The organism is Nonomuraea sp. KM90, from assembly GCF_052246675.1.
GTDB lineage: Bacteria > Actinomycetota > Actinomycetes > Streptosporangiales > Streptosporangiaceae > Nonomuraea.
This window is the reverse complement of sequence record NZ_JBQQCB010000024.1, coordinates 55,797-112,551: the sequence shown is the minus strand read 5'-3', so window position 1 is coordinate 112,551 and position 56,755 is coordinate 55,797. Positions and strand designations below refer to the sequence as shown.

Genomic DNA, 56,755 nt, shown 5'->3' with positions numbered 1-56,755 from the left:
CCCCGGCCCGCCGACCGCCTCCATCGACTGCCAGAAGTCCGTCGTCGTGGCCTGGTAGGCGAAGTCCCTGACCTGCCCCGCCAGCTTCCCGTGCGAGATCCGGTACGCCCGCTGCCCGGTGAACTGGAAGTTGTAGCGCTGCATGTCGATCGACCAGCTCTTGTCGCCGACGATGTAGATGCCCCGCTCGACGCCCGCGATCAGCTCGTCCGTCGAGGGCCCGTCGGGCGCCGCCGCCAGCGACACGTTGGCCATGCGCTGGATCGGCATGTGGCCCGGCGAGTCGGCGAACGCGCACCCGTTGGACCGCCCGAACCCCTTCATCAGCGCCATCCGCCGGTCGAGCTGGTAGCCCACCAGGATGCCGTCCTTGACGATGTCGAAGCTCTGCCCCCGCACGCCCTCGTCGTCGTAGCCGATCGTGGCCAGGCCGTGGGTGACCGTCCTGTCGCCGGTCACGTTCATCAGGGGAGAGCCGTAGACGAGCTCGTTGAGCTGGTCGAACGTGGCGAAGCTGGTGCCGGCGTAGGCCGCCTCGTAGCCCAGCGCCCGGTCCAGCTCCGTGGCGTGGCCGATCGACTCGTGGATCGTCAGCCACAGGTTGGACGGATCGATCACCAGGTCGTAGTCGCCCGCCTCGACCGAGGGCGCCGCCAGCTTCTCCGCCAGCAGCTCGGGCAGCCTGGCCAGCTCGTCCGGCCAGTCCCAGCCGGTGCCGGTCAGGTATTCGTACCCGCGCCCGACCGGCGGCGCGATGGTCGACATGTCGTCGAAGCCGCTCTCGGCCGCCTTCATCGCGTTGAGCTTCGGATGCACCCGCACCCGCTGCTGCGTGGTCACGGTGCCGGCCGTGTCGGCGTAGAACTTCTGCTCCTTGACCTGCAGCAGCCGCGCGGAGACGTGGTCGGCGCCCTTCAGCAGCCCGGCCGACCACTCCGCCAGCAGGCCCACCTTGTCGGCCGCGGCCACGTCGAACGGGTCGACGTCGTAGGCCGACACCCACACGGCCTCCGCGTGCGCCGGCTCGGGCGCCAGCTCGATGGGCTCCCGGTTGATCGGGGCGCTCACCTCCGCCACCCGCACCGCCTGCTCGGCCACCACGGCGGCGGCCTGCGGCGTCAGGTGGATGCCGGCGGCGAACCCCCACGTGCCGCCCTTGACGACGCGCACGGCGTAGCCCAGGTCGTCGGCGTCCATGGCGCCCTCGAGCCGGGCGTCGTACAGGCTCAGGGTCTCCGCTCTGACGCGTTCGAGCCGGAAGTCGGCGTGCTCGGCGCCGAGGTCGCGGGCACGCTGCAGCGCGGCGTCCGCGAGCTGCCGCAGCGGCAGTTCCAGGAAGTCGGGATCGATCTGGCGCATGTCCACGATCCTAACCCTGTGATCTTGTCTCACCCGGACAAGCCGATACCGGCGGGTAGGAGATAGCGTCAGGTCTCATGGCACGCTCTGTACTCGTCACCGGGGGCAATCGCGGCATAGGCCTCGCGATCGCCCGTGAACTCGCCGCGGCAGGCGACGCCGTCGCGGTCACCTACCGATCCGGGGAGCCGCCCGAGGGCCTGTTCGGCGTGCGCTGCGACGTCACCAGCACGGCCGACGTCGAGGCCGCGTTCGAGAAGGTCGAGGCCGAGCACGGCCCGGTCGAGGTCCTGGTCTCCAACGCCGGCATCACCAAGGACACGTTGCTCGCGATGATGAAGGAGGAGACCTTCACCGACGTCATCGACGCCAACCTGACCGGCGCCTACCGCGTCGCCAAGCGGGCCATCAGGCCCATGATGAAGCTCAAGCGCGGCCGGATCGTCCTCATCTCCTCCGTCGTCGGCCTGAGCGGCCAGGCGGGCCAGGCCAACTACGCCGCCTCCAAGGCCGGCCTGGTCGGCTTCGCCCGCTCCCTGGCCCGCGAATACGGCTCCCGCAACATCACGGTCAACGTCGTCGCGCCGGGCTTCGTGGCCACCGACATGACCGCCGACCTCGACCAGGAGGCGATCGTGGCCAACATCCCGCTCGGGCGGCAGGCGGTCCCCGAGGAGGTGGCGCGCGTCGTGCGCTTCCTGGCGAGCGACGACGCCTCCTACATCACCGGGGCCGTGATCCCCGTCGACGGCGGACTCGGAATGGGGCACTGACGTGGGAATTCTCGAAGGCAAGCGGATCCTCGTCACGGGCGTCCTGACCGACGCCTCGATCGCCTTCTCGGTGGCCAAGCTGGCCCAGGAGGAGGGCGCCACGGTCGTCCTGACCGGTTTCGGGCGGCTGAGCCTGGTGGAGCGCATCGCCAAGCGCCTGCCGCAGCCGGCGCCGGTGCTGGAGCTCGACGTCCAGAACAACGAGCACCTCGACACGCTCGCGGCCCGGGTGGGGGAGCACGTCGACGGGCTCGACGGGGTCGTCCACTCGATCGGCTTCGCCCCGCAGACGGCGCTCGGCGGCAACTTCCTCAACACCTCGTGGGAAGACGTCGCCACGGCGCTGCAGGTGTCGACCTACTCGTTCAAGTCCCTGGCCGTGGCCTGCCTGCCGCTGATGAAGGAGGGCGGGGCGGTGGTCGGCCTCGACTTCGACGCCTCCAAGGCGTGGCCGGTCTACGACTGGATGGGCGTGGCCAAGGCCGGGCTCGAGTCCTGCAACCGCTACCTCGCCCGCGACCTGGGCAAGCAGAACATCCGGGTCAACCTGGTGGCGGCCGGGCCGCTGCGCACGATGGCGGCCAAGTCGATCCCGGGCTTCAAGGAGTTCGAGGACAGCTGGCCGGAGAAGGCCCCGCTGGGCTGGGACCTGTCCGACACGGTCCCGGCGGCCAAGGCCTGCGTGGCGCTGATGTCCGACTGGTTCCCGGCGACGACGGGTGAGATCGTCCACGTCGACGGCGGCGTCCACGCCATCGGCGGCTGACCCCCTGAGCCCCCGAGCCCGCGGGCTCGGGGGCTCAGGGGCTCGGGGGACGGTCAGGCCAGGCGGTGCCGCCCGCTGCCCGCGCGCGCCGGCTCGAACGGGATCGACTCCGTCGGTTCCGTACGGTGCCGGCGCTGCTGCACGATCCGCGTGGCCAGCACCGCCGACCCCAGCAGCGCGATGGTCAGCACCGTCCCGATCACGTCGGAGGCCGGCGGGCTCGGCCGCACCACGCGCTGATCCTGCATCGGCACCGCCAGCTCGTGCGCGAACGGGTTGGGCCACAGCAGGTCCACCCGGGGCTCCTCGGCGTGCGCGGTCTTCTTCTCGGCCACCGGCCGGCCCGTGTCCACGAGCTGCGGCCGGCTCTCCGGCCGGGAGGGCTGCGTGGTCGGCACCGCCGAGGCCCGCTCCTCGCCCTCCAGGCGCCCGCCCGTACGCCCGGGCGACGGCGTGGGCGTCGGCCGCGGCGTCGCCCTGCCGACGACCCCCTGGTCCTCGCAGGCCAGCACCGGCAGGCAGACGTCATCGAGCGTCTCGGGCACCAGCCCCGTCCTGGTCGGCGACGAGCTCGGCGTCGATGACGGCTTGGCCGGCCTGCCGGGTGTGGTCTTGGTGGTCGGCACCGCCTCGCCGACGCGGCCCAGCACCTCGTCGGTCGTCTTGTCCAGCCCGTCCGTGACCTTGTCGGTCGTGCCGCCGGTCAGGGTGTCGACCGTGCCCGTGACCGCCTCGACGACGTCGCACAGGGTGTTGGTCACCCCCGAGAGCAGACCCCCGTCGCGCGTGCAGTCCTGGGCCGCCGCCGAGGCGGCAGGCGCCGCCACCGGGACGGCCGCCAGCGCCACCGCGAGAACTCCAGCCGAGATCGCGGTCCTGCTCCCCATCCGTCCCCTCCTGCGTCGCTTCCGGGGGAAATCTTTATGGACATCGCGCGTCAGACGCAGGTGTTTACCGGGTAAAGTTGCGATTCGGTATCGACTAGTGATACGCGAGAGAGTCTCTCGTTCCCTGTCGGCCGGGGGCCGGCGGCTCCCGTCCATCGGGTCAGTCGAGGGACGACACGTCATCGAGGGCCTCTCGGATCTCAATCGGCAGCACCACGTCTTCCGCCGGAAGAACGCCTTTGAGCTGCGCATGCGTACGGGCGCCGACGATGGCCGAGGCGACGCCCGGCTGGTCGCGGACCCACGACAGGGCCACGGCCAGCGGGGACACGCCGAGCCCGTCGGCGGCGGTCATGACCGACTCCACGACCCGGCGGCTGCGCTCGTCCAGGTAGGGGCGGACGAAGTCGGCGAAGTGCGGGGTGGCCGCGCGGGAGTCGGCCGGGATGCCGGTGCGGTATTTGCCGGTCAGCACCCCGCGCCCCAGCGGCGACCAGGCCAGCACGCCCACGCCCAGATGGGCCGCGGCGGGCAGCAGCTCGCGCTCCGGCTCGCGGGCCAGCAGGGAGTATTCGGCCTGGGCCGCGGTGATCGGGATGCGGCCGGGGACCATCTTCTGGGTGACCGCGGCGGCGGCGAGCTGCCAGCCGGCGTAGTCGCAGACGCCCGCGTAGACGGCGCGGCCCGAGGAGACGATCGCGTCGAGCGCGGCCATCGTCTCCTCCAGCGGCACCTCGGCGTCGTACGTGTGGAGCTGCCACAGGTCGACGTAGTCGAGCCCGAGGCGGTTGAGCGAGTCGTCCACGGCGGCGATCAGGTGGCGCCTGGAGGCGTCGCGCGGGCGGCGACCCGTCGGCGTCACCACGGCCTTGGTGGAGATCACCAGCTCGGAGCGCGGAACGGAGTCGCGCAACATCCGGCCCAGCAGCCGCTCGGAGTCACCGCCGGTGTAGACGTCGGCCGTGTCGACGAGATTGCCGCCCGCGTCAAGGAACGTGCGGAGCTGGGCGGCGGCCTCGTCCGCGTCGGTGTCACGCCCCCAGGTCATCGTGCCGAGCCCCAGCCGGGACACCGACAGGCCACTGTGGCCGACATAGCGCTGCTCCATGATCCCGCCAGGTTACCGTTCAGGTCGATGAAACGTTGTGATCGACGCCTGCGACACTTGCTTGATGACCACGCTGCTTCTGGCCCGGCACGGGCTGACGGACCTCACCGGGCCGGTGCTGGCCGGCCGCACCCCGGGTGTGCATCTGAGCGAGGCGGGAAGGGCGCAGGCCGCCGCGCTCGCCGGGCGCGTCGCGGGCGTCAGGCTCGACGCCATTGTCTCCAGCCCGCTGGAGCGCTGCCGGGAAACGGCGCAAGCGGTCGCCGAGGAACGCGAACTCGATGTGGTGACCGACGACCGCTTCATCGAGTGCGGCTACGGCGAGTGGACCGGGCGCCCGCTGAAGGAGCTCGCCAAGGACCCGTTGTGGCAGGTCGTGCAGGCACACCCGAGCGCGGTGACATTTCCGGAAGGGGAATCGCTGGCCGGAATGCAACATCGCGCGGTCGCGGCGGTCCGCGAATGGAACCAGCGCCTCGGGGTGAAGGGTGTCTACCTGGTGTGCAGCCACGGCGACGTGATCAAGGCGATCGTCGCGGACGCCCTGGGCCTCCACCTCGATCAATTTCAACGGATAACGGCCGATCCGGCGGCCCTCACCGTCATTCGCTATGCCCCCTTGCGTCCCTTTGTTCTCAGGGTCAACGATATGGGGGAATTGAGGCTTCCCGAGGATTCGGAGGAGAAAGACGGGGGAGAAAACATCACCGGGAGCGATGCCGCCGTCGGCGGCGGACCCGGAACCACGTAAGGTCAGGCTATGCCGGTCTTCGACTACGACCCACCAGAGAGGTTCGTCGCCGGTGCCTTGGGGCAGCCGGGCGCACGGGTCTTTTTTCTGCAGGCCAGGGCCGAGGGCAGACTGACCACGGTGACGCTGGAGAAGCTGCAGGTCGCCGCACTCGCGGGCAGGCTCGACGAGCTGCTCGACGAGGTGCTGCGGCTCAGCGGGGGCACCGCGCAGGTGCCCGCGCTCGCCCCCGCCGACCTGGCCGACGACGCCCCTCTCGACGTGCCGGTCGCGGAGGACTTCCGCGTCGGCACCATGGCGCTGACATGGGACGCCGAGAAGTCCCAGGTGGTGATAGAGGCGCAGGAGGTCATCGACGAAGACGATCTGGAGACTCCCGACCCCGCTGTGCTGCGCGTGCGCATCAGCGCGGGAGCCGCTCGCGCCTTCACCCAGCGAGCCCTCCAGATCGTCGCGGCGGGCCGCCCGCCGTGTCCCCTGTGCGGGCAGCCGCTCGACGCCGCCGGACACGTCTGCGTACGTCTCAACGGCTACCGCGGGGGTGAGGCGGCTTCATGACCGCTCCCGAGAGCGAACCGGCCATCAAGCCCTCCCCACCGCCGTCCATGCATGACGAGGAGGCGCTCGCGCTGCTGCGCGACGGCAGCCTGGAGGTCGCCGGCCGCCTCGTCGAGGCGACCAACATGACGCTCTACTGCTCGGTCAAGCTGGGTGCGCGCTCGGCCGCCTGCGTCTACAAGCCCGTACGCGGCGAGCGCCCCCTGTGGGACTTCCCCGACGGCACCCTCGCCGCCCGCGAGGTGGCCGCCTTCGAGGTCTCCCAGGCGACCGGCTGGCGCATCGTGCCGCCCACGGTCTACCGCGACGGGCCCTTCGGGCCGGGCATGTGCCAGCTCTGGATCGACACCGAGCGCGAGATCGACCTCATGCGGCTGGTCAGGAGCCGCAACCCGGTCGTGCGCCGGATGGCGGTGTTCGACGCGGTGGTCAACAACGCCGACCGCAAGGGCGGTCACCTGCTGCCGCTGCCCACGGGCCACGTCTACGGCGTCGACCACGGGGTCTGCTTCTCCGTCGAGGACAAACTGCGCACCGTGCTGTGGCAGTGGCGCGGCAAGCCGCTGGCCCGCGAGGCGGTGGCGGTGCTGGCCAAGCTCGAGCGCGACATCGAGTCCGGCTCCCTGGGCCGCAGGCTGCGCGAGCTGCTGACGCTGGCCGAGGTGGAGGCCACCTGGCAGCGGGTCAGGCGGTTGCTGGACACCGGCGTGCATCCGTACCCGTCGGAGGGGTGGCCCGCCATACCCTGGCCCCCCATATGAAAGAGCCAAAGCCCGTTTAATACTCTTTGCCCATGTGCACGCTGATCGTGAGATCCGGGCAGCCGCTGACCCTCATGGGCGTGCGGGATGAGTTCGCCGACCGGCCCTGGGAAGGGCCGGGGGAGCACTGGCCGGAATACCCGGGGGTGATCGGCGGGCGCGACCTCAAGGCCGGCGGCACCTGGCTGGCCGTCAACCCGGCGGCCCGCCGCGCCGCGGCGCTGCTCAACGGGCACGGCCGGGCGGCCGAGGAGACCACGAAGGTCTCGCGGGGCGACCTGGCGCTGCGGGCGGCGTGCACCGGGGAGCTGCCGGGCCCCGACCTGAGCCGCTACGACCCCTTCCACCTGGTGCTGGCCGACCTGACGCGGGTGCGGATGTGCAGCTGGGACGGCGAGCGCGCGTCCGTCTCCGAGCTGCCCGCGGGCACCAGCATGGTCGTCAACTCGGGCCTCGACCCCGCGAGCGAGCGGGTCCTCGCGTACCTGCCCAGGTTCCGGGACACCGCCGAATGGCGGGAGCTGATCAGGGCGGAGCCGTCCTCCGACCGCGGCGCGCTCATCATCCGGCACGAGCTGCCGGACGGGCGGATCTTCGCCTCCCTGTCGGTGATGGAGGTCGCGATCGCGCCCGGCGGCGTGACGTACGAGTTCACCGACCTGACCGCCGATCGGGACGGATAGGCTCAAAGGCATGAGATCGTGGTCTGCCCCGAACGTCCCCAAGCTCCCAGGTGAGAGCATTCCGCTGCGTCTCTACGACACCTCGGCGAAGCAGGTCCGGCAGACCGATCCCGGGCCCACCGCCAGGATGTACGTCTGCGGCATCACCCCCTACGACGCCACCCACCTCGGCCACGCCAACACCTACCACGCCTTCGACCTCGTGGGCCGGATGTGGCGCGACGCGGGCCACGAGGTGCACTACACGCAGAACGCCACCGACGTGGACGACCCGCTGCTGGAGCGCGCCGCGCAGACCGGCGTCGACTGGCAGGAGCTGGCCGAGCGGGAGATCGAGCTGTTCCGCAGCGACATGGAGGCGCTGCGGATCGTGCCGCCCCGCGAATACGTCGGGGTCACCGAGGTCGTCGGCGGCGTGGCCGAGCTGATCGTCCAGCTGGCGGCCAAGGGCGTGACCTACGACCTCGACGGCGACGTCTACTTCAGCGTGGCCGACGCCCCCAAGTTCGGCCAGGTGTCCGGCTACGACGAGCAGGAGATGCTGGCCCTGTTCGCCGAGCGCGGCGGCGACCCCGACCGGCCGGGCAAGCGTGACCCCCTCGACTGGCTGCTGTGGCGGGCCGAGCGGCCGGGCGAGCCCGCGTGGGAGTCGCGGCTGGGCCGGGGCCGGCCCGGCTGGCACATCGAGTGCACCGCGATCGCCCTCGACAACCTGGGCCCCGGCTACGACGTGGCCGGCGGCGGCTCCGACCTGATCTTCCCCCACCACGAGTGCGGCGCCTCCGAGGGGCACGCCGCGACCGGCGAGTGGCCGTTCGCGAAGTTCTACACGCACGCCGGGATGGTGGCGCTCGACGGCGAGAAGATGTCGAAGTCCAAGGGCAACCTGGTCTTCGTCTCCAAGCTGCGCCTGGAGCACGACCCGATGGCGGTCAGGCTCGTGCTGCTGGCCCACCACTACCGGGCCGACTGGGAATACGTGCCCGAGCAGATGGCCGAGGCCGAGCGGCGGCTGGCGCTGTGGCGCTCGGCGACCGGGCTGTCCGCGGGTCCGAACGCCGACGACCTGCTGGCCACGGTGCGCGAGCGGCTGGCCGACGACCTCGACTCGCCGGGCGCGCTGGCCGCGATCGACGCCTGGGCCGACCAGGCCCTCACCGGCCCCGGCACCGATCCTGGCGCCCCCGGCCTGGTAAGAGACCTCGCCGACGCCCTGCTGGGCGTCAAGCTCTAACTTAACCGGCCCGCCCCGGCCCGCACTGGCTCAGGACGGTCGCGGGTCACACCGGCTGCACGGGCCTGCACCGGCTCAGGCCGGTCTCGGGCCACACCCTCAGCAGCCCGAGAGCGCACCCGGGGCGCACCTGAGCGTCCCGGCGTGAACCCAGGGTGCGTTGAGCGTCCCGGCGAGCGCACCCCTGGCGCCCTGAGCGGCTTCCGCCCGAACCGGGGCGGAACCTCAGCGGCTCCCGAGCGGGCCGCCCGAGCCCTGGGCGAACGACGTGTCGGCCAGGGCAGCCTCAAGCCTGCACGCCCCGACACGTCCGCGTGCCCCGCGCCGCGCCTCGCTGTGCGCCGCGCCTCGCTGTGCGCCGCGCCGCGCCGTGCCCCGCGCCGCGCGCACGGCGCGTGCGGCGGCGCCGACCGCCCACCGTGCCGCCCACCGCGTGCCGGGTGCCGCGTGCCGGTCTCCCTGGTCGGCCGTCTCATCGATCACCTCCCCGACCGCGAGATCGCCTTCAACGCTCATTGCACGCGGGAGCCGAAGGTCTCCCGCCGGTCCTGCGGCCCCGGACGCGCTCGTGCGCATCCAGCGCCGCCGTGGCTCCACTACCGCTGCGTAGCATGCTAGCCTGATTATCAGTAAAGCTGATGATATGAAAGGCTGACCATTGATCCTGATCACCGGCGGGCTGGGCTTCATCGGCACGCACACCACCCGCGCCCTCCTCGACCTCGGCGAGTCGTGCGTGCTCGTCCAGCGCCGCCCCGCAGAGATGCCGGCGGCCTTCGCGGCCGAGGCCGGTGAGCGGCTCTTCGTCGAGCGGGCCGACCTCACCGACGAGCGGTCACTGCTCGACATCGGCGACCGCCACAAGATCACCGGCATCGTGCACCTCGCCGGGTCCGTACCGTGGCCGCCCGGCGCGTACGAGCCGCTCGAAGGGGCGGAGAAGTCGGTCAGGAGTCTGCTCAACGTGTTCCGGGCGGCCCGCGACTGGCAGGTGCGCCGGCTCGGGCTGGCCAGCACCATCGGCGTGTACGGCGGCGTCACCGCGGAGGGCGCGCTCGGCGAGGACCTGCCGCTGCCGATGACCGCGTACCACCCGATCCCCGCGTTCAAGAAGATCGGCGAGCTGATGGCCGGCCACCTGGCCGGCGCAATGGGCGTCGAGGCGGTCACCTACCGCATCGCCGCCATCTGGGGGCCGCTCGGGCACACCCCGTCGCCGTTCTTCGCCGCGCCCCAGCTCGTCCACGCCGCCGCCCGCGGCGCCGAGCCCGACCTGTCCACCCTCCGCGCCGGCGGGCACACCGAGGACGGCATCGACCTGTGCTACGTCAAGGACTGCGGCCGGGCCATCGCGCTGCTGCAGGTGGCGGAGCGGCTGCGGCACCGCACGTACAACGTGGCGTCCGGGCGCCTGACCACCAACGGCGAGGTGGTCGCGGCGATCAGGGGGCTCGTCCCGGACGCCCGCGCCGGCCTGCCCGAGGGCCGCGACCCGGCCGGGCGCGACACCTGGCTCGACATCACCCGGCTGCGCGAGGACACCGGCTTCGAGCCCGCTTACGACACCGGGCGCGCGGTGGCCGACTACCTCGCCTGGCTCCGCGCGGGCAACCAGCGCTGACCCGGACAGCGCTCACCCGTCAGGGCCCCGGCGGCCGTCAGACCTCCAGCCGTTCGAGCTGCTTGATCGCGGCCAGTTCCATCGAGAACCAGTCGATCGTGCGCCGCAGCCCCTCGGTGGCCGGCACCTGGGCCCGCCAGCCGAGCCGCTCGGCCGCGAGTGACGTGTCCGGCCGCCTGACCTTGGGATCGTCGGCCGGGCGGTCGATGAACCTGATCTCCGACGACGACCCGGCCAGGTCCCGGATCAGGGTGGCCAGCTCCATCATGGTCAGCTCGTCGGGGTTGCCGATGTTGACCGGCCCGGCGAAGTCGCTGCGGGCCATGGCCAGGATGCCCGACACGGTGTCCTCGACGTAGCAGATGGAGCGCGTCTGGGAGCCGTCGCCGGTGATGGTGATCGGCTCGCCGGTCAGCGCCTGCCGGATGAACGTCGGGATCGCCCGGCCGTCGAACGGGCGCATGCGCGGGCCGTAGGTGTTGAAGATGCGTACGATCCCCGTGTCGGTCCCGCGCGACTGGCGGTAGGCGGTGGTCAGGGACTCGGCGAAGCGCTTGGCCTCGTCGTACACGCTGCGCGGGCCGACGGGGTTGACGTTGCCCCAGTACGTCTCGCGCTGCGGGTGCTCCAGCGGGTCGCCGTACACCTCGCTGGTCGAGGCCAGCACGAACCGGGCGCCCTTCTCCCTGGCCAGCCCCAGCGCGTGCAGCGTGCCGACGCTGCCCACCCGCAGGGTCTCGATCGGATAGCGCAGATAGTCGGCCGGCGAGGCGGCCGAGGCGAAGTGCAGGACGAGGTCCAGCCGGTCAGGTACGTGCACGTACCCCGTCAGGTCGCACTCGATGAGCCGGAACTCCGGCCGTTCCAGCAGGTGCTCGACGTTGCGCGGCCCGCCGGTGAGGAAACTGTCCATGCAGACCACGTCCGCACCCTCGTCCAGCAGGCGTTCGCAGAGATAGGAGCCGAGGAACCCGGCGCCCCCGGTGACCAGAACCCTCACGATGTGACCTCCATGGCGGCGTCGACGACTTCGGAAACCTCGATCTTCAGCAGGCCGGGGTCCGGCCGCTCCCCGTGCGGGTCGCCGTTCTGCCCGGCCCACAGCGCCACGTGGCGCCAGCCCGGCGGCGGTCCCCACAACGCGGGGGAGACCGGCCCGAACAGCACCACCGACGGCACGCAGAACGCCGTCGCCAGGTGCGCCACGCCGGTGTCGCCGCAGACCACCAGCTTCGACCTGCTGACCAGGTCGACCAGGTCGGCCATGCGGGTCCGTCCGGCCAGCATCCGCTCGGGCGGCAGGCCCGCCAGCTCGGCGACCCTTCTGGCCAGCGGCACTTCGGCCGCGGTGCCGGTGACGACCACGTCGTCCAGCGCGGAGGCCACCTCGGCGAAGCGCTCGGGCGGCCAGCGGCGCGCGGGATAGGCGGCGCCCGGATGCACGATCGCGGGCCCCGTACGGTCGGAGATGCCCAGCGTCAGGTCGGCCGGGTCGGCGGGCACGCCGTGCCATTCCAGCAGGCCGCACCAGCGCCGCACCTCGTGCACGCCGTCCTGCCACGGGGGGCCGGTGCCGAAGCTGATCAGCCGCCCCGGATCCGTACGGCGCAGCGCCTCGATGCTCTGGGGCCCCTTCCCGTGCAGGTTCACCGCGATGTCCGGCCGCTCGAACGGCAGCGCGTCCGGCGGGATGGGCCCCGGGCCCGACACGTCCACCTGGGCGTCCACCGCGCCGGTCAGCGGCGGCAGGGCGTCCAGCGCCCGGGGCGCCGCCAGCGTGATCCGGTGCTTGGGGAAGCCCTGGCGCAGCGCCCGCAGGGCGGGCACGGCCGTGAGCAGGTCACCCAGGCCGAGCCCGCGCAGCACCAGGAGTTCTAGGGCCATGACGTCTCCGTGGACGGGCAGACGACGAGCTCCCTCACCTCACATCCGGCCGGCTGCCGCAGCGCGAAGACGATCGCCTGGGCCACGTGCGCCGGATCGTTCAGCCCTGCCTCGGGTCCCGGTTTGTACTGTTCGGGACGGCCGTCGAAGAAGCTCGTCCGCATGCCGCCGGGGATCAGCAGGGTCACCCCCACCTCCCCGCGCAGCTCGATCGCCAGCCCCCGGGTGAAGCCGACCACGCCGAACTTCGAGGCCGAGTACGCCGAGGCGTCGCTGAGCGGCCGCAGCCCCAGCGTCGAGGCGCAGGTGACGACCTTGCCGCGGGTGTGCTTCAGGTACGGCAGCGCGGCCCGCACGACCGCGGCCGTGCCCAGCAGGTTCACCCGGATGACCCGCTCCCAGTCGTCGGCCGGGACGTCCTCCAGCCGCCCGCACGCGTCGATGCCCGCGGCCGTCACCACGCCGTCCAGGCCGCCGGCCCGCTCGGCCAGCTCGCGTACCGCGCGCTCGGCCTGCCCCCGGTCGGCCAGGTCCGCCGTCACGTGCTCGAAGCGCTGGTCCGGCTCCCGCACGTCGACGACCAGGGCCTTCCAGCCCTCCTTCTCCACGGCCTCCGCGGTGGCCAGGCCGAGCCCGGAGGCACCCCCGGTGATCAAAATATTCACTGGATCTCCCTGATCAGATTGGTTGTCGAACGCCCCGGCAGCGTGCTCAGCACGACGGTCTCCGCGCCGAGCCTGCCGAGGACCTCGGATTCGGGCAGCACTTCCCCCTCGTAGTCGCCGCCCTTCACCCACACGTCGGGGCGGAGCAGCTCGATGGCGGTCGCGGGGGTGTCCTCGTCGAACACCAGCACCGCGTCCACGCAGCTCAGCGCCCGCAGCACCTCGACGCGGTCGCGTACGTCCACGATGGGCCTCGGCGGGCCCTTCAGCCGGCGTACCGAGTCGTCGGAGTTGACGCAGACGACCAGCGCGTCGCCCAGCGCCCTGGCCCGCCGCAGCAGGCTCACGTGGCCGGCGTGCAGCAGGTCGAAGCAGCCGCCGGTGGCGATCAGCCGGCCGCCGTACGCCCGGGTGAGCCGGGCCACCTCGATGGCCGTGCGCGGCCGGTCGCCGAGCCGCTGCTCCTGCACCTTCACGCCGGCGGCCCCGCCGCGCTCGACGAAGCGGGAGGCCTCGCCGACGCCGATCGTGACCGCCTCCTCGGTGCCGGCGCCGTCGCGCAGTGCCAGCGCCGCGGCACCGGCGAGCCGGTCGCCCGCGCCACACGCGTCCTGGCCGCCGGCCCGGACCGGCGGCGGGACCTGGGTCAGCGGGCCGCCCTCCACGGCCAGCGCGGCTCCGCGCTCGCCGGTCGTGACGGCCACCGCCCTGGCCCGCAACGCCCGGACCAGGCGGCGGGCCGCCTGGTCGGGGCCGTGGTAGGAGCCGGACGGGCACAGCAGTCGCGCCTCCGCCTCGCTGGGCGTGAGGAGCGCGCAGCCGGGCATCGGCCGCTCGCCCCGGGGATGCGGGTCCCACACGACCGGCACGGTGCTCTCCTGCAGCAGCTCGTGGGCCATCCTGGCCACGCCCCTGCCGTAGTCGGAGACCAGTACGGCGCCGGCCCGCTCGATCGCCTCGGCCGCCTCGGCGGTGGGCGAGTACCTGGCCGTGCCGTCGCCGGTGTCCAGCCTGACCAGCGTCTGGCCCCTGGACCTGACCCGCGTCTTGCGTACGGTCCCGCCGCGCAGCGGCAGCCGGACGAGGTCGAGCTCCTCCGACAGCAGCCCGCACAGGCGGTGCCCGTCGGGGTCGTCGCCGACCGCCGTGATCAGCACGACGTCGGCGCCGTCGCGGGCGGCCAGCAGCGCCGCCAGCCCGGCCCCGCCGGGCCGGCCCTGCTCGGCCGACACGTCGAGCACCGGTACGGGCGCGTCCGGGCAGAGCCGCTCGGCCTCGCCCTCGACGTCCACGTCGAGCACCGTGTCCCCGATGACGACCAGCGGCCCGCCCGTCACAGCGCCTCCTCCACCGCGTCACACAGCAGGTGGATCAGCGCGAGATGCACCTCCTGCACGGTGGCCGTCTCCTCGGCGGGCACGGCCACGGCCTCGTCGCACACCTCCGCCAGCGGGTTCGGCGCGGGCCCGGTCATGCCCCAGGCCACGAGCCCGGCCTGCTGGGCGGCCCTGGCCGCGGCCAGCACGTTCGGGCTGCCGCCGCTGGTGGACAGGCACAGCAGCACGTCGCCGGGCCGGCCGTGCGCCCGCACCTGGCGGGCGTAGACCTCCTCGGCGCCGAAGTCGTTGGCGATCGCCGTCAGTGACGAGCCGTCGGCGTGCAGCGGGATCGCCGCGTACGGCTGCCGGTCCTCCCTGAACCTGCCGACCAGCTCGGCCGTCAGGTGCTGGGCCTCGGCCGCCGAGCCGCCGTTGCCGCAGGCCAGCAGCCTGCCCCCGGCGGCCAGCACGCCGGCCAGCTTGCCTCCCCAGGCCCGGACGGTGACCGCGTGGTCATCGACCTTCTCCAGGGTGTTCCAGAGTTTCTCCAGATGAGCATCCATGATCAACCCCCCAGGGCGGCCAGATGGCAGACCTTGCCGTCGATGGCCTGCGTGTACACGGCCTCGGTGCGTTCGGCCACGTGCGGCCAGCCGTACCGTTCGCGGGCCCGGCGGGCTCCCGCCGCACCGAGCGCCGCCCGCCGGTCCGGGTCGCCGAGCAGCTCCTTCAGGGCTCTGGCCAGGGCGCGCGGCCGGCGCGGGGGCACCAGCACGCCGCAGCCCGCCACCGTGTCCAGGTGGCCGCCGACCGCCGAGGCCACGACCGGCACGCCGCAGGCCATCGCCTCCACCGGGACCATGCCGAACGGCTCGTACCAGGGCACCGTCACCACGACGTCGGCCGAGCGCATCAGGGCCGGCACGTGGGTGCGCGGCACGCTGCCGATCACGTGGACGCGGCGCTCGATCCCGTACCCCTCGGCCAGCTCGCGCAGCCGCGCCGACTCCTCGTCGTCATCGGCCCCGCCGGCGATCACCAGGTCGGCGCCGGGAAGCTGGCGCATCGCCCTGATCAGGGTGTCCACGCCCTTGCGCGGCACCATCCGGCCGATGCTGAGGACGACCTTGCCCGCCGGGCGCGGCGCCACCGGCCCGTCGGGGCAGAACGCCGCCAGGTCCACCCCGCACGGCACGACCGCGATGCGCCGCTCGGGGATGCCCATCGCGCACAGCTCGCTCACCTCGTCGCTGCAGGTGGCCAGCACGGCGTCGGCACGCAGGCCGATCTCGCGCTCGGTGTCGATCCGGTGCGATGGGCTGGTGTCCGCGTCGCCCTGCCAGCGCCGCTTGACGGTGCCGAGGGCGTGGAAGGTCTGCACCACCGGCAGCGCGCCGGCCGCCGCACGCAGCGCCGCCTGCCCGCTCATCCAGAAGTGCGCGTGCGCGACGTCCGGCGGGCGGGCGGCCCACCGCTCGGCCAGCCGCTCGGTGAACTCCGGCATGTACGGGGGCAGCTCGTCCTTGGGGACGGGGGCCGGGGGACCGGCCGTGACGTACTCGACCGTGACGCCCGGCGCCAGGCTCACCGACTTGGGTTGCGACTCGGAGGAGCGCCGGGTGTGGACCGTTACCGTGTGCCCGCGCTCGGCGAGGGCCACGGCCAGCGCGGCGACGTAGACGTTCTGGCCGCCGGAGTCCACGCCGCCGACCGTGGCCAGCGGATCCGCGTGCTCCGAGATGAGATCGACCTTCACTGCGTCAGCTCCCTCACTGCCTTGACCACCTGCTCACTTGTCACCTGGGACAGGCACGGGTGCCCGGGCACCGGGCAGGTGCGCGCCCTGCTTCCACGGCAGGGCGCGTGTTGGTCACCCAGCAGCACCACGGGCACGCCGTACGGGGCCCACCGCGCCGCCGGGACGACAGGGGCGAACAGGCTCACGACCGGTGTGCCGACTGCCGCGGCCAGGTGCGCGGGGCCGGTGTTGCCCGCCACGAGCACGCTGGCACGTTCGATCACGGCAGCCAGTTCTGCGAATGTGGTCACGCCGCCCAGGTTGACCGCGACATCGCTGGCCACGTAGGCGGTGAGGTCACTTTCCGTTCCGGTCACGACGACCTGGTGCCCGTCTTCGGCCAACTCCCGGACGGTCTGGCGATGCCTGTCGGCAGGCCAGGTCCGGGCGGGGGCCGAGGTCCCTGGGTGCACCACGACATACGTGCCTTTGTCGGCCACGCCGCCGACGCCTAGAAAGTGCCCCGTAAATTTCTCTATATCCGGCAATGGCCGCTGAACAGCGAGTTCGCCGTCATCGCCCGCCGGCAGCTCGAATCCGGCCGCCCGCGCGACCGCCAGCATCCGCTCCGCCTCCGGCACGTCGACGCTCTCGTCCACCACGTGCCGCACGTCGAGCAGCGAGCCCGGGTAGTCGTTGCTGATGGCGGTGATCCTGGCCACCCCGGCCAGCCTGAGCAGCAGCGCCAGCGGCAGCGCCGACTGGTGGAACGAGGTGAGCAGCACCGCCTCGTCGATGCCCCGCAGCTGCCCGGCGAGGTCGGCGACCAGTTCGGGGGTGACGGGTGGCGGGGTGTGGTCGATCCAGGGGGCGTGCCAGCCGATCACCCGGTCCACGCCGGGCAGCAGCTCGGCCGCGGCCCGGCCGTTCGGGCCGGCGAGGAACACCACCTCGCGGGCCTGCGTCCGCACGGCCCGTACGGCGGGGCCGGCCAGCAGCACGTCGCCGGCGTCGTCGAGCCGCGCCACGAGCACGCGCCCCCGATCCCGCCCGTCGCGCCGCCGTCGCCGCGCCGTCCCGCGCGCGGGCGCACTGCCGGGCGCGCTGCCGGGCGCGCTGCCGGGCGCGCTGCCGGGCGCCGCGCCGCGCGACCCGGGGTCTCCCGACGTGGTCTCGGGTGCCGGGGGGTCGTGCGTCGCCGTCCCGCGGACCTCGACGCCGCTCGGCGCCGCGCCGCGCGGGGTCGTACCGGTCATGCCCGCTCATCGCCGCACCCTCCATTCCCCCCGCACCCGGTGCGCGCACGCGACCGGCGGGATCACCACGCTGGTGACGGCCATCCGCAGCACCTCGCCCGGGGTACGCGGCCCCGGAGCGACGCGCCGCCACGCGAACTCGGCGGTCAGCGCCGCCCACGCGCCTCCGGCGGCCACCGCCAGCGCGGGCAGCACCCGCGGGGCCGCGGGCCGCCGCCGGATCGCCGCGAACAGGCGGTCGGCAGGGCGGCGGTCGGCGGGGCGGCGGGTGGCGAGGGCGGCGCCGGCGAGGAGGGCGGCGGCCAGCCCGGCGGCGGTCGTGAGTGCGTGCAGGCGCAGCCGGCCGGGCCCGCCGCCGATGGCGGCCCGCCACTCCGGCCCGTGCAGGCGCCGCATGAGCGCGTCGTCGGCGTTGCCGCGCTGGAAGCGCACGCTCGCCCAGAACCCGTCGGACCGCACCGGATGCGCCGTCGCCCGCGCGCCCCTGACCAGCCGGTGCCCGGCCCGCGTCACCCGCAGCGCCAGGTCGGCATCCTCCCGGTACGCCCGGGGGAACCGCTCGTCGAACCCGTCCAGCGCCTCCAGGACCGTACGCCGGTAGGCCATGTCGGCCGTCACCCACAACGCCTCGGCCAGCCCGGCGGTGTTCCGCTCGGCGTCGGTGGGCCGGCGGCCGGCGGGCAGCGGCACCACGATGCGCCCCTGGCTGCCCGCCACGTCGTCCGGCAGGTCCACCAGGTCCTTCCAGACCGCCTCGGCCCACCCGGGCTCCGGGATCACGTCGTCGTCGAGGAACACCACCCACGGCGTCTCCGCGGCCCGCCACCCGGCGTTCCGTGCCGCCGCGGGCCCCCGCCCGCCCGACCGGACGACGCGTACGTGCGCGGGCAGCGAGAGCCCGGGCGCGTCCGCCGGCTTCCGGTCGTCCACCACGACCACCGGCACGCCGGGCCCCACGGCCGCCAGCGTGTCGCGCAGCGTGGGCCGTCCGATGGTGGGGATCACCACGGTGATCACGAGGCGAACACCTCCGCCCGCCGTACCAGGTACGGTCCCAGGGCCAGCACGTCCACCGGCGAGGAGCCGAAGCACTCCAGCGCGTCGCGCGGGTCGTCCACCATGGGCCGCCCGGCGGTGTTGAGGCTCGTGTTGACCACCACGGGCAGCCCCGTACGCGCCTCGAACTCGCTCAGCACCCGCGCCATCAGCGGCTGCTCCTGCGGCGAGACCGTCTGGATCCGGGCCGTCCCGTCCACGTGCACGACCGCCGGGATGCGCGCCGCCCAGTCGGGGTGCACGTCGTGGACGAACAGCATGTACGGCGAGGGCACCGGCCCCCGCCCGAAGATGTCCCCGGCCCGCGACTCCAGCACCATCGGCGCGATGGGCCGGAACTGCTCGCGCCCCTTGACGTCGTTCAGCCGCTCGGTGTTGCGGGCGTGCCCCGGATGCGCCAGCAGCGACCGGTGCCCGAGCGCGCGCGGCCCGTACTCGGAACGGCCCTGGAACCAGGCCACGATCCGGTCGGCCGCCAGCTCGGCGGCCACGGCGGCGGCCAGGTCGGCCGGGCGGGTGTGCGGCACGCGGGCCACGTCCAGCCAGGCCCCGAGCTCCTCGTCGGTGAAGCCGCGCCCGAGCGCCGCCCCGGGCATGGGCGCGGCCGGCTCGCCGTAGGCGTGCGCCAGGTGCAGCGCCCCGCCCAGCGCGGTGCCGGAGTCGCCCGCGGCCGGCTGGACCCACAGCTCGTCGAACGGCCCCTCGTCCAGCAGCCTGGTGTTGGCCACGCAGTTGAGCGCCACCCCGCCGGCCAGCGCCAGGCGCCGCTCGCCGGTCCGCTCGTGCAACCAGCGCACCAGCTCCAGGAGCACCTCCTCCAGCCGCGTCTGCACGCTGGCGGCCAGGTCGGCGTGGTCGGAGGTCCAGGGGGCGCCCTTCTTGAGCGCCTTGGCGTACACGTTCCAGTCGACCGGCTCGACGCGGAACCCGCCGTCCCCGGTCGTGTGGATCACCTCGCGCAGCGCCTCCAGGTGGCGCGGACGGCCGTAGGAGGCCATCGCCATCACCTTGTACTCGTCGCTGGAGCGCAGGAAGCCGAGGTGCTCGGTGACGTCCTCGTACATGAGGCCCAGCGAGTGCGGGAGCTCCTGCGTGGCCAGCACCTCCAGGTCGCCGCCGCGGTAGACGCCCGCCAGGTGGGAGACGTTCTCGCCCCGCCCGTCGCACACCAGGACCGCGCAGTCGCGCCAGGGCGCGGCCAGGCCGGCCGAGGCGGCGTGCGCCACGTGGTGCGGCACGTAGCTGACCTGGCCGGGATCCAGGCCGGGCAGCGCCGTGGCGAGGAAGGCCGGGGCGCGCACCGCGTACCTCGTCCGCAGGTCCTCCCAGTCGCCCTCCGGCTTCTGGACCACCAGGGACGGGTCGTAGGAGTAGGCCACGGCGTCGATGTCCTCGGGGGCGAGGCCCGCCTCGCGCAGGCACCAGGCGGCGGCCTGCTCGGGCAGCTCCCACGCGGAGAACGCCAGCGGCCGCTTGCCGTGCTTGCGGCGGCTGAAGCGCTCTTCCTCCGCCGCGGCGACGATCCTCCCGTCGACCACCAGGGCGGCGGCCGGGTCGTGGAAGATCGCGTTGATGCCGAGAAACTTCATGCTTCCTCCCCCTAAGGATGTCGAGAACCGCTACCGAGAGAAGCGGTCCTCAAACATTCCGCGAGCTCCCGAGATGCGGAAACAGGCGCGGCCGCCTGGGATTGGTCACCCTGAGTAGTTGTTTGCCGGGGCAGGCGCCGGGTAGCTGCCGGACACGCGACGGAGGTGAATGGTGTTCGAAAAGCGACGTCCCGGCGCCGTGCTCTTCGACCGGGACGGAACCTTGATCAGGGACGTGCCGTACAACGGTGATCCGGACCTCGTCGAGCCCATGCCGGGCGCGGTCGAGGCGCTCGGCCGGCTAAGACGCGCCGACGTGCCGGTGGCCGTGGTCACCAACCAGTCGGGCGTCGCCAAGGGCCTGCTGTCCCCGGACGACATGGACCAGGTGAACGCCAAGGTGGAGGAGTTGCTGGGGCCGTTCGACGCGTGGGCGATCTGCGTGCACGACGACGGCGACGGCTGCACCTGCCGCAAACCCGCTCCCGGGCTCGTGATCAGGGCCGCCGCCGTGCTCGACGTCAGCCCCCGCGACTGCGTGGTGGTGGGCGACATCGGCCGCGACATGGAGGCCGCCAGGGCCGCCGGGGCCAGGGGCATCCTGGTGCCGACGAAGGAGACGCTGCGGCGGGAGATCCAGGAGGCCGCCGAGGTCGCGGACGACCTGACCGACGTCGTGGACCGCGTGCTGAGCGACGCGGCGGCGCCCGTGCCGGCCGTGTCGGCGCCCTGGGCCCGCGCCATGGGCTGGAGCCGCTGGTGAGGATCCTCATCTGGCACGTGCACGGCTCCTGGACCAGCGCGTTCATCAGGGGCTCCCACGACTACCTGCTGCCGCTCGTTCCCGGCCGTGGTCCCGACGGCCGGGGACGGGCGGCCACGTTCGACTGGCCCGGCAGCGCCCGGGAGGTGCCCTGGGACCGGCTGCGCCACGAACCCGTGGACGTCGTCGTCTACCAGCGCCCGCACGAGATCGACCTGGCCCGCGAGTGGCTGGGCCGCGAGGTGCCCGGCGTGTACGTCGAGCACAACACCCCCGCCGGCGACGTGCCGCGCACCCGGCACCCGCTGGCCGGCCGGAGCGACGTCACGCTCGTGCACGTCACCAACTTCAACGAGCTCTACTGGGACAACGGCCGGGCGCCCACCCGCGTGATCGAGCACGGCATCCCCGACCCCGGCCACCTGTACACCGGCGAGCTGCCCAGGGCGGGCGTCGTGGTCAACGAGCCGGTACGCCGCACCAGGGTCGCCGGCACGGACCTGCTGCCCCGCTTCGCCGAGCGGGTGCCCCTCGACGTGTTCGGGATGAAGGTGGCGGAGCTGACGGCGGCGGGGCTGCCGTACGGCACCCACGAGGACCTGCCCCAGCACGTCATGCACGCCGAGCTGGCCCGCCGCCGGGTCTACCTGCACCCCTACCGCTGGACCTCACTGGGGCTGGCCCTCATCGAGGCCATGACGCTGGGCATGCCCGTGGTCGCGCTCGCGGCCACCGAGGCGATCGAGGCGGTGCCGCCGGAGGCCGGCGTGCTGTCCACGAAGGTGAACGTGCTGGCCGACGCGTTGCACGCGTACGCGGAGGATCCGGAGACGGCGCGCCAGGCCGGCAAGGCGGCCAGGGCGGCCGCGCTGGCGAGATACGGGCTCGGCCGGTTCCTGGCCGACTGGGATCGGCTGCTCAGCGAGGTATAGCGCCCAGGTCAGTGGGTAGGCGTCAAGGTCATGATGATGCTCGACTGGACACGCAGGGCCGCCTGCCTCGACCTGGACCCGGAATTGTTCTTCCCGATCTCCATGGAAGGTCCGAGCCAGTATCAGGTCGAGCGGGCCAAGCGGGTGTGCGACGGCTGCCCCGTACGCGAGCCGTGCCTGAACTACGCGCTGAACACCAGCCAGGCGTACGGAGTGTGGGGCGGCACCGACCCCGCCCAGCGGAGGGAGCTCAACCTGCGGGCAGAGCCTCCGAGAGAAAGCGTTCCCGCTCGGCCGCTTCGAGGTGGTCGCTGAACAGCACGCCGTCGAGGTGGTCGGCCTCGTGCTGCAGCACCCTGGCCAGCACGCCGAGCGCCCGCACGGTCACGGGTTTGCCGAACATGTCACGGCCGCGCGCCGTGACCATGTAGGAACGTTCCAGTGGCCACCACACCCCGGGCGCCGAAAGGCATGCCTCGTCGGCGGTGACGCGCCGCTCCGACAGCTCCAGCCGCGGGTTGACCAGATGGCCCGACTTGCCGTCGTAGGAGTAGACCACCACCCGCACCGGCTCGCCGATCTGCGGCGCCGCCAGGCCGGCCCGCCCTGAGACGGCCCGCATGGTGGCGGTCAGTGACTTCACCAGGCGCCGCAGCTCCCGATCGAAGTCCTGGACCGGCGCCGCGACCGAGCGGAGCACCGGATCATCGAACATGCGAATAGGGCGAACCGTCACCCGCAACTCCCCGATAGGCGGCGTCGTCATGACCTACGTTTCCCTGGACCGCCTCCCGTCAACCCCGAAGCTCCTGCCTTGTAGCACAGCGGTAACAGAAGAGACCCAGCGGTGAAACCACCCGAAAGCAGTATCGGAGGGTGATCTCACTTGCGTCACACGCGCCTGTGATGCCTGGCCGGGTGCTCGGGGCCCGGCCAGGCATCCACGACTACCTGGACGACCTGGAGGTGCAGGCATGAGTGCGCTTCCCCTGGAGGGCGGCTCTTCCCCGGAGACGGCGCCCGACGCCCTGTCGGGCTTCACCGTCGGCGTGACCGCGACCAGACGGCGGGAGGAGTTCGGGGCGCTGCTGGAGCGCCGCGGCGCGCGCGTCGTCAGCGCCCCCGCGATCCGCCTCGTCCCGCTGGCGGAGGACACCGATCTGCTCGCGGCCACCCGGCTCAGCCTGGAGGCGCCGCTGGACGACGTGGTGGTCACCACCGGCGTCGGCTTCCGCGGCTGGATGGCCGCCGCCGAGGGCTGGGGGTTGTCCTCCGACCTGGGCGAACACCTGGCCACCGCCCGCCTGCTCACCCGCGGCCCCAAGGCCAGGGGAGCGGTGCGCGCCGCCGGGCTCAACGACCACTGGACCCCCGCGACCGAGTCGTGCGAGGAGGTCAAGCAGTATCTCCTGGCCCAGGACCTGCGCGGGCGGCGCATCGCGGTGCAGCAGCACGGTGAGCCGCTCAGCGAGTTCGTGGCCGAGCTGCGCGGGGCCGGGGCCGAGGTGATCGAGATCCCGGTCTACCGGTGGCTGCCCTACCGCGACATCTCGCCGCTGCGCCGCCTCATCAGCCAGACGATCTCCGGCTCGGTGGACGCGGTGGCCTTCACCAGCGCGCCCGCCGTGCACGCCATGCTGGGCGCGGCCCGGGCCGAAGGGCTGGAGGAGGCGCTGCTGGCCGCGTTCAGCGGACCGGTGGTGGCCGCCTGCGTGGGCCCCGTCACCGCCGACCCGCTCACCTCGCGCGGCGTGCAGACGCTGCAGCCGGACCGCTCGCGGCTCGGCGCGCTGGCCCGCGCCCTGGCCCGGCACCTGCCGGAGCACGGCGTCACCAGGGTCACCGCCGGTGACCACCAGCTGGAGATCCGCGGCCACGCCGTGGTCGTGGACGGGGAGCTGCGGCCGCTGCCGCCCGCCCCGATGGCGGTGCTCAAGCGCCTGGCCGACAAGCCGGGGCACGTGGTGTCCCGGGCCGACCTGCGTACCGTGCTGCCGGGCAGCGTCGCCCGCGACTCGGCCGAGCACGCCGTGGAGATGGCCATCACCCGGCTGCGCCGGGCCCTCGGGCCCAGCGGGATCGTCGAGACGGTGGTCAAGCGCGGCTACCGGCTCGCCTGCCTGTACGAGGCGGGATTTTGACCCGCACGCCCGTCCGTTCCGCTGAGGAGTCCACCATGTCCTGGGGCACCACGTCCCCCGGCCGCGCCCGTTCCGGCGGGGGAGCCCTGTGACGCCCGCACTCGTCCTGGCCGCGCACGGCACGCGCAGCGCCGAGGGGGAGCAGACCCTGTCGTCGCTGGCCGAGACGGTCAGAAGGGCCCGTCCCGGGCAGCGCGTGGAGCTGAGCTACCTGGAGATCAGCTCGCCCCTCCTGTCGGAGGTGCTGCCCGCGGTGCGCGGCCCGGTCGTCGTGGTCCCCCTCCTGCTGGCCGGCGGCTACCACGCCCACATCGACCTGCCGGACGTCATCGCCGAGCACCGCCCCGACGCGGTCGTGGCCGGGTGGCTGGGGCCGCACCGGCTGCTGACCTCGGCGCTGGCCCGCAAGCTGGCGCGGGCCGGGCTGCGCTCCACGGACGCCGTGCTGCTCGGCGCGGCCGGCTCCTCCGACCCGGCGGCCCTGGCCGACGTGCGCGCCGCCGCCCACCAGCTCGCCGTGCGCCTGGCGCGCCCGGTGACGGCCGCCTTCGCGTCGGCGGGGACGCCGACGCTGGAGGAGGCCATGGAGCGGCTGGGCTCGACCCCGGCCGCCCGCGTGGCGATCGCGTCGTACGTGCTGGCGCCCGGCTTCTTCCACTCCCGGCTGGTCTCGGCCGGGGCGGGGCTGGTGAGCGCGCCGCTGGGCGCCGATCCCGACGTGGCGGCGCTGATCTGGCACCGCTACGACGAGGCCCTGCGCCGCCGCCGGAGCGCCGCCGGCCTGAACGTCGCCGCGGGCAGGGCCTGATCGGATGGCGGGGGAGGGTGGTCAGGCGCGCTGGACGACCGGTTCCAGCCGCAGCTCCCGGACGATCTCCTGGGCGGATTCGTCCTGCCCGGGCCCTCCGTCGGAGCCGATGAACATCTCGATGTAGGCCCGGTGGAAGCAGCCCGCGATCAGCAGTCGCGCGCTGGCCTCCGGGTCCACGTCGTGCCGTACCCTTCCCAGCTGCTGCTCGGCCGCCAGGTAGGCGGCCAGCGGCGCGGTCTCCGTACGGGGCCCGAGCCCTGTCTCGCGGATGGCGTGGCGGAAGCGGACGGTCACGTTCGGGGAGGTGAAGGCGGGAAGTGCGGCACTTTGTACGTCTATGTAGTATTCGATGCCCGCACGAGCGATTGGTAGAAGGTTGTCCGTTACAGACCCTTTTCCAATGCGGTGGGATAAATCGTGAAGAATGCTCAGCCAGAACGGGAGCCGGTCCTGCAGCAGGGCGAGGAAGTAATCCACCGAGCCGCCGCTGCGGTCCTCCCTGAGTGAGACGGCCATCTCGAGGATGCGCCGCCTGGTGTCCTGGCTCCTCTGGTGCGGATCTACGTGGGATGTCGCCATGGCATGCCTAACGTGCGCGGTTAGTTGAGTAGGCATCACGTGCGAAGCCGGGTTTTCAGGTTTCGGGTGACTTAAATCTGGGGTCCCAACTTGATGTAATCTTGTACGGGTCCCCGATTATTACCCGAAACCGCGAAAAATTGTCGGATTTAATCCCTGAAGATTAGCTGTCAGTGTCGCGGTTGTCCCTGCGCCGCAGGTAGCGCTCGAACTCGGCCGCGATCGCGTCCCCGCTGGCCTCCGGCAACTCGGCGGCGTCCTTGCGCTCCTCGAGCTCCTTGACGTATTCGGCCACCTCGCTGTCCTGCGAGGCCAGCTCGTCCACGCCACGCTCCCACGCCCGCGCCTCCTCGTCGAGGTCGCCCAGCGGCATCGGGATCTCCAGCACGTCCTCCAGCCGGCGCAGCAGCGCGAGCGTGGCCTTCGGGTTGGGCGGCTGGGCGACGTAGTGCGGCACCGACGCCCACAGCGAGATCGCGTCGAGCCCCGCCTGACCGAACGCGTGCTGCAGCACCCCTACGATCCCCGTCGGGCCCTCGTAGCGGCTCAGCTCCAGGTTGGTCGAACGCGCCAGCCCCGCGTCGGTCGCGCCGCCCAGGATGGGCACGGGACGGGTGTGGGGCGAGTCGTTGAGCAGCGCCCCGAGCATGACCGCCAGCTCGACGCCCAGCTCGCGGCAGATGTAGATGATGTCGGAGCAGAACGAGCGCCAGCGCATGTTGGGCTCGATGCCGCGCAGCAGCACGACGTCGCGCTCCAGCCCCGGCGGCCGGGCGCGCAGCAGCCGCGTCGTCGGCCACACGATCGACTGGGCCAGCCCGTCGTTCATCTCCACCACGGGGCGGGTCACCTGGAAGTCGTAGTAGTCGTCGGGGTCGAGCGCGATCAGCGGCTCGGCCTTCCAGGCGGACTCGAGATGGGCGATCACACCGCTGGAGGCCTCGCCCGCGTCGTTCCACCCCTCGAACGCGGCAATGAGCACCGGGTCGACGAGCTCGGGGAGCCCTTCGAGCTCTATCACGTGTCGCCTCCTCTCTCCATCGTCCCGCTAAGCCTATGCGGTAAGGAGGCATCACCGTCACCGATCTCTCCGCGAACGCCCGCCGGGCGCGGCCTCGCGGTACACCGGCCGGCGGGGGAGCGGCGCGGCCTCGCCGGCCGGGGATCGCGGGGGCCGGTGGCGGGGGCCAGTGGCGGGGGCCGGGGACGGGAGAGCGGTGGAGGCGGGTAGCGGCTGGTCGCCCCGCCCACCGCCCCGCGTCCCCGCACCCGGGCTGCCTGGTGGCCGTCGCGCCGGCGCCGGGCGTTCGCCCGCCCTCCGCCCGCGGCCGGCCCCCGCGCATGCCGTTCGCGCCCCGCGAAACCCGCTCGCCCGGGGGCCTGTGAGCGCTCCCGGGCGAGGACCGGCTATATAGAGGTGTGCCGCCCGCCGGCGGGCGGGCGGGGGTCAGCGGCCGCCGGCGGTGGTGTGCACGACGAGCACGTCGCACGAGGCCCGATGGGTGACGCCCGACGGCACCGACCCCAGCAGCCGCCCGGCCAGGCTGTTGAGCCCCCGGTTGCCCACCACCAGCAGGTCGGCGCGGTGCCGGGAGGCCAGGGATATGAGCACGTCCACCGCCTCACCCTGCTCGGCCGCCAGGACCACCTCGGTGGCGCCCGCCGCCACGGCGTGCTCGCGCGCCGCCCGCAGGGCGTCGTCCGCCGGGGTGGACCCGCTCACCTTGTACGCCAGGTCGCCGAGCCGTTCGGCCGCCGCGGCCCGCTCGCTCTCCCGCATCGGCAGGTACGCGCACGCCAGCACGAGCGTGGCCCCTGTCGCCCCGGCCAGGGACGCCGCCGCCGAGACGGCGCGGAAGGAGGAGGCGGACCCGTCGGTGCCGACGAGGACGGTGCGGTAGGCCATGGAGCCCCCAATTAGACGTCCTGTCAATGACGTGACGTACGATAGCGCTCGTCCCCGGAAGGCGACAGCGCGAGCGCCCCGAAGCCGGCCCGCCCGGCACTCAAGCCGCACTCGAACGGCGCTGGAAGCGCACCCGATAAGCTCTACCCCATGAGCATCTCCCCGTCCTTCCGCGAAGTGTTGTCCCAGCGTGTCATCGTGGCCGATGGCGCGATGGGCACGATGCTCCAGGCCCAGGACCCGACGCTCGACGACTTTCACGGCCACGAGGGCTGCAACGAGGTGCTCAACGTCACCCGGCCCGACATCGTGCGCGGCGTCCACGACGCCTACTTCGCCGTGGGCGTCGACTGCGTGGAGACCAACACTTTCGGTGCCAACATGGCCGCGCTCGGCGAATACGACATCTCCGACCGTGTCTATGAATATTCAGAGGCGGGCGCCAGGATCGCCCGCGAGTCCGCCGACCACTGGTCCACCCCCGACCAGCCCCGCTTCGTGCTCGGCTCCATGGGTCCCGGCACGAAGCTCCCGACCCTCGGCCACCTGCCCTACGCCAGCCTCCGCGACGCCTACCGCGACAACGCGGCCGGCCTGATCGCGGGCGGCGCCGACGCGCTGATCATCGAGACCTGCCAGGACCTGCTCCAGGTCAAGGCCGCCGTCGTGGGCGCCAGGCGGGCCATCGAAGACGCGGGGCGCGACGTCCCGATCATCGCCCAGGTGACGATCGAGACCAACGGCGCGATGCTGCTGGGCTCCGAGATCGGCGCCGCCCTGACCGCGATCGAGCCGCTCGGCGTCGACGTGGTGGGCCTCAACTGCGCGACCGGCCCGGCCGAGATGAGCGAGCACCTGCGCTATCTCGCCCGCCACTCCCGGCTCCGGCTGTCCTGCATGCCCAACGCGGGCCTGCCGGTGCTGACAGCCGACGGGGCGTACTACCCGCTCACCGCGGAAGAGCTGGCCGGCGCCCACCAGTCCTTCACCCGCGACTACGGCCTGTCCCTGGTCGGCGGCTGCTGCGGCACCACGCCCGAGCACCTGCGCCAGGTGGTCGAGAGGGTGCGCGGCAAGGAGATCGCGAACCGCCGCCCGCACCCGGAGCCCGGCGCGTCCTCTCTTTACCAGACCGTCCCGTTCCGCCAGGACACCTCCTACCTGGCCATCGGCGAGCGCTGCAACACCAACGGCTCCAAGGCCTTCCGCGAGGCCATGCTGGAAGGCCGCTGGGACGACTGCGTCGAGACGGCCCGCGACCAGGCCCGCGACGGCGCCCACATGCTCGACCTGTGCGTCGACTACGTCGGCCGCGACGGCGTGGCCGACATGAAGGAGCTGGCCTTCCGCTTCGCCACCGCCTCCACGCTGCCGATCATGCTCGACTCGACCGAGCCGGAGGTGCTGCGGGCCGGGCTCGAGATGCTGGGCGGGCGCGCCGCGGTCAACTCCGTCAACTACGAGGACGGCGACGGCCCTGACTCCCGCTTCCAGAAGATCATGCGCCTGGTGAGCGAGCACGGCTCGGCCGTGGTCGCCCTGACCATCGACGAGGAGGGGCAGGCCCGCACCGCCGACTGGAAGGTGCGCGTGGCCACCCGCCTGGTGGAGGACCTGACCGGCAACTGGGGCATGCGGGTCGAGGACATCATCGTCGACTGCCTCACCTTCCCCATCGCCACCGGCCAGGAGGAGACCAGGCGCGACGGCCTGGAGACCATCGAGGCCATCCGCGAGCTCAAGCGCCGCTACCCGGGCGTGCAGACCACGCTGGGGCTGTCCAACATCAGCTTCGGCCTCAACCCGGCCGCCCGCATGGTGCTCAACTCGGTGTTCCTCAACGAGTGCGTCAACGCCGGGCTCGACTCCGCCATCGTGCACGCCTCCAAGATCCTGCCGATGGCCCGCATCCCCGACGAGCAGCGCCAGGTCGCGCTCGACATGGTCTACGACCGGCGCCGCGAGGGCTACGACCCGCTGCAGAGGTTCATGGACCTGTTCGAGGGCGTCGACGCCGCCGCCATGCGCGCCGGCAAGGCCGAGGAGCTGGCCGCGCTGCCGCTGTGGGAGCGGCTCAAGCGGCGCATCATCGACGGCGAGAAGAAGGGCCTGGAGGCCGACCTCGACAGCGCGCTGGACCAGCGGCCCGCCCTGGAGATCATCAACGAGGTGCTGCTCGACGGCATGAAGACGGTCGGCGAGCTGTTCGGCTCCGGGCAGATGCAGCTGCCGTTCGTGCTGCAGTCGGCCGAGGTGATGAAGTCCGCCGTGGCCTACCTCGAGCCCCACATGGACCGCGTCGAGGGCGAGACGAAGGGCCGCATCGTGCTGGCCACCGTCAAGGGCGACGTGCACGACATCGGCAAGAACCTCGTGGACATCATCCTGTCCAACAACGGCTACCAGGTCGTCAACCTGGGCATCAAGCAGCCGGTCTCGGCCATCCTCGAGGCCGCCGACGAGCAGAAGGCCGACGTCATCGGCATGTCCGGGCTGCTGGTGAAGTCGACGGTCATCATGAAGGAGAACCTGGAGGAGATGAACTCCAGGGGCCTGTCGGAGCGCTACCCGGTGCTGCTCGGCGGCGCCGCCCTGACCCGCGCCTACGTCGAGCAGGACCTCGCCGAGCTGTTCGAGGGCGAGGTGCGTTACGCCCGCGACGCGTTCGAGGGGCTGCGGCTGATGGACGCGTTCATGGCGGTCAAGCGCGGCGTGGCGGGCGCGACGCTGCCGCCGCTGCGCGAGCGGCGGGTCAAGACCGGCGCGGTGCTCGCCCGCACGCCGGTCGGGGAGCTGCCGGCCCGCTCCGACGTGGCGGCCGACAACCCCGTGCCGACGCCGCCCTTCCACGGCGAACGCGTCGTCAAGGGCATCTCGCTGGGCGAATACTCCGCCTTCCTCGACGAGCGGGCGCTGTTCCTCGGCCAGTGGGGGCTCAAGCCCACCAGGGGCGGCGACGGGCCCGGCTACGACGAGCTGGTCGAGACCGAGGGCCGGCCGCGGCTGCGCATGTGGCTGGAGCGCATGCAGACCGAGGGGCTCCTGGAGGCGGCCGTCGTCTACGGCTACTTCCCGTGCGTCTCCGACGGCGACTCGCTGATCATCCTGGGCGACGACGGCAACGAGCGCACCCGCTTCACCTTCCCGCGCCAGCGCCGCGACCGGCACCTGTGCCTGTCCGACTTCTTCCGCTCCAAGGACTCCGGTGAGGTCGACGTGGTCGGCTTCCAGGTGGCGACCATGGGGTCGAAGATCTCCGAGGCCACGGCCGAGCTGTTCGCGAAGGACGCCTACCGCGACTACCTGGAGCTGCACGGCCTGTCGGTGCAGCTCACCGAGGCGCTGGCCGAATACTGGCACGCCCGGGTGCGCTCCGAGTGGGGGATCGGCGGCGAGGAGTCGCTCGACGACATGCTCAAGGTCAACATCCAGGGCTGCCGCTACTCCTTCGGCTACCCGGCCTGCCCCAACCTGGAGGACCAGAAGCAGCTGTTCGAGCTGCTCGAGCCCGAGCGCATCGGGGTGTCGCTGTCGGAAGAGTTCCAGCTCCACCCCGAGCAGGCCACCTCCGCGCTGGTCGCCCACCACCCCGAGGCGAAATACTTCAACGTCTGACCCTCCCCCTGCCGGATCCCGGCCGGGGGAGTGCCCGGCGGTCACGGGCGGCACGGAGGGGCGCCAGGAGGCGTTCCGAGGGGCGTCGGGCGTTCACCGGCGGCACGGGAGGGCGCCAGGCGTTCGGAGGAGCGTCAGGGCGTTCCGAGGAGCGTCAGGAGTTCCGAGGAGTGCCGGGCGTTCACCGGCCGGTACGGAGGGACGCGCCGGGCGTTCACGGGCGGGCGGTGGCGTTCTCGCCCGCCGTTCACGCACACCGGGCACAATCTCACGCAGGCACTACGGATCGGGGGCGGGGCTTGGAAGCGGTCTTCTTCGACATGGACGGGCTGCTGGTCGACAGCGAGCGGGTCTGGCTGGAGATCGAGACCGAGGTGATGGCCAGGCTCGGCGCCGAGTGGACGCCGGCGCACCAGGCCCACCTCGTCGGCGGGTCCATGGAGCGGACGGTCGACTACATGCTGGCCGTGTCCGGGGCCGACGTGCCGCCCGAGACGGTGAGCGAGTGGATGACCGGCGGGATGGTGGCGCGGCTGACGGACGGGGTGCACGTCATGCCGGGCGCCTCCGAGCTGCTCGAGGCCCTGCGCGCCGAGGGGGTGCCCGTGGCGCTGGTCACCTCCTCGCTCCGGCAGATCGCCGACGCCGTGCTCAAGGGCTTCGGCAGGGAGCGCTTCGACTGCGTCGTGACGGCCGACGACGTCACCCGTACCAAGCCGGACCCTGAGCCGTACCTGACGGCCGCCCGGCTGCTCGGCGTGGAGCCGGTGCGCTGCGTCGTCCTGGAGGACTCCCCGAACGGCGTGGCCGCCGCGACCGCGGCGGGCTGCGCCGTCGTGGCCGTCCCGAGCCTGCTGCCCGTCGAGGCGGCGCCCGGCCGGCTGGTGGTCTCGTCCCTGACGGAGATCAGGGTCGAGGACCTGAGAACTCTGGTGGGCTCCTGAGCGTTCCCCTAAGGGAAAAGTGGTTCTCACGGAGGAGGCGGACGGGCCTCCGCGTGCCAGGATGGACATCAGGAGCCACGACAAGGGGGCGGCGAGATGGGTACCTTCAATGCGATCGCCTGGCTGCCACTGTGCGCCGGAGTGAGCATCGCCGGGCTGGTCCTGGCGTTCCTGGCCTTCAAACGCAGGGGAGCGGCCGCGGGCATGCGGATGGCCGCCTGGGCCCTGCTGCCGGTGGCGGCCTACCTGACCGGCGCGCTACAGGCGCTGTGGACCATCGGCACCACCGTGGTGGGCTTCGTGACCAGCCTGGTCTTCAACCCGACCGTGTGGATCGGCGTGGCCGTGGCGGGGCTGTCGGCGGTGCTGTTCGTGGTGTCGGGCGTCATGCGCGGCCGGAAGCTGGGCCGCGGCAGGAAGAACAAGAGCGCGCCGGAGGCGGGCGAGGGACAGCGTCCCGTTAAGCCCTCAGCTGAAAAGCCGGCCGTCGCGAGCCGGCCGCCGGCCGCCGCCGCGGCACCCAAGACGTCGCAGAAGGCGAAGGGCGATGACGACTTCTCCGACATCGAGGAACTGCTCAAACGCCGTGGAATCAGTTGATCCCGCGTTGTGTCACAGTTCCGAGACGCAACCCGGACAGGGCCCGGACATTCAGATCAAGATCGATACGAATGAGTTTCGCGTCAATCACAGTTGAGCCACATAGCAGCCGGAGGGACTAGTCAGTCCAGCTCAGGCCATAGATTCTGCCTCCTGAGGTCGCGACTCGCGGTCTAAAGTCAGTACGCGAAAAAGACGCGTCGTTTGGGCAGCAGGGGGCAATTCGGCATGACCGCACCGCTAGACGTTTCCGGTTCCGCCGCAGAAGCGCATCCGGAGTCGGTGCTCGTGGGAGCGGGCAAGGCCATCCAGGGCCGCTCGCTCACCCGGATCGCCTGGATGCGGCTACGCCGTGACAAGGTCGCCCTGGCCGGCGGCGTGGTCGTCGTGCTGCTGATCCTCGTGGCGATCTTCTCCACGCCCATCATCGCCGCGTTCGGTCACCCGCCGCTGGAGTTCCACCAGGACGCGATCGACCAGAGCACGCTCCTGCCCAAGGGCTCCTTCGGTGGGATGAGCGGCGAATACCTGCTCGGTGTCGAGCCGGTCAACGGCCGTGACATCTTCAGCCGGATCGTCGCGGGCGCGTGGATCTCGCTGCTGATCGGCTTCCTGGCCACGATCCTGTCCGTCATCATCGGCACCACGCTGGGCGTCATCGCCGGCTACTTCGGCGGCTGGGTCGACCAGGTCATCGGCCGCCTCATGGACGTCTTCCTGGCCTTCCCGCTGCTGGTCTTCGCCATCGCGCTGGCGGGCGTCATCCCCGACAAGGGATTCGGCCTGGAGGGCAACGGCCTGCGCATCGCGATGCTGATCTTCATCATCGGCTTCTTCAGCTGGCCCAGCATCGGCCGCATCGTCCGCGGCCAGACCCTGTCGCTGCGCGAGCGCGAGTTCGTGGACGCGGCCAAGAGCCTGGGAGCCCGTAACGGCTACATCCTGTTCCGCGAGGTGCTGCCGAACCTGATGGCGCCGATCCTGGTCTACTCGACCCTGCTCATCCCGACCAACATCCTTTTCGAGGCCGCGCTCTCCTTCCTGGGCGTCGGCATCAACCCGCCCACCCCGACCTGGGGCGGCATGCTCTCCGAAGCGGTCCGCTTCTACACGTTGCCCCACTTCGTGCTCTTCCCGGGTCTGGCGATCTTCATCACCGTTCTCGCGTTCAACGTGTTCGGTGACGGACTGCGGGACGCCTTCGACCCGCGCGCACGCTGATCTTCGCCATCGCTCCATCCCCCATCTCACTAATCAAGGGGTTAGTCAATGAGAAGGAAACACGCACTGGCAGGAGCCGCGACAGCGGCGCTCGCCCTGGTGCTCTCCGCCTGTGGCGGCGGAGGTGGCGGCACACCACAACAGCCCGCCCAGTCGGCGTCCGGCGGTGCCGCGCAACCCGCGTTCAACGCCGGTCTGACCCAGGTGTACAACCCGTCCACCAAGAAGGGCGGGACGCTCAAGGCGGCCCACTCCGCCGACTGGGACAGCCTTGACCCGGGCGACACCTACTACGGTTACTCGTTCAACTTCGGCCGGTTCTACTGGCGGACGCTGACGATGTACAAGACGGGTCCCGGCCCCGAGGGCAACACCGTCGTCCCCGACCTGGCCGAAGGGCTCGGCACCCCCAGTGACGACGGTAAGACCTGGACGTACAAGCTCAAGAGCGGCCTGAAGTTCGAGGACGGCGCGGCGATCACGGCCAAGGACGTGGCCTACGCCGTGGCCCGGTCGTTCGACAAGGAGACCTTCCCCCACGGTCCCTCCTACCTGAACGAGCTGCTCGACTGGCCGAAGGACTTCAAGGGCGTCTACAAGACCCCCGACGTGGACTACAAGTCGGCCGTCGAGGCGACCGACGACTCGACGGTTGTCTTCCACCTGAAGAAGCCGTTCGCGTCCATGGACTACATCGTGCAGATGCCGATGACCGCGCCGGTGCCGAAGGACAAGGACACGGGCGCGAAGTACAAGGAGAAGGTCGTCTCCTCCGGCCCGTACAAGTTCGAGACGAACGAGATCGGCAAGCGTTTCACCATGGTCCGCAACGACCAGTGGGACCCCGCGACCGACCCGAACCGTCCCGCGCTGCCGGACCGGATCGAGGTCCAGCTCAACGTCAACGCCGATGACCTGGACAACCAGCTCATCTCGGGCAGCATCCACCTGGACATCCCCGGCACCGGCATGCAGCCGGCCGCCCTGGGCAAGGTCCTTCCCGACCCGGCGCTGAAGGCCCGTACGGACAACCCGACGATCCCCAGGCTCTGGTACGTCTCGGTCATCCCGGACACGCCGCCGCTGGACAACGTCGAGTGCCGCAAGGCAGTCCTCTGGGCCGCCGACCGCGTCGCCAACCAGACCGCCTACGGAGGCCCGCTCGCCGGCGGTGACATCGCCACCAACGTGATGCCGCCGCCCATCGTCGGCCAGGAGAAGTTCGACCTGTACGCCACCCCGGAGAACAAGGGTGACGTGAACAAGGCCAAGCAGGCGCTGGCCGCCTGTGGCCAGCCGAACGGCTTCTCCACCACCATGGCGTTCCGCTCCGACCGGCCCCGCGAGAAGGCGCTGGCCGAGTCGATGCAGCAGGCGCTGGCCAAGGTCAACATCAAGCTCGAGCTCAAGGGCTTCCCGGGCTCCAGCTACTTCTCCGACTACGCCGGCAACGTCGACTACGTCAAGAAGAACGGCATCGGCCTGGCCGGTCACGGCTGGGGCTCCGACTGGCCCGACGGCTACGGCTTCATGCAGGCCATCGTGGACAGCCGCACCATCCGCGACGCGGGCAACTACAACCTCAGCGTCAAGAACTCCGAGGTCGACAAGCTCATCGACCAGGCCTCGGCCGAGCTCGACGAGGCGGCCCGCGCCAAGCTCTGGGTCGACGTCGACAAGAAGGTCATGGAGGACGCCTCCATCCTTCCGGTCGTGTGGGCCAAGTCGCTGCTCATGCGGGGTCAGGGCCTGACGAACGTCGCCTACAACGAGGGCCAGAGCATGTACGACTACGTGATGCTCGGCGTCGAGTGACCAGGCGGGGTTCGGGGATCTAGCGAAGGCAGGTGAAGGCAGGAGTGGCCCGCCCGGCGGCGGGCGGGCCACTCGGCCGGTAGCGGTGGTCACATACATCATCAGGCGTCTAATCGGCGCGTTCGCCATGCTGATCGTGATCAGCATGGTCACGTTCGGCATTTTCTTCGTCGTGCCGCAGTGGGCCGGGGCGACACCCGAGGCCCTCGCGTCGCGTTACGTAGGCCGGGCGGCCACACCGGAGACGGTCCACCTGGTGGCCGAGCGGCTGGGCTTCAACGATCCGGTGGTCGTGCAGTACGGCAGATTCGTCAAGGGCATCTTCGCCGGCGCCGAGTACGACTACGGTGCGGGCGTCGAGCAGTGCCCCGCCCCCTGCTTCGGTTACTCCTTCATCAGCGGGCAGCCCGTCTGGCCTGACCTGGTCGACCGCTTGCCGGTGACCTTCTCCCTGGCCATCGGCGCCGCGCTCATCTGGGTGGTGGCCGGCGTGAGCGTGGGCGTGCTCTCCGCGCTGCGCAGAGGCAGCTTCTTCGACCGCCTCTCGATGGGCACCGCGCTGGCCGGCGTGTCGCTGCCCATCTTCTTCACCGGCATGATCTCCCTGGTCGTCTTCAGCTACGGCCTGGGCTGGACGCCGCCGGGTGGCGCGTGGACGGACTTCACCGCGAATCCGGCGCAATGGGCCTACAACCTGCTGCTGCCGTGGATCACACTGGCGTTCCTGTTCGCCGCCGGTTACGCCCGCCTGACGCGGGCCGGGATGCTGGAGACGATGGGCGAGGACTACATCCGCACGGCCAGGGCCAAGGGCCTGTCCGAGAGCCGGGTCGTGGTCAAACACGGCCTGCGCGCCGCGCTCACCCCGATCCTGACCCTGTTCGGCATCGACTTCGGCCTGCTCATCGGCGGCGCCGTCCTCACCGAGACCACCTATACTCTGCCCGGGCTCGGCCAGTTCGCCATTCTGGCCATCAGGAACCAGGACCTGCCTCAGGTCATGGGCGTGGTTCTGGTCGCCGCCGGTTTCGTGGTGGTGGCGAGCCTGGTCGTCGACCTCCTGTACGCGGTGGTCGACCCGAGGGTGAGGTTGTCATGAGCTTCCTTGACGTCAAGGACCTGAAGATCCATTTCCCGACGGACGACGGTCTCGTCAAGTCCGTCGACGGGCTGACGTTCAGCGTCGAGCGCGGTCAGACCCTCGGCATCGTGGGCGAGTCCGGCTCCGGCAAGAGCGTGACCAGCCTCGGCGTGCTCGGCCTGCACAAGGGCGGCCGGGCCCGGATCTCCGGGGAGATCTGGCTCGACGGCGAGGAGCTGAACGGCGCCTCTGCCGAGCACGTGCGCCGGCTGCGCGGCAAGAAGATGGCGATGATCTTCCAGGATCCGCTGTCGTCGATGCACCCGTACTACACGGTCGGCCACCAGATCATCGAGGCGTACCGCATCCACAACGACGTCTCCAAGCAGGTGGCCCGCAAGCACGCCATCGACATGCTCGGCCGCGTCGGCATTCCCGAGCCGGCCGGCCGGGTCGACAGCTACCCGCACGAGTTCTCCGGCGGTATGCGGCAGCGCGCGATGATCGCCATGGCGCTCTCCTGCGACCCCGAGCTGCTCATCGCCGACGAGCCGACCACCGCGCTCGACGTGACCGTGCAGGCCCAGATCCTCGACCTCATGCGTGACCTGCAGCGGGAGTTCAACTCCGCGCTGATCGTCATCACGCACGACCTGGGCGTGGTGGCCGAGCTGTCCGACGACATCCTCGTCATGTACGGCGGCAAATGCGTCGAGTACGGCTCCGCCGACGACATCTTCTACCGGCCCGAGCACCCCTACACCTGGGGTCTGCTCGGCTCCATGCCCCGCCTGGACCGCGAGCCCACCGAACGGCTCCTGCCGATCAAGGGCTCGCCGCCGTCCCTGATCAACGTGCCGCCGGGCTGCGCCTTCCACCCGCGCTGCCCGTACGCCGAGCGCACCGGGGACAAGGCCGCCACCGAGGTGCCGGCCCTCGCCGAGACCGAGGGAGGCCACCTCGTACGCTGCCACATGAGCAGGAGCGAGCGGCAGGGCCTATGGGAGAACGAGATCAAGCCAGTGCTGGAGATCCAGTGAGCGAGAATGAGCCGCTTCTTTCCGTGCATAACATGGAGAAGCACTTCCCGGTGACGAAGGGCCTGCTCAAAAGGCAGGTCGGCGCCGTCAAGGCCGTGGACGGGATCAGCTTCGAGGTGTTCAAGGGCGAGACGCTCGGCCTCGTGGGGGAGTCCGGCTGCGGCAAGTCGACCACGGGACGGCTGGTGACCCGGCTCCTCGAGCCCACCGCCGGCGAGGTCGTCTTCGAGGGTCAGGACATCACGCACATGAGCCAGGGCCGGCTCCGGCCGCTCCGGCGCGACATGCAGATGATCTTCCAGGACCCCTACTCGTCGCTCAACCCCCGCCACACGGTGGGCGCCATCGTGGGCGCGCCCTTCCGCATCCAGGGCATCAGGACCGAGAACGGCACCAAGAAGGCCGTCCAGGACATCCTTGAGCTGGTCGGGCTCAACCCCGAGCACTACAACCGCTACCCGCACGAGTTCTCCGGTGGGCAGCGCCAGCGCATCGGCATCGCCCGCACGCTCGCGCTCAAGCCCAAGCTGATCATCGCCGACGAGCCGGTCTCCGCGCTCGACGTGTCGATCCAGGCCCAGGTCGTCAACCTGCTCGAAGACCTGCAGAAAGAGCTGGACCTGACCTACGTGGTGATCGCCCACGACCTGTCGGTGGTGCGGCACATCAGCGACCGGGTGGCGGTCATGTACCTGGGCAAGATCGTGGAGATCGCCGACCGCAAGCGGCTCTACAGCTCGCCCATGCACCCGTACACCAACGCCCTGATGTCGGCCGTGCCCGTGCCCGACCCGAAGGCGCGCAAGGAACGCGAGCGCATCCGGCTGACCGGCGACGTGCCCAGCCCGCTCAACCCGCCGCCCGCCTGCCGCTTCCACACCCGCTGCTGGAAGGCGCAGGAGATCTGCAAGCAGGTCGAGCCGCCGCTGGAGGAGCTCGCCAGCGGCCACCGGGTGGCCTGCCACTTCCCGGAGAACGCCCCGGCGACGCCGGAGGTGGCCGGCAAGGCCGGCTGAGCCTGCCTGAAACGCCGGGCGCCCGCTCAGAGGATGGCGCCCGGCGTGACCGGCATCGAGGGGATGGCGCCCGGCGCGATGCCCTCAGGAGATGGGCGTGACCGGCCTCAGGAGATGGCGCCCGGCGTGATCAGGCCGGTCTCGTAGGCGAGCACCACGGCCTGCACCCGATCGCGCAGCCCCAGCTTGGTCAGCACGTTGCCGACGTGGGTCTTCACCGTCGTCTCGCTCACCACGAGCTTGGCCGCGATCTCGGCGTTGGACATGCCCTTGGCGATCAGCCGCAGCACCTCCAGCTCCCGCTCGGTCAGCCGGTGGAGCCGCGCCGGAGCGGCCTGCTCGTACGCCGACGGCAGCCGCGTGGCGAACCGGTCCAGCAGCCGCCGCGTCACGCTCGGCGCCACGATCGCGTCCCCGGCCGCCACCACCCGGATCGCCTGCACCAGCTCGTCCGGCGGAACGTCCTTCAGCAGGAACCCGGACGCGCCCGAACGCAGCGCCTCCACGATGTACTCGTCCAGGTCGAACGTCGTCAGCACCAGCACCTTCGGCACGTGCGCCGCGGGCGCCGCCTCGCGCACGATGCGGCGCGTGGCCTCGATGCCGTCGACCCCGGGCATCCGGATGTCCATCAGCACCACGTCGGGCAGCAACGCCCGCGTCTGCTCCTGCGCGCCCTTGCCGTCGCCGGCCTGCCCCACCACCGTGATGTCGGGCTCGGCCTCGAGGATCAGGCGGAAACCGGTACGCAGCAGCGGCTGATCGTCAACCAGCAGCACTCTGATCGTCATTGGCCGTCCTTCAACGGGAACCTTGCCCGCACCCCGAAACCGCCCCCCGGCAGCGGACCGATGCTCAGGATTCCACCATAGAGGGCCACCCGTTCGCGAATCCCCACCAAACCATGCCCTGGCGGCAGGGACATCTCCCCGGCCGGCTCCCGCGGCGCGCCCTGGCCGTCGTCCTCCACCCGCACGTCCAGCTCGTGCGCGTCATGGCGGACGGTCACCACGGCCTGCGCCCCCGCGCCCGCGTGCCGCAGGCTGTTGGTCAGCCCCTCCTGGACCAGCCGGTAGGCCGCCAGGTCCACACCCGCGGGCAGGGGCGCCGGCTCGCCCTCCGTCCGCAGCCGCGTCGGCAGCCCCGCCTCCCGCATCTGCTCCACCAGTGCCGGCAGGTCCCGCACACCCGGCTGCGGGCCCAGCTCGGCCCGCGCGTCCGCCCGTGAGTCGGTACGCAGCACGCCCACGATGTTGCGCATCTCGGTCATCGCCATCCGGCCCGTGTGCTCGATCGCCGACAGCGCCTCGCGCGCCAGCTCGGGGTTGGAGGCCAGCACCCGCCGCGCCGCCGCGGCCTGCACGGTCATCACGCTGACGTGGTGGGCGACCACGTCGTGCAGCTCGCGGGCGATCCTCGACCGCTCCTCCGCCCGCGCCGCCCGCGTGTCGGCCGCGTGCGCCCGCTCCAGCCTGGTCGCCCGGTCCTTCAGCTCCTCCAGGTACGCCCGGCGCAACCGCAGGCTCCGGCCCGCGCCCCACACGGCCACCAGGACCACGGCGACGACCACGTACTCGTTCCAGCCGGCCGCCCGCACGGGCCCGGCGACGGCGCCGGTCACGTACGTCACCAGCGACAGCAGCAGCGCGCCCAGAGCGATCGCCAGCCCCCGGTAGGACGCCACCGAATACAGCAGCACCAGGCCGGACAGGCTGGACATGCCGGTGCCGTAACCGAACACGTTGAGGAACGTCTCCGGCACCAGCCCCGCGCACAGCGCCGCCAGCGGCCAGCGACGGCGCACCGCAACCGGGACGCACGCCAGCACCACCAGCAGCACCCCGAGCGCGTCGGGCCGCCGCATTCCCCCGACAGGCAGCCCCTCGGCCTGCAGGCGGTCGGGCCCGTAGAGCACGAACAGCGCCACGGAGATCGCGGCCACGAGCCCGGCGAGCACCGTGTCGTGGAGCCTGCTCCGATCTATGCGCACGGCTTCACTGTAAGACCAGGTGAGAGCCCTCAACCTCCTCCCTCGGGAGGATAAGCCCCCAAACCCGCCCACCCAGGCACCCGAGTCCGCCGCGGACCATCCGGGACGACCCACGCCACCAGCCCCCCACCGGCCGCGCCGCACCTCAGCCACCCTCGACCCCGCTCCGTCCGCGCCCGCTCCGTCCGCCGGCCCCGCCTGTCGGCGCCGCCAGGATGCCGGGCGGCCTCCAGGCCCTGAACCCGCGCGCTCCCTATGGGCCCCGCGCATCGCCGCCGCGCCCGCCTCACACCTCGCGTGCCGCTGGGGGCGTCCGCGTGTTGGTGGTGCGCCTTTGGACGTCCGCGCGCCTCAGAGGGACAGTCGCGCGCGTCAGAGGACGGCCGCCCGTCGGAGGGACGGCTGCTCGCCAGAGCGGTCGGCCACGTGTCGGACGGACGGTCGTGGGTCAGTACGGACGGTCGTCGGTCAGAGTTCGTCGGTGGCCGAGCGGCGGCTGCTGCGGACCGTGTCGCCCGGTTGCCGGTCGGGCACCGGCGGTGGGGTGCCGCCGAACTCCGGGCACAGCGCCTGGTGGTCGCACCAGTCGCACAGCCGGCTGCGCCGCGCCCGCCACTCGCCCGTCTCCAGCGACCGCTCGATCGCCGCCCACAACGCCATCACCTTGCGCTCGGTGGCCAGCAGGTCGGCCTCGTCGGGCGCGTACCGCAGCACCTCGCCCTGGCCGCCCAGGTAGACCAGCTGCAGCAGCCGCGGCACCTGCCCCCGCAGCCGCCACAGCACCAGCGCGTAGAACTTCATCTGGAACAGCGCCTTGGCCTCGAAGTCGGGACCCGGCGCGCTGCCCGTCTTGTAGTCGACCACCCGCACCTCACCGGTGGGCGCCACGTCGAGGCGGTCGACGTAGCCGCGCAGCATCAGCCCGCCGTCCAGCACCGCCTCCACGTAGAGCTCCCGCTCGGCCGGCTCCAGCCGCGTCGGGTCCTCCAGCGTGAAGTAGCGCTCCAGCATGCCGCGCGCCTGCCCCAGCCACTCGGCCTGCTCCGCGTCGTCGGTGAACATCCGCGCGTATTGCGGGTCGTCGGCCAGCAGCCGCTCCCACTGCGGCTCCAGCAGCTCCAGCGCCGCCCGCACCGAGCGCCGCGGCGCCGGCAGGTCGTAGAGGCGCTCCAGGACCGCGTGGACCACCGTGCCGCGCACCGCCGCCTGCGACGGCTTCTCGGGGAGCTGGTCGATCACCCGGAAGCGGTAGAGCAGCGGACACGTCATGAAATCGCCCGCCCGGGACGGGGAGAGAGCTCCGATGATCACCGGTTCGGTCAACGTCATGCACCGCACTCTAGGTCAAGACCCCGACAGAATAACGCCCGCGGGACGAGGATCACGTGATCCGGCGCGTAGCATCAAGGCAGCAACAGCACGTAATGGACGTTCAAGGAGTGCGGTGAGCGAGCAAAGCCCGCGGCGGGAGTTCTCCGGTCTTCGGATGGGGAAGCCGTTCGGCATTCCGGTGTACGTCTCGTGGACATGGTTCCTGGTGGCGGCGTTCATCACCGTGATGTTCGGGCCACAGATGCGGCAGATGCTGCCCGAGCTCGACAGCGTCGCCGCGTACGGGGTGGCGTTCCTCTTCGCGGTGCTGCTGTACGTCTCGGTGCTGCTGCACGAGCTGGCCCACAGCGTCCTGGCCAAGGCGTACGGCCTGCCGGTCCGCAGGATCACCCTCTACCTCCTCGGCGGGGTCTCGGAGATCGAGAAGGAGCCGCCCACGCCGGGCAAGGAGTTCATGGTCGCCGCGGCGGGGCCCGCGCTGTCCCTCGGGCTGGCCGGGATCGGGCTGGCCGCCGACGTCTGGGTGATCAACAACGGCGGCATCCTCGAGGTGCTCACCTGGCAGCTGTGGTTCGCCAACCTCATCGTCGGCGTGTTCAACCTGCTGCCCGGGCTGCCGCTCGACGGCGGCCGGATGTTGCGCGCCGGAGTGTGGAAGCTCACCAGCAACCCCGGCTCCGGCACCATCGTGGCGGCCTGGGGCGGGCGGGTGCTGGCCGCGCTGCTGGTGGTGTTCCCGGTCGCGACCGCGCTGTCCAGCGGGCGCGACATCGACCCGGTCGACCTGGTGTGGCCGCTGGTGCTGGCGTCGTTCATCTGGATGGGCGCCAGCCAGTCGCTGCGCATCGCCAAGATCCGCCAGCGCATCCCACAGGTCAACGCGCGCGCCCTGGCGCGCCGGGCCATCCCCGTGAGCGCCGAGACGCCACTGGCCGAGGCGCTGCGCCAGGCCACCGAGCGCCGGGCGGGCGCCCTGGTCGTCGTCGACCACGAGGGCAGGCCGCTGGCGATCGTCAGCGAGGCCGCCGTCCAGGCCACCCCCGAGCACCGCCGCCCCTGGGTGAACGTCGGCTCCCTGGCCAAGACCCTGGAGCCCACCATGATGCTCGCGGCCGACCTGACCGGCGAGCCGCTCATCGAGGCCATGCGCGCGGCTCCGGGCAGCGAATACCTGCTCGTCGAGGACGGTGGCGAGATCTACGGGGTGCTGGCCACGGCCGACGTGAACAGGGTTTTCACCGGCGTCTGATTTGTCCCACTCGTTTAAGCGGCGGGCCATCGATAGGGTCGTGTCCAGCAGTTTCGGGTGGGCCGGAGCCGACTCCGGCGATTTCTGCGATGCGACGACTGGCCGATAGTGTGCTGTTTGGCCAAACTTGCACAGTTGAGGGGTTTGCCGCGGTCCACCGGTTCACCGAATCGAGACGAGGGGGCCGCGACACGGCCTCGTCGTCTGGGTATGCGTATGGCTGGTGGCCAGCACGGCAGTGCGGGTGCCGTAATATCGCCGGCTTCCGGGGAGGAGAGTTGAGTGACCGAGCGCAGCGAGGGCACCAATGAGCGCAGCACGGTCGTCATGAGGGAGGACGCATGACCGACCACGGCCTCGGAGTGGTGCGTCCGCTTCCTGGAAACGGGCTGGTCGCCTATGTCGGCGGGCTGCTGCTCGTGTGCGATTCGGCCGAGTCGGCCGCCGATGACCTGCTCGAGGCGCTGCGCGAGACGGCCGCCTCCGGTGGCGACGGCCGGGCGCTGGCCCGCCGCGCCGCTCAGGTGCTCGCGGCCAACATGGCGGGCGACCCGGCCACCTGCGCGGTCGCCGGTCCCGTCGGCGGCGGCGTCGCCGTCCTGGTCAGCGGCTCGGCCGCGGCCACCATCACCACCGCGGCCGGCGAGACCCGGCTGGCCGGCAGCGACTCGCTGACCTGGGCCGACCGGCTCGTCACCGGCACCGTCGAGCGCGTCGAGCTCAGCCTGCCCGGCGCCGGCAGCCCGCACCCCGCGGTCCGCTTCGAGGGCGGCGTCGTGCACGGCGGCGGCCTCGTCGGCGACTTCACCGACCGGCCCGCGCCCTCCGCACCGTCCGCGCCCTCCCGGCCACTGACCAGCGAGATGCCCAACACGGCCTTCCACATGGAGGCCGACCTGATCCAGCCGCCGGTCCAGCAGCCCGTGGAGCGTCCTCCCTACCCACTGGCCGACCAGCCGCCGGTCGTCCCCGGCCCGCCCTCGGGTCCCCAGCCCGCGCCCCCGGTCATGGACCAGCCGTACCACACCCCGCAGGACCCGCCGCCCTACCACACTCCCCAGGACCAGCCCCCCTACCTGCCGCCGCAGGAGCCCGCCTACCACCCGCCGCAGGAGCCCCCCTACCAGCCCCCGCAGGACTACCAGGAGCAGCCGCCGCCCCTGCACGAGCAGCAGCAGTTCCCGTCCTACGACGAGCCGCCCTCCGGCAACGGCGCCGCCGACCAGCCGATCCCGCAGCACATGGGTCCCGGCGACCACTACGACCAGCCCGCGCCGCCCGTCCTCGGCCCGCCCGACCACTTCGACCACCCGGGCCCGCCGCAGCAGGACCAGCAGCCCGAGCACGGCGACCGCCCCCTGGTCTACGGGGTCGACTGCAAGAACGACCACTTCAACGACCCCCGCGCGCCCTACTGCGCGGTCTGCGGCATCGCCCTGGTGCAGCGCACCCTCGTCCCCTACAAGGGCCCGCGCCCCTCGCTCGGCGTCCTGGTCCTCGACGACGGGACGGCGCTCCCCCTGGAGAGCGACTACCTGCTCGGCCGCGACCCGGAGCGGGCGCCCGAGGTGGCCGGCGGCACCGCCAGGCCCGCCAAGGTGACCAGCCCGGACGGCTCGGTCTCGCGCCGTCACCTGCGGGTGGCGCTCGACGGATGGGACGTCAACCTGGTGGACCTGGGCTCGGTGAACGGCACCCAGATCCAGCCGCCCGGCGACCCCAACTTCTACGACATCCCGCCCAACGAGCCCGTCACGATCGCCCCGGGCACCACGGTCCGCGTCGGAGTGTCCCGCACGCTCCGCTTCGAGGCGCACCGGGGGTAGGTCTCGTCGAACGCCCGCGTTCCCCGGGGTTCCGGGGCGCGGGCGTTCGCACGTTCGGGGCGTGGCGCCGCCTCACGAGGTCGTGTCCCGTACGGTGCGGCCGTCCGGCGCCGCCGCGTGCCGGGCGGCCGGCTCCGCCAGGAACTCCCGGGCGCCGCGGAGCCGGGTCCCCAGCCGCCGCCGCGTCGCCGAGCAGTCCAGCCGGACCTCGAGCGGCCCCGGCACCCCCGCCTCGGCCCGGCTCCCGGCGACCAGGAGAGCCTCGTCCAGGCCGTCCCGGCGGGCGATGAGCACGCCCAGCTCGTAGCGGCTGACCGCATCGGCCCCGGCGACGTGCAGCACCCCCGGGCACCCCCGGACCGCCACCTCCGCCAGCGCCGCCGCCAGGTCGGAGACGTGCACGGGACACCGCACGTCATCCTTGAACAGCACCCCCGAACCCGGCCGCGCCACCAGCGAGTGCACCAGCGCCTCGTGCGCCGATCCACCGCGCCCGATGATCAGGGACGTCCTGGCGATGGCGGCATCGGGCAGCACCGCCCGCACGGCCGTCTCGGCGGCCGCCTTGGCCGCACCGTACGGGCTGATCGGGTCGGGCAGGCACGCCTCGGCGTACGAGGGCGCGGATCCGGAGAAGACGGCGTCGCTGGAGACGTGCACCAGCCGCCCGCCCGACCGCGCGACGGCCACGGCCACGTGCGCGGCGCCGTCCGCGGTGGCCGTCCAGTCCGACGAACGGTACGCCGTGTTGATCGTCACCTCCGGCCGGAACGCGTCGAACACGGCGGCCACGGCCTCCCGCGACCGCACGTCCAACGGCAGCCACCGCGCGTCCGGGTCGTTCCCCGGCCGGGTGTGACAGGTCGCGCCCACCTCGTGGCCCGCCGCCACGCACAGTCGCACGAGCTCGCCGCCCAGATGGCCGCTCCCGCCGACGATGAGCATCCTCACGGGCGGCCACGCTACTCTCCGCCGGGCGTTCCGTCTCAGGGAAGTGCCGCGCCGGGTCTCGGACACCGGTCATGCGGGGTGGGGGCGCCAGCCGGGCCGGGTGCCGTCGCGCAGGGCCTTCGCCTGCGCTCTCGCCTCCGTCGCGAAGAGCCGCAGCCCCGTGGCGCCGAAGCCGGCCGCGACCTCCGCCAGCGCCGCCGCGTCGCCTTCGGCCAGGGCGCGGGCATGGCGCGCGGCGAGGCGTACGCGCGGCCCGTCCAGGACCGCCGCCAGCTCGCTCAGCCGGGGGAGCGCGCTGATGGGGGCGCCCAGCCGTACGGCGTCGTGCAACGCGATCGCCTCGAAGGACGCGGGCCCGCCCTCCCGGCACTCCTCCGCGTGCGCCAGGGCGAGCTCCACGGCCCGTGACGGCCCTCCCGACGCGGCCTCCGCCCAGACCTCCGCGAGCGCCCTCCAGTGCCGGAGCGCGGTCCACGTGGCGCGTCCGCGGGCCGCCTCCAGCGACGTCCGCGCGCCGGCCGCGTCCCCGTGCAGCGCCTGGGCCGTCGCGTACGCCGCCATCCGTTCGGCGGCGTCCTGGGGCGTCTCCCGCCGGGCCGGGGTCCGCAGGATGAGGAGCGCGGCTCCCAGCTCGCCCCTGAGCATCGCCAGCCGTGCCTGTGCGAGGGCCTGCTCGTTCCGGCCCGGCCAGCCGTGCTCGCCGGGCGGCCGGCGCATGGCGGCGATGGCACGGGCGGTCAGGTCCAGGTCGCCGGAGAAGCAGCCGCACATGGCCGACGTCGCGTACGGCGACGTGTACGGCCGCCCCGGGCCCTCCTCGGCGCGCGGCGCGTCCTCGACCGCTCCGGCCGCCTCGCCGGTCCGGCCCGCGTGGCAGAGGGCCAGCGCTCGTGCCCCTGCGACCTTCGCGTCCGTCACCGCGCCCGAACCGGCGCTGAGGCCCCCGTCCGTGCCGCGCGCACGGCCGATGAGCCTGAGTGCCTCGTCGGCTCGGGCGGCTTCGGCCAGCAGGACCGCCCGCGCCGCGTCCGCCTCCCGCCGCGGGCCGGGGCCGGGGACCTCCTTGCGCGTGGTGGCCAGCAGGTCCAGCGCGTCGCCGAGCCGGTTCAGGCCCCAGGCCAGGTTCTCGGCCCTGGCCACGGCGAGCCGTACCCGGTCCCGATCGTCACCGGACCAGCGCTCCTCCGCCCGCAGGAGCACCGCCTGCGCCTGGTGCGGCTGCCCGGCGTCCTCCAGGGCGGCGGCCAGTTCGACGGCCGCACCCGTGCCGCCGCCCGCGCGTACGGCGGCGCGGCCGAGCCGGATGGCCGCCGGGTGATCGTGTACGCCGCCCGCCAGCCGGCACGCGCCCAGCAACGGCCCGGGGTCGGCCTCCACCCCGCCGGCCAGGCGCCACCCGGCGAGCACGGCCGGATCGCCGCTCCCGTCCGCCTCCACGGCGGCGACCAGCCTGGCGTACCGGTCATCGCGCCGCTCCCGCGGGCAGCGTTCGCGGGCCGCCGACCCGTACAGCGGGTGCGCCGGTCGGACGACCTCCCCGCGTCCCTCGGCCGCCACGGTGATCAGCCCGCCCTCGGCCGCCTCCCGCACCGCCGTCCCGGAGCACAGGGCCGCCAGCGCAGGCATCCCTACCGGCTCCCCGAACGCCGCGTACTCCAGCACCTCCCCGACCTCCGACGGCAACGCCCCCACCCGCCGGCCGACGAGCTCCTCCGGCCCCCGCGCCTCCGGCGGCTCCCCGGTCAGCCGCCACACCCCGCCGGTCCGCTGGAGCGCTCCAGCCGCTCGGGCGAGCTCCACCGTCTCGCGCAGCCACAGCGCGTTCCCTCCGGTGAGCTCCGCCAGCCGCGCCACGGCGGTCTCATCAACCGGGCCGTCCAGCGCCGCCGCGAGCACGGCCGCCACGTCGCCCTCGCGGAGCGGCTCCACCTCGAACCGCCTGAGCCGCCCGTCCCGCCACAGCTCCACGACCGGCCCGTCGGGGGGCTCTCCGGAGCACACGGTCGCGATCAGCCGGATCCGCCCGGTGCGTACCAGGGTGGCCACCACCTCGGCCGAGTGGCGGTCCAGGAGGTGCGCGTCGTCCACCGTCACGACGGCGGCGCCGGCGTTGCGCAGCAGCCACTCACCGCACCGCTGCACCGTTTCGGCCGCCGCGCAGGCCGGGCCGGGCGCGGGGGTGCGGGCCGTGCCGGGATCGGGCGGGAGCGAGGTGGTCAGGGCGCCGCCGGGCACGTCCCGCAGTGCCGTGGCGGCCCTGATGGTGCGGACGCCCCCGAGCCGCCCGGCCGGCAGCTGCTCGGTCAGGTGCGTGGCCAGGGCGGTCTTGCCCGCCCCCGGTGGTCCCGCGAGGAGCACGCCCTGGGCGGTGGGGTCGCACGCGAGGCGGAGCAGGTGCCCGAGCTCCTCTCCGCGCCCGGCGAACGGCCAGGTGGTCCCCATAAGGGCAGGTTACGCCCTAGATGCGAGAAGGTGATCAGCTATTTCCGTGTTTATAGCCTGACAAGGACTAAAAGCGGCACAAGCCGGGACAGGTGCCGCCCGCCCAGGGCCGTCAATGACGCGCCGAAAGGCCGGGGAGGACGCGGTGGGGCGGGCAGTGCGGGCCGGATCGGCGGCGCCGGCGGGGTGCGGGTGGCGGTGGCGGGGGAGTGGTGCAGGTTGTATTAGGACTACTCGCGAAAAGTCGGGGAATATATCGCTTAATCCGGTAAATGGTGAAGATCTTTCGGAAAATGAACGGTGGGAAACGAGCCTGCCATGTGGTGATTGGCGGGGAAATGCGGCACGGTACCGGTCGTCCTGATCCTGGTGATCCGGTCCGTCTCGAAGCCGCGGGGCCCGGCTAGGCCGGTCGGAAAGACCGTACGCCCCGCAACAGACGTACCGCCGCCTCCAGCCCGCTGGCCGCCTCCAGGGCCCGCCCCGTCGCGGTCGCGAAGCGGCTCAGCAGATGCTCGTCCCTGTCGCAGAACCCCCGCCCGGCCACCCACACGAACGTGTGGTCCCGAGCCGCCACGGGCACGGGAGTGGCCAGGAACCCCGGCTCGCCCATCGAGGCGTCGTGCGCCAGCCGTACCGTCACCGACGACGCGGCCAGCTCCTTCAGCACCCCCGATTCGGCCAGCCACCGCCGCAGGCCCAGCGGGTCGCCAGGAGGGGCGTGCACATGAACGGCGCTCGCCTCCTGGCGCAGCGCGTCCACCCGGACGAATCCGGAGTAGCCGGTGCCGGCGACGGCGGCGGCGGTACGCGCCAGCCGTTCGAGCAGGTCCCCGGCCTCCAGGCAGGAGAACGAGGCGATGAGTTCACGCACGGCGACATCGACACGGTTGTATGGCATCGCGGTGGTCCCTCGGAGCGGAGGGGCGAGATCGCGCAGCCCGATCACGCGAAGCTCGCCTGCGGGTGCCCTGACTATCACCCTCGACGCGGCTCTTGACTAGCCCTCAACAGGAAATCAGGATTTTTGACCTTTTCGGCCCGCCGCCAGGCCCCCGCCGCAACGCCCGCATGCGCCAAGGACGGGCCGGCCGCGACCTCGACCAGGGCGGGCGCCCACCGGCGACCCCCGCCGCGGCAGCCCGCGCCTACGACGACCGCAGCCGCACCCACTGCACGTCGTCGGCCCTGGTGCCGTCCGGCCTGGGGAACAGCTCCCGGTGCACGCCCTCCCGCTCGAACCCAGAACGTTCCAGCACCGCGTGCGAGGCCGTGTTGTCCACGTCGGTCCCCGCCACGATCCGGTGCAGGCCCGTGTTCGCGAACGCCCACTCCACCAGCAGCCCGACCGCCCGCGTCATGAACCCCTTCCCCCGGAACTCCGGCACCAGCGAATAGCCGATCATCGCCTGCCCCAGGGCCGGGACCACCTGCATCAGCTGCAGATGCCCCGCGAACGCCCCCGAGGCCGCGTCCCTGACCGCCAGCTCCACCCGCTGCCCCGACACCCACCAGTAGCCGGTGTACCGGCAGCGCCGCTCGTCGTCCTCCAGGGTGGTCGGCGGCGCCAGGGAGTAGGCCCGCACGCCCGGCTCGGCCATCATCCGGTGGAAGTCCCCGGCGTCCCCGGCCGCCATCGGCACCAGCCGCACCACGCCGTCGCTCAGCTCCCCGCCCGGGAAGAACGGCAGGTACGGCGCCACCGGCGCGTCCCCCTTGAGCCTGGCGAACGTCACGAGATCGACGTACCGCCCGTCCCGCAGCCGCTTGGCCGCCCGCCGCCGCCCCTCCTCCTGGAACCCCGCCTTGTACGCCACCCGCAGGCTCGCCACGTTCTCCACCTCGGCCTGCAGCTCGACCCGGCGCACCCCCTGGTCGAACAGCCAGTCCGACACGGCCCGGGTCGCTGTCGTGGCCACGTTCCGGCCCCGCGCCCACGGCGCCACCAGGTAGCCCAGCTCCGCCACGCCCCAGTGGTCCGCCGGGCGCACCCCGATCGACCCGGCGAACCGCCCGTCCTCCGTGATCGCGTACTCGGCGCCGCCGTCCTCCCACTTCCCCGTGGAGCTCTTCACGTAGTCGAGCGCGTGCTCCAGCGTGTACGGCCGCGGCAGCAGCGGCATGAAGCGAACCGTCACCGGGTCGTCGCACATCTTCACGATCGGCTCGGCGTCCGCCTCCACGGGAGGACGGAGGATCAGGGAGCCGGACGAGATCACATCACGCGGGAGCATCCCCCATAGATATCGTGCGTCCGGACCTGCTCGAAAGCCCTATAACCTTGCCGCCATGGGTTTCCGCAGGCATGGGCCTTTCCAGGTGGGGGATCAGGTGCAGCTCACCGACCCCAAGAACAAGCGCCACACGATCACGCTCAAAGAGGACGGCGTCTTCCACACCCACAAGGGCGCCATCCCGCACAGCGAGCTGATCGGGCAGCCTGAAGGCTCCGTCGTGCGCTCCTCCGGCGGCACCCAATACCTGGCCTTCCGCCACCTGCTGCAGGACTACACGCTGGCCATGCCGCGCGGCGCGGCCGTCATCTATCCCAAGGACGCCTCGATGATCGTCGGCATGGCCGACATCTTCCCCGGCGCCCGCGTGATCGAGGCCGGCGTCGGCTCCGGCGCGCTGACGTGCTTCCTGCTGCGCGCCGTCGGCCCCGAGGGCCGCGTGACCTCCTACGAGCGCCGCCCGGAGTTCGCGGACGTGGCGCGCAAGAACGTGGAGAAGTTCTACGGCGGCCCCATGGACGACAACTGGCGCCTGGTCGTGGGCGACCTGGTCGCCTCCATCGACGAGGTCGACGTCGACCGCGTCATCCTCGACATGCTGGCCCCCTGGGAGTGCGTCGACGCCGCCGCCAAGGCGCTCACCCCCGGCGGAGTGATCTGCTGCTACGTGGCCACGACCACGCAGATGTCCAAGACTGTCGAGGTCATTCGCGATCACGGGTGTTTCACCGAGCCACATGCGTGGGAGACCCTGGTTCGCGACTGGCATGTCGAAGGACTCGCGGTGAGACCGGATCATCGGATGATCGGTCACACCGGTTTCCTCGTCTCCGCCCGCCGCATGGCCGACGGCGTGACCCCGCCGCCGCGCCGTCGTCGACCGAAGGGGACCACCGAGGAACTATGACAATTTGGCCACGAGGGTGCTTTGGTGCGTGACACGGGAACAGATCGCCGTGTTCATATGCTGGGAGTATTAAACGCACCATTAGGCATTATTCAACGAACACTGAATGTCACTCGACGAACACTGCCCGGCCAGGTTACGGAGGGGCCCGAGATAGGTAAGGTCCTTAGTAGTCGCCCTCGACTGGGAAGGAGGTGACGGGGCGTGGCAGCTCGCGATGATGCTGAGGCTCGAGCCGCGCAGCGCGAACGGGAGGTCGCTGATCTTTCAACACAGGTCTCCTTCCTCCAGGAGGAGATCACCGCGCTGAGGCGGAAGCTGGCCGAGTCACCCCGTCAGGCCAGGGTCCTCGAAGAGCGTCTCCATGAGGCACAGGCGAATCTCGCGGCCGTTACAGGCCAGAACGAGCGCTTGGTGGCAACCCTCAAGGAGGCCAGGGACCAGATCGTCGCTCTCAAGGAGGAGGTCGACCGGCTGGCGCAGCCGCCATCCGGCTTCGGCACCTTCCTTGAAGCCAGAGAAGACGGCACGATCGAGGTGTTCACCGGAGGCCGCAAGCTCCGGGTGAACGTCAGCCCGGCCGTCGACGTCGACTCGCTGCGGCGTGGCCAGGAGGTCATGCTCAACGAGGCGCTCAACGTGGTCGAAGCCCTCGGCTACGAAGAGGTCGGCGAGATCGTGATGCTCAAAGAACTGCTCGACGAGGGCAAGCGGGCCCTGGTCATCTCGCACGCCGACGAGGAGCGCGTCGTGCGACTGGCCGAGTCGCTGGTCGGCCAGCCCATCAGGGCCGGCGACTCGCTGCTGCTCGAACCTCGTTCCGGCTACGTCTACGAGCGCATACCCAAGTCCGAAGTCGAAGAGCTGGTGCTCGAAGAGGTCCCCGACATCTCCTACGAGGAGATCGGTGGCCTCATGCGGCAGATCGAGCAGATCAGGGATGCCATCGAGCTGCCCTACCTGCACGCCGACCTGTTCCGCGAGCACAAGCTCCGTCCCCCGAAGGGCGTGCTGCTGTACGGCCCGCCCGGATGCGGCAAGACGCTCATCGCCAAGGCCGTCGCCAACTCCCTGGCCAAGCAGGTCGCGGAGAAGACCGGCCAGTCCGGCAAGAGCTTCTTCCTCAACATCAAGGGTCCGGAGCTGCTCAACAAGTACGTCGGTGAGACCGAGCGGCACATCCGCCTGGTCTTCCAGCGGGCCCGCGAGAAGGCCTCAGAGGGCACCCCGGTGATCGTGTTCTTCGACGAGATGGACTCGATCTTCCGCACCCGAGGCTCCGGCGTGTCCTCCGACGTGGAGAACACCATCGTCCCTCAGCTGCTGTCGGAGATCGACGGCGTCGAGGGCCTGGAAAACGTCATCGTCATCGGCGCCTCCAACCGCGAGGACATGATCGACCCGGCGATCCTGCGGCCCGGCCGCCTGGACGTCAAGATCAAGATCGAGCGGCCGGACGCCGAGGCGGCCAAGGACATCTTCTCGAAGTACCTGGTCGCGGACCTCCCGCTGCACCCGGATGACCTCACGGAGCACTCCGGCTCCCGCGAGTCCACCATCCAGGGCATGATCCAGAGCGTCGTGGAGCGGATGTACACCGAGAGCGAGGAAAACCGCTTCCTCGAGGTGACCTACGCCAACGGCGACAAGGAGGTCCTCTACTTCAAGGACTTCAACTCGGGCGCGATGATCCAGAACATCGTCGACCGGGGCAAGAAGATGGCCATCAAGCAGTTCCTCGAAAGCGGCCAGAAGGGCCTGCGGGTGCAGCACCTGCTCACGGCCTGCGTGGACGAGTTCTCCGAGAACGAGGACCTGCCCAACACCACCAACCCCGACGACTGGGCCCGCATCTCCGGCAAGAAGGGCGAGCGGATCGTCTACATCCGCACGCTCGTCTCCGGCAAGCAGGGCACCGAAGCCGGCCGGTCCATCGACACCGTCGCCAACACCGGTCAATACCTGTAGAACCCCTGGACGGCAGGGCCGCGCGGAACCATCCGCGCGGCCCTGCCGTCTTTCCACCGCGAGCGCCTTGTGTCCGGGTACACGGCAAAGGCGAGGATGCTCCCGGGGCGAAGGCGCGGTGAAGGCGCGACGACACGGCCGATACGCATGCACGCCATCCCGATGAAGCGCACACTGGGCCTGTGACCACGCTCAAACGGGTAGACGTGCACGTCGAAGGCATTGTCCAGGGGGTCGGCTTCCGGCCCTTCGTCTACTCGCTCGCCAACCGGCTGGGGCTGGCCGGGCGCGTGCACAACGACGTCAACGGCGTACACATCGAAGTCGAAGGAGCCCTGGCCGGGGTCGAGGAGTTCCTGACCGCCCTCGAACGCGACGCGCCCGCCCTGTCCGAGATCGAGCGGGTCACCGTCGTCAGCGGCGAGCCCGCCGGGCACAGCGGCTTCACCATCGCCGCCAGCGACCCCTCCGGGCTGCGCCGCGCCCTCGTCTCGGCCGACGGCGCCACCTGCGACGACTGCCTGCGCGAGCTGCACGACCCGGCCGACCGCCGCCACCGGTACCCGTTCATCAACTGCACCAACTGCGGGCCGCGCTTCACCATCGTCCGCGGCGTCCCGTACGACCGGCTGCTGACCACCATGGCCGGCTTCGGCATGTGCGACGCCTGCGCCCGCGAATACCACGACCCCGCCGACCGCCGCTTCCACGCCCAGCCCACCTGCTGCCCCGCCTGCGGCCCCCGGCTGCGGCTGCGCGACGCGCGCGGCACCGAGCTGTGCGGCGACCCCGTCGCCTGCGCCGCCGCCCTGCTGCGCGCCGGGCGCGTCGTCGCCGTCAAGGGCCTGGGCGGCTACCACCTCGCCGTCACCGCCTCCGACGAGCGGGCCGCCGCCGCGCTGCGCGGCCGCAAGCACCGAGAGGACAAACCGTTCGCCGTCATGGCCGCCGACCTGGCGCAGGCCCGCCGGCTGTGCGAGATCGACGACGCCGCGGCAGCGCTGCTCGCCGGCCGCGCCCGGCCCATCGTGCTGCTGCCCCGCCGCGCCGGCGCACCCGTCGCGCCCTCCGTCGCGCCCGGCCACCGCCGCCTCGGGCTCCTGCTGCCCTACACGGCCCTGCACCACCTCCTGCTGGCCGAACTCGGCGAACCCATGGTCCTGACGAGCGGCAACGTCTCCGACGAGCCCATCGCGTACGAGGACGCCGACGCCCTGACCCGCCTCGGCGGCATCGCCGACGCCTTCCTCGTCCACGACCGCGCCATCCACACCCGCACCGACGACTCCGTCGTACGCCCCGCGCCCGGCGGGGTCACCGTGCTGCGCCGGGCCCGCGGGTACGCCCCCGAACCGCTCGCCCTGCGCCGGCCCGCGCCCCGGCCCGTGCTCGCCTGCGGCGCCGAGCTGAAGAGCACCTTCTGCCTCGTCCAGGGCCGGCGCGCGTTCGTCTCCCAGCACATCGGCGACCTGGAGAACCAGGACACCCTGCGCTCCTTCGTCGAGAACATCGACCACTACTGCGGCCTGTTCGGCATCCGCCCCGAGGTCGTCGCGCACGACCTGCACCCCGGCTACCTGTCCACCAGGCACGCCCTGGAGCTCCCCGGCGTCGAACGCGTCGGCGTCCAGCACCACCACGCCCACATCGCCTCCTGCCTGGCCGACAACGGCGACCAGGGGCCCGTGATCGGCGTCGCCTTCGACGGGATCGGCCACGGCACCGACGGCACCCTCTGGGGCGGCGAGTTCCTCCGCGCCGACCTGGCCGCCTTCGAGCGCCTCGGCCACCTCGCCCACGTCCCCATGCCCGGCGGCACCGCCGCGATCAGGCACCCCTGGCGCATGGCCGCCGCCTACCTGCACGACGACCACCCCGGCCTGGACGTGTACAGGCGCAACGCCGAACGCTGGACCGACGTGCTGCGGCTCGCCGACAGCGGCCTCGCCTCGCCCCTGACCTCCAGCGCGGGCCGCCTGTTCGACGCCGTCTCGGCGCTGCTCGGGATCCGCGACAAGATCACGTACGACGGCCAGGCCGCGATCGAGCTCGAACAGCGCGCCGACCCCGGCGAGACCGGCGTCTACCCCGCCGCCATCACCACCCCCGGCCCGCTCGTCGTCGAGGGCGCCGACCTCGTCCGCGCCGCCGCCGCCGACCTGACCGCCGGGGTCGACCCGGGCGTCATCGCCGGCCGCTTCCACAACGGCGTCGCCGCCGCCATCACCCGCGCCTGCGTGGAGCTCAGGCAGCGGACCGGGCTGACCGCCGTGGCGCTGTCCGGCGGGGTCTTCCAGAACGCCCTGCTGCTCGAACGCACGGCCGAACGGCTGCGGGCCGCCGGGTTCCGGGTGCTCAAGCACGTACGGGTGCCGCCCAACGACGGCGGCCTCAGCCTGGGCCAGGCCGCCGTCGCCGCCGCCCGCGACCACGCCCTGTGACGGCACCCCACGGCACCCTCGGTAGGGCTGCACTGCTCGGGCGGGGTCGACCGGAGGCCACGCGGGCTGCGCCGATGGGGCAGCGCCGGAGCAAGCGGCGCCCGTACACGTGCTCGTGTGCCCCCGGCGTGTTGCTGATGGGAACAAAGGGCCCGATGGAACCAAAGTGATCAGAGTTACGTCAAAGATGGCGTGCATTCCCCCAACCGGTCAAAGCATGCTCGGGGAGACGGCCGGTTGGCCGAACTCGACCTCCTGCGCTTCCTCGCCGCCCTGGCGGTCGTCGCCTTCCACTACCTGGTCGCGTACGCCTCGGTGTGGGGAGACAGGCCCGCCGAGCTGTTCCCGGCGCTGGCGCCCATCGCGGGGCTCGGCATCCTCGGCGTCGAGCTGTTCTTCATCATCAGCGGGTTCGTCATCCTGATGAGCGTCTGGGGGCGCGGACTCGGCGCGTTCGCCCGCTCCCGGCTGGTCCGCCTCTACCCCGCGTACTGGCTCAGCCTGGCCGCCATCGCGGCCCTCTACGGCCTCACCGGCGCCAAGGCGCTCGACCCAAAACTTTCACCAGGCGAATACCTGGTGAACGCCACCATGTTCCAGCGGCTGTTCAAGCTCACCGACGCCAGCGGTGTCTACTGGTCGCTCTGGGCCGAGCTCCGCTTCTACCTGCTGATGGCCATCCTGGTGATCATCGGGGTCACGCGCGGGCGCGTCCTGGCCTTCTGCGGCATCTGGCTCGCCGCCGCGCTCGGGGTCAAACTGCTCGAGGAGTACGAGATCTTCGAGAACGAGCTCGTCCGCGAGATCGTCATGCCCGGCTACGCCGGATACTTCGTCGCCGGCATGGCCCTCTATCTCGTGCACAAACACGGCGGCGGCTGGTTGCCCTGGCTCTACGTCGCCGTCTCCTACGGGCTTTCCCTGCACTCGGCCCTCGGTCGCG

The 56,755-nt window shown here is 72.0% G+C and carries 51 protein-coding genes (2 of these 51 only partly in view); 27 read left to right on the top strand and 24 right to left on the bottom strand.

Annotation, left to right across the window (positions count from 1 at the left end; genetic code table 11):
• Positions 1-1,359: the 5' portion of a TldD/PmbA family protein gene (locus ACTWPW_RS24980; protein ID WP_443170043.1), read on the bottom strand. Its footprint begins 135 nt before the window's first position; 1,359 of the gene's 1,494 nt are visible here — the first part of the coding sequence; its start codon is at positions 1,357-1,359; its stop codon lies beyond the left edge, outside the window.
• Between the two features lie 77 nt (positions 1,360-1,436).
• Between ACTWPW_RS24980 and ACTWPW_RS24975 the strand changes: the two genes are divergently transcribed.
• Together ACTWPW_RS24975 and fabI are read left to right on the top strand one after the other, a co-directional pair.
• On the top strand, positions 1,437-2,132 hold the full coding sequence (locus tag ACTWPW_RS24975; protein ID WP_364136149.1) for a beta-ketoacyl-ACP reductase: 696 nt from the start codon (positions 1,437-1,439) through the stop codon (positions 2,130-2,132).
• Between the two features lies 1 nt (position 2,133).
• On the top strand, positions 2,134-2,898 hold the full coding sequence (gene fabI, locus ACTWPW_RS24970; protein ID WP_364136152.1) for an enoyl-ACP reductase FabI: 765 nt from the start codon (positions 2,134-2,136) through the stop codon (positions 2,896-2,898).
• 53 nt (positions 2,899-2,951) lie between these two features.
• On the opposite strand, the gene ACTWPW_RS24965 is transcribed toward fabI, so the two are convergent.
• Positions 2,952-3,785 (bottom strand): hypothetical protein, encoded by an 834-nt coding sequence (locus ACTWPW_RS24965; protein WP_375114022.1) that lies wholly within the window; start codon positions 3,783-3,785, stop codon positions 2,952-2,954.
• A gap of 160 nt (positions 3,786-3,945) precedes the next feature.
• A complete protein-coding gene (locus tag ACTWPW_RS24960; protein WP_375114021.1) occupies positions 3,946-4,893 on the bottom strand; it encodes an aldo/keto reductase in 948 nt (315 codons plus the stop codon).
• Between the two features lie 64 nt (positions 4,894-4,957).
• Here ACTWPW_RS24960 and ACTWPW_RS24955 point away from each other — a divergent pair, with 64 nt between their 5' ends.
• From ACTWPW_RS24955 to mshC, 5 genes are read left to right on the top strand one after another with little or no spacing between them, the layout of a single operon-like run.
• Positions 4,958-5,644: an MSMEG_4193 family putative phosphomutase gene (locus ACTWPW_RS24955; protein ID WP_375114020.1), complete on the top strand. Its 687-nt coding sequence runs from the start codon at positions 4,958-4,960 to the stop codon at positions 5,642-5,644.
• A 9-nt stretch (positions 5,645-5,653) separates the two neighbouring features.
• Complete coding sequence (locus ACTWPW_RS24950) at positions 5,654-6,202, top strand: DUF3090 domain-containing protein (RefSeq protein ID WP_364136164.1); 549 nt, start codon at positions 5,654-5,656, stop codon at positions 6,200-6,202.
• On the top strand, positions 6,199-6,963 hold the full coding sequence (locus ACTWPW_RS24945; protein ID WP_443170042.1) for an SCO1664 family protein: 765 nt from the start codon (positions 6,199-6,201) through the stop codon (positions 6,961-6,963). The genes ACTWPW_RS24950 and ACTWPW_RS24945 overlap by 4 nt, the downstream gene beginning before the upstream one ends.
• Before the next feature lie 32 nt (positions 6,964-6,995).
• The gene (locus tag ACTWPW_RS24940; protein WP_375114019.1) at positions 6,996-7,646 is read left to right on the top strand and encodes an NRDE family protein; all 651 of its coding nucleotides are present in this window, start codon (positions 6,996-6,998) and stop codon (positions 7,644-7,646) included.
• Between the two features lie 10 nt (positions 7,647-7,656).
• Positions 7,657-8,880: a cysteine--1-D-myo-inosityl 2-amino-2-deoxy-alpha-D-glucopyranoside ligase gene (mshC, locus tag ACTWPW_RS24935; protein WP_375114018.1), complete on the top strand. Its 1,224-nt coding sequence runs from the start codon at positions 7,657-7,659 to the stop codon at positions 8,878-8,880.
• A gap of 225 nt (positions 8,881-9,105) precedes the next feature.
• On the opposite strand, the gene ACTWPW_RS24930 is transcribed toward mshC, so the two are convergent.
• Entirely contained in the window at positions 9,106-9,396 is a 291-nt protein-coding gene (locus tag ACTWPW_RS24930) for a hypothetical protein (protein ID WP_443170041.1), read from the bottom strand.
• 142 nt (positions 9,397-9,538) lie between these two features.
• On the opposite strand from ACTWPW_RS24930, the gene ACTWPW_RS24925 reads away from it, so the two are divergent.
• Positions 9,539-10,501, top strand: coding sequence for an NAD-dependent epimerase/dehydratase family protein (locus ACTWPW_RS24925; protein WP_443170040.1), 963 nt, complete (start codon positions 9,539-9,541; stop codon positions 10,499-10,501).
• 37 nt (positions 10,502-10,538) lie between these two features.
• Here the strand turns inward: ACTWPW_RS24925 and ACTWPW_RS24920 are convergent, their stop codons facing one another.
• From ACTWPW_RS24920 to ACTWPW_RS24880, 9 genes are read right to left on the bottom strand one after another with little or no spacing between them, the layout of a single operon-like run.
• Complete coding sequence (locus tag ACTWPW_RS24920) at positions 10,539-11,501, bottom strand: UDP-glucuronic acid decarboxylase family protein (RefSeq protein WP_375114016.1); 963 nt, start codon at positions 11,499-11,501, stop codon at positions 10,539-10,541.
• Entirely contained in the window at positions 11,498-12,385 is an 888-nt protein-coding gene (locus ACTWPW_RS24915; RefSeq protein ID WP_375114015.1) for a glycosyltransferase family 9 protein, read from the bottom strand. Before ACTWPW_RS24915 ends, ACTWPW_RS24920 begins: the two co-directional genes overlap by 4 nt.
• Positions 12,376-13,050, bottom strand: a complete 675-nt coding sequence (locus ACTWPW_RS24910) for an SDR family oxidoreductase (RefSeq protein WP_364138585.1) — start codon at positions 13,048-13,050, stop codon at positions 12,376-12,378. The genes ACTWPW_RS24915 and ACTWPW_RS24910 overlap by 10 nt, the downstream gene beginning before the upstream one ends.
• On the bottom strand, positions 13,047-14,387 hold the full coding sequence (locus ACTWPW_RS24905; protein WP_375114014.1) for a PfkB family carbohydrate kinase: 1,341 nt from the start codon (positions 14,385-14,387) through the stop codon (positions 13,047-13,049). Before ACTWPW_RS24905 ends, ACTWPW_RS24910 begins: the two co-directional genes overlap by 4 nt.
• Positions 14,384-14,932 carry a D-sedoheptulose-7-phosphate isomerase gene (locus tag ACTWPW_RS24900; RefSeq protein ID WP_364135003.1) on the bottom strand — a complete coding sequence of 183 codons (549 nt, stop codon included), beginning with the start codon at positions 14,930-14,932 and terminating at the stop codon, positions 14,384-14,386. The genes ACTWPW_RS24905 and ACTWPW_RS24900 overlap by 4 nt, the downstream gene beginning before the upstream one ends.
• Before the next feature lie 2 nt (positions 14,933-14,934).
• Entirely contained in the window at positions 14,935-16,125 is a 1,191-nt protein-coding gene (locus ACTWPW_RS24895) for a glycosyltransferase (RefSeq protein WP_443170039.1), read from the bottom strand.
• Positions 16,122-17,363 (bottom strand): glycosyltransferase family 9 protein, encoded by a 1,242-nt coding sequence (locus ACTWPW_RS24890; RefSeq protein ID WP_443170038.1) that lies wholly within the window; start codon positions 17,361-17,363, stop codon positions 16,122-16,124. Before ACTWPW_RS24890 ends, ACTWPW_RS24895 begins: the two co-directional genes overlap by 4 nt.
• A gap of 6 nt (positions 17,364-17,369) precedes the next feature.
• Positions 17,370-18,380, bottom strand: coding sequence for a glycosyltransferase family 2 protein (locus tag ACTWPW_RS24885; RefSeq protein ID WP_443170037.1), 1,011 nt, complete (start codon positions 18,378-18,380; stop codon positions 17,370-17,372).
• Positions 18,377-20,008: a carbamoyltransferase family protein gene (locus tag ACTWPW_RS24880; RefSeq protein WP_375114010.1), complete on the bottom strand. Its 1,632-nt coding sequence runs from the start codon at positions 20,006-20,008 to the stop codon at positions 18,377-18,379. The genes ACTWPW_RS24885 and ACTWPW_RS24880 overlap by 4 nt, the downstream gene beginning before the upstream one ends.
• 169 nt (positions 20,009-20,177) lie before the next feature.
• Between ACTWPW_RS24880 and ACTWPW_RS24875 the strand changes: the two genes are divergently transcribed.
• Genes ACTWPW_RS24875 through ACTWPW_RS24865 form a run of 3 tightly spaced genes read left to right on the top strand, consistent with a single transcriptional unit; the run spans position 20,178 to position 22,018 of the window.
• A complete protein-coding gene (locus ACTWPW_RS24875) occupies positions 20,178-20,771 on the top strand; it encodes a D-glycero-alpha-D-manno-heptose-1,7-bisphosphate 7-phosphatase (RefSeq protein ID WP_364135017.1) in 594 nt (197 codons plus the stop codon).
• Complete coding sequence (locus ACTWPW_RS24870) at positions 20,768-21,703, top strand: glycosyltransferase (protein WP_443170036.1); 936 nt, start codon at positions 20,768-20,770, stop codon at positions 21,701-21,703. The genes ACTWPW_RS24875 and ACTWPW_RS24870 overlap by 4 nt, the downstream gene beginning before the upstream one ends.
• 30 nt (positions 21,704-21,733) lie before the next feature.
• On the top strand, positions 21,734-22,018 hold the full coding sequence (locus tag ACTWPW_RS24865; RefSeq protein WP_375114008.1) for a WhiB family transcriptional regulator: 285 nt from the start codon (positions 21,734-21,736) through the stop codon (positions 22,016-22,018).
• Here the strand turns inward: ACTWPW_RS24865 and ACTWPW_RS24860 are convergent.
• Entirely contained in the window at positions 21,954-22,418 is a 465-nt protein-coding gene (locus ACTWPW_RS24860) for a peptide deformylase (protein WP_375114007.1), read from the bottom strand. The genes ACTWPW_RS24865 and ACTWPW_RS24860 overlap by 65 nt on opposite strands.
• Positions 22,419-22,677: 259 nt before the next feature.
• Between ACTWPW_RS24860 and ACTWPW_RS24855 the strand changes: the two genes are divergently transcribed.
• Complete coding sequence (locus tag ACTWPW_RS24855) at positions 22,678-23,844, top strand: uroporphyrinogen-III synthase (RefSeq protein WP_375114006.1); 1,167 nt, start codon at positions 22,678-22,680, stop codon at positions 23,842-23,844.
• 88 nt (positions 23,845-23,932) lie between these two features.
• Positions 23,933-24,652, top strand: coding sequence for a sirohydrochlorin chelatase (locus tag ACTWPW_RS24850; protein ID WP_443170035.1), 720 nt, complete (start codon positions 23,933-23,935; stop codon positions 24,650-24,652).
• Between the two features lie 21 nt (positions 24,653-24,673).
• Here ACTWPW_RS24850 and ACTWPW_RS24845 read toward each other — a convergent pair whose 3' ends face one another.
• The 3 genes from ACTWPW_RS24845 to ACTWPW_RS24835 form a co-directional block, all read right to left on the bottom strand.
• Positions 24,674-24,949, bottom strand: coding sequence for a hypothetical protein (locus ACTWPW_RS24845; protein WP_443170034.1), 276 nt, complete (start codon positions 24,947-24,949; stop codon positions 24,674-24,676).
• Between the two features lie 448 nt (positions 24,950-25,397).
• On the bottom strand, positions 25,398-26,255 hold the full coding sequence (locus ACTWPW_RS24840; RefSeq protein WP_375114004.1) for a PAC2 family protein: 858 nt from the start codon (positions 26,253-26,255) through the stop codon (positions 25,398-25,400).
• A 426-nt stretch (positions 26,256-26,681) separates the two neighbouring features.
• Positions 26,682-27,140, bottom strand: a complete 459-nt coding sequence (locus ACTWPW_RS24835) for a universal stress protein (protein WP_443170033.1) — start codon at positions 27,138-27,140, stop codon at positions 26,682-26,684.
• A 150-nt stretch (positions 27,141-27,290) separates the two neighbouring features.
• Between ACTWPW_RS24835 and metH the strand changes: the two genes are divergently transcribed.
• The 8 genes from metH to ACTWPW_RS24795 all read left to right on the top strand — a co-directional run bounded on the left by metH (position 27,291) and on the right by ACTWPW_RS24795 (position 38,472).
• Positions 27,291-30,755, top strand: a complete 3,465-nt coding sequence (gene metH / locus ACTWPW_RS24830) for a methionine synthase (protein WP_375114002.1) — start codon at positions 27,291-27,293, stop codon at positions 30,753-30,755.
• A 299-nt stretch (positions 30,756-31,054) separates the two neighbouring features.
• Positions 31,055-31,699: an HAD family hydrolase gene (locus tag ACTWPW_RS24825; RefSeq protein WP_443170032.1), complete on the top strand. Its 645-nt coding sequence runs from the start codon at positions 31,055-31,057 to the stop codon at positions 31,697-31,699.
• A 96-nt stretch (positions 31,700-31,795) separates the two neighbouring features.
• Entirely contained in the window at positions 31,796-32,299 is a 504-nt protein-coding gene (locus ACTWPW_RS24820) for a cellulose synthase (RefSeq protein ID WP_443170031.1), read from the top strand.
• 228 nt (positions 32,300-32,527) lie between these two features.
• Positions 32,528-33,520 carry an ABC transporter permease gene (locus ACTWPW_RS24815; protein ID WP_375113999.1) on the top strand — a complete coding sequence of 331 codons (993 nt, stop codon included), beginning with the start codon at positions 32,528-32,530 and terminating at the stop codon, positions 33,518-33,520.
• A gap of 48 nt (positions 33,521-33,568) precedes the next feature.
• Positions 33,569-35,335 (top strand): ABC transporter substrate-binding protein, encoded by a 1,767-nt coding sequence (locus ACTWPW_RS24810; RefSeq protein ID WP_375113998.1) that lies wholly within the window; start codon positions 33,569-33,571, stop codon positions 35,333-35,335.
• Between the two features lie 85 nt (positions 35,336-35,420).
• Positions 35,421-36,434, top strand: a complete 1,014-nt coding sequence (locus ACTWPW_RS24805; protein WP_375113997.1) for an ABC transporter permease — start codon at positions 35,421-35,423, stop codon at positions 36,432-36,434.
• Entirely contained in the window at positions 36,431-37,456 is a 1,026-nt protein-coding gene (locus ACTWPW_RS24800) for an ABC transporter ATP-binding protein (RefSeq protein ID WP_375113996.1), read from the top strand. Before ACTWPW_RS24805 ends, ACTWPW_RS24800 begins: the two co-directional genes overlap by 4 nt.
• Positions 37,417-38,472 carry an ABC transporter ATP-binding protein gene (locus ACTWPW_RS24795; RefSeq protein ID WP_443170030.1) on the top strand — a complete coding sequence of 352 codons (1,056 nt, stop codon included), beginning with the start codon at positions 37,417-37,419 and terminating at the stop codon, positions 38,470-38,472. The genes ACTWPW_RS24800 and ACTWPW_RS24795 overlap by 40 nt, the downstream gene beginning before the upstream one ends.
• Before the next feature lie 107 nt (positions 38,473-38,579).
• On the opposite strand, the gene ACTWPW_RS24790 is transcribed toward ACTWPW_RS24795, so the two are convergent.
• From ACTWPW_RS24790 to ACTWPW_RS24780, 3 genes are all read right to left on the bottom strand, one after another.
• A complete protein-coding gene (locus ACTWPW_RS24790; protein WP_443170029.1) occupies positions 38,580-39,263 on the bottom strand; it encodes a response regulator in 684 nt (227 codons plus the stop codon).
• Positions 39,260-40,462: a sensor histidine kinase gene (locus tag ACTWPW_RS24785; protein WP_443170028.1), complete on the bottom strand. Its 1,203-nt coding sequence runs from the start codon at positions 40,460-40,462 to the stop codon at positions 39,260-39,262. Before ACTWPW_RS24785 ends, ACTWPW_RS24790 begins: the two co-directional genes overlap by 4 nt.
• A gap of 468 nt (positions 40,463-40,930) precedes the next feature.
• Positions 40,931-41,791, bottom strand: a complete 861-nt coding sequence (locus ACTWPW_RS24780) for a RecB family exonuclease (RefSeq protein WP_364135070.1) — start codon at positions 41,789-41,791, stop codon at positions 40,931-40,933.
• A gap of 115 nt (positions 41,792-41,906) precedes the next feature.
• Here ACTWPW_RS24780 and ACTWPW_RS24775 point away from each other — a divergent pair, with 115 nt between their 5' ends.
• Positions 41,907-43,043, top strand: coding sequence for a site-2 protease family protein (locus ACTWPW_RS24775; protein ID WP_375113992.1), 1,137 nt, complete (start codon positions 41,907-41,909; stop codon positions 43,041-43,043).
• A 341-nt stretch (positions 43,044-43,384) separates the two neighbouring features.
• Positions 43,385-44,869, top strand: a complete 1,485-nt coding sequence (locus tag ACTWPW_RS24770; protein ID WP_443170027.1) for an FHA domain-containing protein — start codon at positions 43,385-43,387, stop codon at positions 44,867-44,869.
• Positions 44,870-44,941: 72 nt separating this feature from the next.
• Here the strand turns inward: ACTWPW_RS24770 and ACTWPW_RS24765 are convergent, their stop codons facing one another.
• From ACTWPW_RS24765 to ACTWPW_RS24750, 4 genes are all read right to left on the bottom strand, one after another.
• The gene (locus ACTWPW_RS24765; RefSeq protein ID WP_443170051.1) at positions 44,942-45,814 is read right to left on the bottom strand and encodes a sugar nucleotide-binding protein; all 873 of its coding nucleotides are present in this window, start codon (positions 45,812-45,814) and stop codon (positions 44,942-44,944) included.
• A gap of 75 nt (positions 45,815-45,889) precedes the next feature.
• The gene (locus ACTWPW_RS24760) at positions 45,890-48,262 is read right to left on the bottom strand and encodes an AAA family ATPase (RefSeq protein WP_443170026.1); all 2,373 of its coding nucleotides are present in this window, start codon (positions 48,260-48,262) and stop codon (positions 45,890-45,892) included.
• A gap of 403 nt (positions 48,263-48,665) precedes the next feature.
• On the bottom strand, positions 48,666-49,163 hold the full coding sequence (locus tag ACTWPW_RS24755; protein WP_364135081.1) for a hypothetical protein: 498 nt from the start codon (positions 49,161-49,163) through the stop codon (positions 48,666-48,668).
• A 247-nt stretch (positions 49,164-49,410) separates the two neighbouring features.
• Positions 49,411-50,496, bottom strand: coding sequence for a GNAT family N-acetyltransferase (locus tag ACTWPW_RS24750; RefSeq protein ID WP_375113989.1), 1,086 nt, complete (start codon positions 50,494-50,496; stop codon positions 49,411-49,413).
• A 55-nt stretch (positions 50,497-50,551) separates the two neighbouring features.
• Here ACTWPW_RS24750 and ACTWPW_RS24745 point away from each other — a divergent pair, with 55 nt between their 5' ends.
• The 4 genes from ACTWPW_RS24745 to ACTWPW_RS24730 form a co-directional block, all read left to right on the top strand.
• Positions 50,552-51,403, top strand: coding sequence for a tRNA (adenine-N1)-methyltransferase (locus tag ACTWPW_RS24745; RefSeq protein WP_375113988.1), 852 nt, complete (start codon positions 50,552-50,554; stop codon positions 51,401-51,403).
• Positions 51,404-51,607: 204 nt separating this feature from the next.
• A complete protein-coding gene (arc, locus tag ACTWPW_RS24740; RefSeq protein ID WP_364135090.1) occupies positions 51,608-53,371 on the top strand; it encodes a proteasome ATPase in 1,764 nt (587 codons plus the stop codon).
• Between the two features lie 182 nt (positions 53,372-53,553).
• A complete protein-coding gene (gene hypF, locus ACTWPW_RS24735; RefSeq protein WP_443170025.1) occupies positions 53,554-55,812 on the top strand; it encodes a carbamoyltransferase HypF in 2,259 nt (752 codons plus the stop codon).
• Positions 55,813-56,049: 237 nt separating this feature from the next.
• Positions 56,050-56,755: the 5' portion of an acyltransferase family protein gene (locus tag ACTWPW_RS24730; protein WP_443170024.1), read on the top strand. Its footprint extends 392 nt past the window's final position; 706 of the gene's 1,098 nt are visible here — the first part of the coding sequence; it begins with the start codon at positions 56,050-56,052; the stop codon falls past the right edge of the window.

Coding starts and splice junctions, on each gene's coding strand:
- ACTWPW_RS24900 (WP_364135003.1), bottom strand. CDS start 14,932: ATGGATGCTCATCTGGAGAAACTCTGGAACACCCTGGAGAAGGTCGAT.
- ACTWPW_RS24965 (WP_375114022.1), bottom strand. CDS start 3,785: ATGGGGAGCAGGACCGCGATCTCGGCTGGAGTTCTCGCGGTGGCGCTG.
- ACTWPW_RS24780 (WP_364135070.1), bottom strand. CDS start 41,791: ATGACGTTGACCGAACCGGTGATCATCGGAGCTCTCTCCCCGTCCCGG.
- ACTWPW_RS24860 (WP_375114007.1), bottom strand. CDS start 22,418: ATGTTCGATGATCCGGTGCTCCGCTCGGTCGCGGCGCCGGTCCAGGAC.
- ACTWPW_RS24760 (WP_443170026.1), bottom strand. CDS start 48,262: ATGGGGACCACCTGGCCGTTCGCCGGGCGCGGAGAGGAGCTCGGGCAC.
- ACTWPW_RS24955 (WP_375114020.1), top strand. CDS start 4,958: ATGACCACGCTGCTTCTGGCCCGGCACGGGCTGACGGACCTCACCGGG.
- ACTWPW_RS24815 (WP_375113999.1), top strand. CDS start 32,528: ATGACCGCACCGCTAGACGTTTCCGGTTCCGCCGCAGAAGCGCATCCG.
- mshC (WP_375114018.1), top strand. CDS start 7,657: ATGAGATCGTGGTCTGCCCCGAACGTCCCCAAGCTCCCAGGTGAGAGC.
- ACTWPW_RS24890 (WP_443170038.1), bottom strand. CDS start 17,363: ATGACCGGTACGACCCCGCGCGGCGCGGCGCCGAGCGGCGTCGAGGTC.
- ACTWPW_RS24930 (WP_443170041.1), bottom strand. CDS start 9,396: ATGAGCGTTGAAGGCGATCTCGCGGTCGGGGAGGTGATCGATGAGACG.
- ACTWPW_RS24940 (WP_375114019.1), top strand. CDS start 6,996: ATGTGCACGCTGATCGTGAGATCCGGGCAGCCGCTGACCCTCATGGGC.
- ACTWPW_RS24950 (WP_364136164.1), top strand. CDS start 5,654: ATGCCGGTCTTCGACTACGACCCACCAGAGAGGTTCGTCGCCGGTGCC.
- ACTWPW_RS24960 (WP_375114021.1), bottom strand. CDS start 4,893: ATGGAGCAGCGCTATGTCGGCCACAGTGGCCTGTCGGTGTCCCGGCTG.
- metH (WP_375114002.1), top strand. CDS start 27,291: ATGAGCATCTCCCCGTCCTTCCGCGAAGTGTTGTCCCAGCGTGTCATC.
- ACTWPW_RS24835 (WP_443170033.1), bottom strand. CDS start 27,140: ATGGCCTACCGCACCGTCCTCGTCGGCACCGACGGGTCCGCCTCCTCC.
- ACTWPW_RS24755 (WP_364135081.1), bottom strand. CDS start 49,163: ATGCCATACAACCGTGTCGATGTCGCCGTGCGTGAACTCATCGCCTCG.
- ACTWPW_RS24820 (WP_443170031.1), top strand. CDS start 31,796: ATGGGTACCTTCAATGCGATCGCCTGGCTGCCACTGTGCGCCGGAGTG.
- ACTWPW_RS24855 (WP_375114006.1), top strand. CDS start 22,678: ATGAGTGCGCTTCCCCTGGAGGGCGGCTCTTCCCCGGAGACGGCGCCC.
- ACTWPW_RS24810 (WP_375113998.1), top strand. CDS start 33,569: ATGAGAAGGAAACACGCACTGGCAGGAGCCGCGACAGCGGCGCTCGCC.
- ACTWPW_RS24945 (WP_443170042.1), top strand. CDS start 6,199: ATGACCGCTCCCGAGAGCGAACCGGCCATCAAGCCCTCCCCACCGCCG.
- ACTWPW_RS24800 (WP_375113996.1), top strand. CDS start 36,431: ATGAGCTTCCTTGACGTCAAGGACCTGAAGATCCATTTCCCGACGGAC.
- ACTWPW_RS24865 (WP_375114008.1), top strand. CDS start 21,734: ATGATGATGCTCGACTGGACACGCAGGGCCGCCTGCCTCGACCTGGAC.
- ACTWPW_RS24750 (WP_375113989.1), bottom strand. CDS start 50,496: ATGCTCCCGCGTGATGTGATCTCGTCCGGCTCCCTGATCCTCCGTCCT.
- ACTWPW_RS24765 (WP_443170051.1), bottom strand. CDS start 45,814: ATGCTCATCGTCGGCGGGAGCGGCCATCTGGGCGGCGAGCTCGTGCGA.
- ACTWPW_RS24790 (WP_443170029.1), bottom strand. CDS start 39,263: ATGACGATCAGAGTGCTGCTGGTTGACGATCAGCCGCTGCTGCGTACC.
- ACTWPW_RS24915 (WP_375114015.1), bottom strand. CDS start 12,385: ATGGCCCTAGAACTCCTGGTGCTGCGCGGGCTCGGCCTGGGTGACCTG.
- ACTWPW_RS24770 (WP_443170027.1), top strand. CDS start 43,385: ATGACCGACCACGGCCTCGGAGTGGTGCGTCCGCTTCCTGGAAACGGG.
- ACTWPW_RS24975 (WP_364136149.1), top strand. CDS start 1,437: ATGGCACGCTCTGTACTCGTCACCGGGGGCAATCGCGGCATAGGCCTC.
- ACTWPW_RS24745 (WP_375113988.1), top strand. CDS start 50,552: ATGGGTTTCCGCAGGCATGGGCCTTTCCAGGTGGGGGATCAGGTGCAG.
- ACTWPW_RS24880 (WP_375114010.1), bottom strand. CDS start 20,008: ATGAAGTTTCTCGGCATCAACGCGATCTTCCACGACCCGGCCGCCGCC.
- ACTWPW_RS24795 (WP_443170030.1), top strand. CDS start 37,417: ATGGGAGAACGAGATCAAGCCAGTGCTGGAGATCCAGTGAGCGAGAAT.
- ACTWPW_RS24875 (WP_364135017.1), top strand. CDS start 20,178: ATGGTGTTCGAAAAGCGACGTCCCGGCGCCGTGCTCTTCGACCGGGAC.